This window comes from Clostridium kluyveri DSM 555 (assembly GCF_000016505.1).
Lineage (GTDB): Bacteria > Bacillota > Clostridia > Clostridiales > Clostridiaceae > Clostridium_B > Clostridium_B kluyveri.
On the sequence record NC_009706.1, the window covers coordinates 634,195 to 691,865 of the forward strand.

The window sequence follows — 57,671 nt, forward strand, 5'->3', positions numbered from 1 at the left end:
ATGAACCAATAGGTCCATCCAGTCAAGTATCCTGCTAAAGGTCCAATAAATTCGTTGGCATAGGCACTAAAGGAACCGGAAACTGGATATGAGGTTGCAAGTTCACCTAAAGCCCTCATAATAATAAACATGGCGAATCCAGCTATAGTATATACTAATAAAATTGCTGGTCAAGCAGTTTGAATGGCATTAGCTGATCCTAAGAATAATCCTACTCCAATTGCTCCTCCTAGGGCAATCAATTGGATATGACGTTCTTCCAGACCACGTTTTAAGTTTTCATTTTTTAATGCATCTTGTTTACTCATCGTACTCTCCTTACTAGCCAAACGTTTTTGCAAGTATTAATTCAAAATTATTCAGCTTGAATTTTATTTGTTCAAATTTCGCATTTATTATGCATTATTAAGAACATTTTTAAATAAATACTAGCATATTTTTTTCTTTTTAACAACTATTATTTAAATACATGTTGAATTAATAATTTTTATATTTAAAATTTATAATATTTAAATATTATTTTATCAGTAATTACATATATAGATATTATTAATGAAATACCGGCATTTTACTTGGAATGGAAGATATATTCTTATATTATAGGAAAAATTTATCATATCTGATATGCAGATATTTATAGAATATTAAATTTGCAATTAATATATTTATGTCATTTTATATAATTAATTAATATTTTTAAGTCTTAATAGGATATTAGTTAACATTTTTTTGAGTGTTAATATTTTATTATGATTTCAATAAATTAGTAATATAATAAAAGTTTACTTGCATATATTATTCAAAGTGGAAGATAAGCACTGCTGCATGCCTTTATAAGTTATTTCCCTAAAGGATAGCGTATTCTAAGTGCTAAAGACACTAAGAATACTGTTAATAAGGGTCAGGTGGAAAAAAGTAGTTCTCTATAGCAAACTCTATCTGAACCTAAGAATCACTTTATAAGTACTTGACATGGAAATGTATTTTAATTAGAATAAGACGTAAGAATTAAGTGAAAAATACACTTTAAATTGGTCCTGTGAGGCCAGAAAGGGGTATATATCTATATGTATGGGTATAGTTGTTTGTTAAAAAAAGTGGAATGTTTTATATTAAAAATTAGATATAGGTAATAGAAAAATTATTTCAAATGAGAGTTTTTCTATTACCTTTTTTGTATATTAAAAATTAATTAAGTGTATTTTTACAGGTAAAAATACAGGAGGTATATTATATATGAAAGCAAAACTTATATTAGAAAATGGACATGTATTCCAAGGAGAAGCCTTCGGCTATTTGAATGATAGTATAGGGGAAGTAGTTTTTAATACGGGAATGACAGGATATCAAGAAATACTTACAGACCCGTCCTATTATGGACAAATTGTTACTATGACCTATCCTCTTATAGGAAATTACGGAGTGAATTTAGAAGATGTGGAATCTGATAATCCCAAGGTAAAAGGATTTATAGTAAAGGAGAGTTGTAATTATTCCAGTAATTTTAGAGCAGAATTAGAACTTGAAGATTATCTGAAAATAAATAAAATTATAGGACTTTCAGGAATTGATACCAGAGCACTAACAAAAATGTTGAGAGCAGATGGTACCATGAAAGGAATTATAACTGTGAAGAATGTAAATTTTTCTACAGTAAAGGATACAATACAATGTTTTTCCAATGAAAATGCAGTAAAAAGGGTAAGTACAAATGAGATTTATACATTAGGTAAAGGTAAAAAACATGTGGCTATATTGGATTTCGGCATAAAGAAAAGCATAATAGAGGAATTTTTAAATAGAGGTTATAAAGTAACGGTGTTTCCTTCAGATTGTAATGCGGAAGATATCCTTAAGCAAAATCCCGATTTAATATTTTTATCTAACGGACCAGGAGATCCTTGTGATTTAAAATTAGAAATAGAAAATATAAAAAAGCTTATAGGTAAGAAGCCTATAACAGGTATATGTCTTGGGCATCAGCTCTTAGCCCTTGCTCTTGGGGGAAGTACTGCAAAACTTAAATTTGGACACAGGGGTTGTAATCATCCTGTAAGGAATCTTGAAAGTGGCAGGGTGCATATAACTTCCCAAAATCATGGTTATTATGTGGATAAATTACCTGACGAGATGGAACTAACCCATGTAAGTCTAAATGATGGGACTATTGAAGGTATGAAGCATAAAAAATTGCCTATATTTTCGATACAGTTTCATCCAGAAGCATGTCCGGGACCTTCGGATAATAACTACATATTTGATGAATTTAATAAATACTCACTTTAAAAATTATAAATTGTGAATCGTGAATTGTACATTGTGAATTGAAAGAGGGGGTAAGGTATTATGCCTTTAAATAAAAATATAAAAAAAGTTTTGGTAATAGGTTCAGGACCTATTATAATAGGTCAGGCAGCAGAATTTGATTATTCTGGAACCCAGGCCTGTGAATCGCTTAGGGAAGAGGGAATGGAGGTTGTACTTGTAAACAGTAATCCTGCTACTATAATGACGGACAGAGAAGTGGCAGACAAGGTTTATATAGAACCACTTACGGTAGAATTTATAGAAAAAGTTATAAAGAAGGAAAAACCAGACAGCATTTTACCGGGAATGGGTGGACAAACTGCGCTTAATCTTACCGTGGAGTTGTACGATAATAAAATACTTGAAAAATACAATGTAAAAATAATAGGTACTTCTATAGAAGCCATAAAAAAGGGTGAAGATAGAGAACTTTTTAGAGATACCATGAATAAAATAAATCAACCGGTTGTAGAAAGCGATATAGTTACGGATATAGAAAGCGGCATAAGATTTGCACAGAAAATAGGTTATCCTGTTATAGTAAGACCTGCCTATACTCTTGGAGGTACAGGTGGTGGAATAGCGGAAAATGAAGAGGAACTTAAAATTATATTAGAATCTGGATTAGAACTTAGTTCCATAGGTCAGGTATTGCTTGAAAAGAGTATAAAAGGGTGGAAAGAAATAGAATATGAAGTTATGAGAGACAGCTTCGGAAATTGTATAACAGTATGTAATATGGAAAATATAGATCCTGTGGGAATTCATACAGGGGACAGTATAGTTGTAGCACCAAGCCAGACTTTATCAGATAAGGAATATCAAATGCTTAGAACTGCATCTATTGACATAATAAATGAAGTTGAAATAGAAGGTGGATGTAATGTTCAGTTGGCCTTAAATCCACATTCCTTTGAATATGTAGTTATAGAGATAAATCCTAGGGTTAGCCGTTCATCAGCTCTTGCATCAAAAGCCACAGGATATCCTATTGCAAAGGTGGCAGCTAAAATAGCTCTTGGTTATGGTTTGGATGAAATAAAAAATGCAGTTACCCAGAAAACCTATGCTTGTTTTGAGCCTTCTCTGGATTATGTAGTAATAAAAATTCCTAAGTGGCCTTTTGATAAATTTCAAGGAGCTGAAAGGGAACTTGGAACTAAAATGATGGCTACAGGGGAAATAATGGCTATAGGAAGTAACTTTGAAGCTGCATTTTTAAAAGGGATAAGATCTCTTGAAATAGGAACTTATTCTTTAGATTATAAAAAGTTTAGAAATTTAAGTATGTATGAACTTAAAAATAGAATAACATATCCTGATGATGAAAGAATATTTGCACTGGCAGAGTTATTGAGAAGAAAATACAAAATTGAAAAATTATCTGAAATCACTGGTATAGATAAATTTTTTGTAAATAAATTTAAAGGGATTATAGATGAAGAGGAAAAATTGAAAAACAGCAGTATAAGTGATATCAATAAAGAATGGTTTGTCCTGCTGAAGAAAAAAGGATTCTCTGATAAGGGAATAGCAGACATGCTTAAGGTTTCACCAGATGAGGTTTATAAACTCAGAAAAATATGGGATATAAATCCCTCTTATAAAATGGTAGATACCTGTGCAGGGGAATTTGAAGCCCTTTCTCCTTATTATTATTCTACCTATGAAGAATATGATGAGGTGGAAGTTTCAAACAATAAAAAAGTTATAGTGATAGGATCGGGGCCTATCAGAATAGGGCAGGGTATAGAATTTGATTATGCTTCCGTACACTGCATAAAAATACTTAGAAAGCTTGGTATAGAGACTATAATAATAAATAATAACCCGGAAACTGTAAGTACAGATTTTGATATTTCAGATAAACTGTATTTTGAGCCTATAACTGAAGAAGATGTTCTAAGTATATTGGATAAGGAAAAGCCCTACGGTGTTATATTGCAATTTGGGGGAGAAACTGCTATAAAGCTGGCAGAATTCTTAAAAGAAAAAAATATAGTTACATTAGGTACCACTGCCGACCAGATAGATATGGCAGAAGATCGGGAAAAATTTGATGTTCTTCTTGAAAAATTGAACATTAAAAGACCTAAAGGAAAAGGAGTATGGACTATAGATGAGGGACTTGAAGAAGGAAGAAAGCTGGGATTTCCTGTACTGGTAAGGCCATCTTATGTACTTGGAGGACAAGGCATGGAAATAACTTACACGGAAAAAGAACTTGCATATTATCTTTCTATGGCTTTTAATAAAGATAAGAAAAATCCTATATTAATAGATAAATATTTAATGGGCAGGGAAATAGAAGTAGATGCCATATGTGATGGTGAGGATGTACTTATACCTGGAATTATGGAGCATTTGGAAAGGGCGGGAGTACACTCTGGGGACAGTATAACTATGTATCCTGCTCAAAATGTAAATGATGATATGAGAGAAAAAGTTTTAGAATATACTGTAAAGTTATCTTTAGGAATAGGTATAAAAGGTATGATAAATATTCAATTCATAGAATATGAGGGCAATCTTTATGTTATAGAAGTAAATCCTAGGGCTTCAAGAACTGTTCCGTATATAAGTAAGGTAAGTAATGTACCTATAGTTGATATTGCTACAAGAGTAATGCTTGGGGAAAAATTAAGAGATATTGGATATGGAGTTGGAATCTGCAGGGAGCCTAATATAGTAGCAGTAAAGGTTCCGGTATTTTCAACAGAGAAGCTTCCTAATGTAGAAGTTTCCTTGGGACCTGAGATGAGATCCACAGGAGAGGTTTTAGGAGTGTCTACCACCCTTGAAGGGGCCCTTTATAAAGGACTTTTGGCTGCAGATATGTTTTTTAATATGAAAAATGGAGTAATACTTGCAACTATAGGAGATCATGATAAACAGGAGTTTTTACCCATAGCAAGGGAAATACATAAATTAGGAATTAAATTTATAGCCACGGAAAATACAGCAAAACTCTTAAGTAATAATGGAATTGAAGTAAAAAAAATTAGAAAGATGAAAGAAGAGAGTCCAAATATAATAGATGTTATAAAAAATGAAGAGGTGGACTTAGTAATAAATACTCCTACCAAGGGAAATGATTCTACAAGGGATGGATTTCATATAAGAAGATTGGCTGTGGAGAGGAACATAGAAGTTATAACGTCACTGGACACTTTTAGAGCTATGACTTATGTAAAAAAGAAAGATATAAATGACGATGAACTGGAAGTATTTTCAGAGTACAAATAGATAAAATCAAAAGATAATATAAATTGGGGAGGTTTTATGTTATGGAACAGTTGTGTGAAGTAGAAGAAATAAAGCATCTGGCTAATAAATATTATTCTGAAGTGGTAAACTTAAGGAGATATTTTCACACATACCCTGAAGTTAGTAAAAAGGAATTTAATACTCAAAAGAAAATAATTGAAGTGTTAGAAGGTCTTAGTTTAAATATCAGAAAAGCAGGGGGAACTGGTGTTATTGCAGAGCTTAAGGGGGGAAAGCCAGGCAAAATAGTAGCAATTCGTGCGGATATAGATGCTTTGGCTATAGATGATGAAATAAGTAAAGATTATAAATCTAAAAATAAAGGTGCATGTCATGCTTGCGGACATGATGGACACACTGCCATACTTATAGGTGTTATAAAAGTATTATGTGATATACGTCATAGAATAGAAGGTACTTTAAGATTTATATTTCAACCTAGTGAAGAAGAAGTAATTGATGGTTCAGGGGCAGCAGCCATTATAGAAGATGGGGGTTTAGAAGGCGTAGAAGCTATTATAGGAGCTCATCTGTGGCAGCCTATTGAAATTGGAACAGTGGGAATATCAAAGGGACCTGTAATGGCTGCCAGTGATGAATTTGTAATAATTATTGAGGGAAAAGCAGGTCATGCTTCTATGCCACACCAAACTATAGATTCAATATTAACAGCTTCTCAGATAGTTGTTGCTTTAAATACAATTGTGGGAAGAGATGTAGATCCTATGAAACAGGCTGTGGTATCGGTAGGTGTATTTCAGTCAGGACATATTTATAATGCCATATCAGGGAAGGCAGTATTAAAGGGAACCATTAGATCCCTTGATGAAGATGTGAGAAGAGAGGTGCTTATGCATATTAAAAAAATTGTGAAGCATATATGTGATATGGCAGGAGCTCACTGCAGCCTTCAAAAAAGCTCATGTACCTATGTCCTTAATAACGATTCTAAAATTACAGATATTATACTTGAAGCGGGAAAAGAGGTAATGGGAGAGGGAGCTCATGAAGTAAAGCCGTGTATGAGTAGCGAAGATTTTTCCTACTATTTACAGAAAGTACCGGGGTGCTTTATTTTTATAGGTATAGGAAACCCCAAGAAGGGGATTATTTATCCTCAACATCATCCTAAATATGATATAGATGAAATGGCATTATTATATGGTATTGAAGTTATGTCCAATGCAGCTTTAAAATTACTTTCCAAATTAAAATAAATAGGATGTTATAATTATAACATCCTAAAGAATAGAAACTTAATTGAAAGGAAGTATAACTTTAAACATGGAACCCTTGCCTAAAGCACTTGATACAGTTATATTTCCTTTATATTCATTAACTATGGATTTTGCTATAGATAGACCTAAACCAAAGTTGCCATTTCTATTTGAACGGGATTTATCCACTTTATAAAATCTTTCAAAAATTTTATCTAAGTGTTCTTCTGGAATACCCTCTCCTGTATCGGATACAGTAAATTCAATTTTATTTTTTATTGTGTGCATTTTTATGTCTATGGAACCTTTTTCATAGGTATGTTTTATAGCATTATCTATGAGAATAGCTGCAAGTTGTTTGATACGTCCTTCATTGCCTGAAAAAATTACATTTTGTTGTATGTCATATGAAGTATGTATTTTATATTTTATAAAAGTAGCTTCAAAAGGTATTATTGATTGGATAATAGCATTACTTAAGTTAAAGCTGGAAATAGATAATGATGCTTCATATGAGTCTGATCTTGCAAGAAAAAGAAGTTCTTCTATAAGCTTAGTCATTCTAGCTGTTTCCAGTTTGATATTTCCAAGCCATTTACCTTGAGCTTCTACAGTTTCATTTTTGTTATCTAAAACTATGTCAAGATTAGTGGTTATGACTGCTAGAGGGGTACGAAGTTCATGGGAAGCATCTGCAACAAAAGACTGCTGCTTTTTCCAGGCATTTATAATAGGTTTTAAAGAAGTATTAGCAAGAAATAGACTTATTATAAATACCAATATGAGACTTGCTATACAAACTAATACAGATATAATAATCAGTCGTCTTAATACTTCACTGTCAAAGGACTTATCCTGAAAAATTATGATAAATCCATATTTTTTTGGAACTTTAAGATACCTAAAATTAAAACTTTCATATATAATGGTACCCCGAGGGTCTTTATTGTTAAAAATATTCTTTATTATATTATAAGATACTTCCTCAGATAATGTAAAATTGCTGGAAGTTTCTTTTATTCTACCAATTTTATCCGTTTTAATAAAAAAGTTTTCTGAAGATATAAGCTCTCTATTTGGATGTTCAGGAGGGGGAGGAATATCTTCCATTTCTGATGTTTTAGTCATATGCATATATGAAGAACGTTCAAAACTTCTTTCCATTAACACATATATACCTGAAAATATGGTTATTAGAACCAAACCTGTTAATATTAAATTGATCAAAATCAATTCTATTTTTAATTTTCGAAACATAATTTAAACCTCTTTTAGACAATAACCTATTCCTCTTATGGTTTCTATAATAACATTACAATTCAATCTTCTAAGTTTTTTCCTAAGATAGGAAAAATACACTTCAATATTGTTATTCATCTCTACATCAGAATCAGGTCCCCAGACCCTGTCTAATATCTGATCTTTGGTCAATACTTGATTTTTATTACGAGCCAGAAGTTCCAATAGCTGAGATTCTTTAGATGTAAGCTTAACTTTATTTTCTTTATACTGAAGTTCTCCTCTTAAGGGATCAAAAGTTAAAGAAGCCAATTGTATGGTTCCGCATTGAATAAAATCTATATGCCTCCGTCCAAGAGCTCGTATTCGCGCTAGAAGCTCCTCCTTGGAAAAAGGTTTTATTAAATAGTCATCTGCCCCCTGATCTAAGCCCTCTACTCTGCTGCTTATAGAATCCATAGCTGTTAATATAATTACAGGAGTTCTGATGCCCCTGTTTCTAATATGCTTTAAAACCTCCAAGCCATCTTTTCCAGGAAGCATTCTGTCTAGTATTATAATATCATATATATCTATTTCTGCCATTTCCTGTCCTTTAATTCCATCATAGGCAGAATCTACATTGTAATTGTTTTTTTTCAATATATAAACTAGGGCTTCCGAAAGCATCACTTCATCTTCAATTAAAAGTAGTCTCATAATAATTCCTCCTCATTATAAGATGTGTTTATATAAAAATTATAATTGGCAAATTTTAAATATCTGAAAATTTTTAGTAACAATACTATAAATTATATAATAACAATATACGATAAATCTTCAATATAAACAATATTGAATACATATTTAAGCAAATGATCAAATTATATACTATATGTTCAAAGTTAATTTACATTTATTAACGATGTTTTTAAGTGTTTTTTAAGGTTTTAATATAAAAATTATATTAAACTAAATATGAGGTGAATTAAATGTATAAAAGTGTTATTTACTCTATAATAGTACCTCTATATAACGAGGAGCTGGTTATTGATGAAACTTATAAAAGATTAAAAAGTATAATGGACTCCACGTCAGAAGATTACGAGCTCCTATTTGTAAATGATGGAAGTAGCGATGCCACACGAAAAAAGGTGGAAAAAATATGTGTTAAGGATATGAATGTAAGACTTGTTAATTTCTCCAGAAACTTTGGACATCAATGTGCTATAACTGCTGGGATGGAAGTTTCCATAGGAGAGGCAATAGTTGTAATAGATGCGGATCTTCAAGATCCTCCAGAAGTTATTCTTGAAATGATTAAAAAATGGAAGGAGGGCTATGATGTTGTATATGGAAAAAGGGTAAAAAGAGAAGGGGAATCTTTCTTTAAAAAATTTACTGCTAAAGCTTTTTACAGAATGCTTAAAAATATGACTAGTGTTGATATACCTGTGGATACAGGGGATTTCAGACTTATAGATAGAAAGGTGTGTAATACTTTAAACTCACTGCCGGAAAAGAATAGATATGTAAGAGGATTAGTAAGCTGGATTGGATATAAACAGACTTTTGTAGAATTTGTAAGACAGGAAAGATTTGCAGGAGATAGCAAATATCCTATTAAAAAAATGATAAAATTAGCTCTTGATGGTATAACTTCATTTTCATATAAGCCCCTTGCCTTTTCAGGTTATTTAGGTGGAATATCTTTTTTTGTGGGAATATTAATTATGGTAGTAGATATTATTAAACATTTAACAGGTGGAATAAGCATAATAAATTTTGCCTTCCTAATATCTATTGATTTAATCATGTTTGGCGTAATGTTAAGCTGCCTGGGAATAATTGGCCAGTATATAGGTAGAATTTTTGATGAAAGTAAGGGAAGGCCTAATTATATTATTGAAAGTATTATAAATGATAGAAAGGTTGATAAAAAGCATGACTCAGTTAATTAAAACAAAGTATCCCATACTTAATCGTATTTTTAATGGTAAATTAAAGTGCATAAGTCGTTTTTCGGCTACAGGAGTATTAAATACTCTGGTAGATTTTTGTGTATTTACTATATGTGAGAGTTTATTTGGAATACATTATGCCTTAAGTCAAGTTTTGGGTTATGGTTTTGGAATAATAAATAGCTTTATAATGAATAAAAAGTGGACATTTGAAAGTAAAGCTTCTAATAAGAAAGTATATCATGAACTGATACAATTTATTGTAGTTAATGTCTGTTCTCTTACAATTACTGTAGTGTGTATGAAGCTTTTAGTAAATAACTTTAGTATAAATATTTATATATCTAAAGTTATTGTTACTTTAATAGCTCAAGTTGTGAATTTTTTATTGTATAAACTTTGGGTGTTTAATTAAATAAGAGGGGGAAATGCATGAAGAGTGTAAAATTCAAAAAAGAAAAATTTCCAATAGCAATAATTTTGATTTTATCTGCTGTACTAAATTTTGCTAACTTAACTATAGAAGGATATGGAAATGAATATTACGCTGCAGGTGTAAAAAGCATGCTTATAAATTTTAAAAACTTTTTCTTTGTATCCTTTGACCCAGCCGGATTTGTGTCTATTGATAAACCTCCTTTAGGCTTTTGGATTCAGACTATTTCTGCTAAAATATTCGGATTTAGCGGCTGGAGTATAATATTTCCTCAAGCTCTTGCAGGAGTTATATCAGTTTGGCTTATATATTATATTGTAAAAAGATCTTTTGGAAATATAGCTGGAACTATTTCGGCACTTTGTCTTGCAATTACCCCTGTTTTTGTGGCTGCCAGTAGGAATAATACCATAGATAATCTTTTGGTAATGACACTGCTTATTGCTTGTGTATTCATCTCTAAGGCTGCAGAAAAGGGTAGATTTAAATATCTCATAATAAGCTTGGTTTTAATAGGTATAGGCTTTAATATAAAGATGCTTCAGGCTTACATGATTATACCAGCAGTATATGTAACCTACCTTATTTCTTCAGCTGTGTCTGTAAAACAGAAAATAAAACACCTGCTTATAGGTACAATTGTACTTGCTGTAGTATCATTATCCTGGGCAGTAATAGTGGATTTGGTACCCTCACAGTATAGACCTTACGTAGGAAGCAGTACCAATAATACTGTTATGGAACTTATATTAGGACACAATGGACTTGAAAGATTTAATAACAGTGGTATGGGCGGCATGGGAGGAAGACAAGTACCGGGGGAATTTGGAAATGGATATGGTACACAAAATCAGAGGGGCAGCGGAAATGCTCAAAATGGAAATTGGGCTAATAGACAAAAGACTGTAGAGGACAGTCAAAATGGAAATATGGCTAATTTTTCAGGTGGAAATGGCAGTATCCCAGAGGGAATGAAATTACCAGAGGGGTCATCGGGAGGAAGAAGTCCCCAAGGTGGTGGTATGGCAGGAAACTTTGGCGGTCAGACAGAAGCAAGTATTACCAGATTATTCTCTAAAAATGTTTTATCAGATCAAATAGTATGGTTTTTACCTCTAGCCATATTTGGATTCATTGCAGGAGCAATAGTGGAAAAGTTGAAGTTTACCTTTGATAATAGAAAAAAACTAGATTTAATATTATGGATTTTTTGGCTTATTCCTGAATTTTTATATTTTAGCTACACTAAGGGATTGTTCCATCAATACTATTTAACCATGATGGCTCCACCTATTGCAGCTTTGTCAGGAATAGGGCTTGTTTCCATGTGGAAGCTTTATAAGGAAAAGAGTAAGAATATCACATGGCTTTTATTGCCAGTATCCCTTGTTGCAAATGGTCTAGTTCAGCTTCTAATGTTATCCTATTACAGCAATATATCCTCTGCAATTAAAACTGTCATTGTATCTTCTTTAATATTGTGTTTTTCAGCATCTGCGCTACTTATAATATATAAAGCAGTAAGGAAAGGCAATTTAGAGCAGGTTGGGAATATAAAGGTTGGAAAGGCATTGACAGCTCTTGCCTTTATAGGAATTTTAATAACCCCTGCTATTGGCTCTGCGGCTACTATAAATCATAAGATGAACGGTACCATGCCTTCAGCAGGATTGGAGCTTCTATCAAATAGTGAATCTGGTAATTTCATGATGGGAGGAAGAGGTTCCGAGGGCAGTAATAATGAGAAACTTATAAAATTCCTTGAAAGTAATATCACAGATGAGAAATATATTCTTGTAGTTTCCAGTGCAACTTCTGCCCAGGATATAATACTACAAACCGGCAAGGGGATAATGGCATTAGGTGGTTTTACAGGTTCTGATAAGATACTTACCTTAGATAAATTTAAAACCATGGTTAAAAACGGAGAAGTTAGATATGTACTTACAGGGGGAATGGGAAGAGGTTCCATGGATGATATTATGAATTGGGTAGAGAAAAATGGTAAGGTGGTATCGGAAAGTCAGTGGAGAGATACGGTAGAGTCTCAGGAGAGAAAGGGATATTTACATTTTAATATAACTGGATATGATAAAAATGCAGATTCAAAATATAACTATAAAAATAATAATTCAGGTAATAACAGTGGAAACAATAGTGGTGGTGGACCAGAGGGCATGAATTCACAAGTGCTATACGATTTAAAAGGCAGCGTAAAATAATATTTCAGAGTGGTTTTCAAGTAGGCTTTTATTTTAAGGTCTACTTGAACTTTATGTAAATATATGTAAAAATATTAATTTGTTTGAAAGTACCTATAATGTGTTATAATAAAGATAATTTTATCCTAATAAAAGTCCTTCTGACATGTCTGTTTAAGAGGATTTTTTGTTTGGATCAAACTAAATATTTTGTAATTGTAAATGTTGGAGCTGATAAAATGATACAACTTATAGGTATAAAGAGCCAGTGTGATATTGGAATAAGACAAAAATTTTCTATTACTTCCGAAGTGTTAGAAGGCAAATTGAAATATATTAATGAACTTGTGGGAAGTGTGTTAATTTTGAGTACTTGTAATAGGACTGAGATATATGTGGATTCAAATTTAGAAGAAAAAAAACTTATTGATACTGTATTTTATGGGTTGGATTGGGATTATGATCTTGTGTCATATATTTTTTATATAAAAGATAAATATGCGATTAAGCACTTAATGGAAGTTAGCTGCGGTTTTCACTCTAAAATTTTAGGAGAAGATCAAATTTTAGGACAGATCAAAACAGCCTATGATGCGGCCTTAGAAGCTAAAACTATAAAAGGTAAACTTCAAAGGCTCTTTCAAAAGGCAATAACCTGTGGTAAAGAATTTAAACATATTTGTGAAAGTTATAGGATCCCTGTGTCCATTCCCTCAATAGTTGCAAAAGAAATTTTAAATATGGATATTAGAAAATATATGATAATTGGTTTTGGAAAGATAGGACAATTATTATTTAAGTATTTAAATAATTCACAGGCCCAAATTATATATATTGCAGTGCGTGATTTAAACAAGGTTCATGATTCATATAAAAAGTGCGGTAAGATTAGATTTATATCTTTTAAAGACAGAAAAAGCTATTATAATGATATAGACTGTATTGTAAGTTGTACTTCTGCACCTGATAAAATAATTTCCAAGGGAGATCTTCCCTGTAGGAAATTGACCATATTTGATTTAGCGGTACCTGAAGATATAGACAGGAATGTATTAGATTTGGATAATGTAACACTTTATGATATTGATAATATAAGTGTCATAGATGAAAAAAATAAGGCTATAAGAAAAAAAACCATGGGAAAATATAGATATATACTTGAAAATCATATAGACAAATTTATTAAATGGGAAAAATTACATCAACTTTCTCCCGAAATACAAAAGGTAAAAAAATATGGTGATGAAATATGTGAAAAAAGGATAACTACATTTAAAAATAAAAAACACACCAAAGACAATGACATTCTTGTAAAAACTATGATAGAAAGTACTGCTAGATTCTATATAAATAGGGCAATAGAGGTAATGAAGGAGGAAAAATTAAATGGAAGAGAAGAGGAGTGTCTTAGATTGATAAATAAGATATTCTGTAAATAATATTGTATATAGGAGAGTATAAAATGAGAAATGATAAAATATTTGAAGAATCAAAACTATATATGCCAGGTGGAGTAAATAGTCCTGTGAGGGCTTTTAAAGATGTTCCCTTAAATCCTCCTGTAATAAAAAAAGGCAGGGGTGCTTACATATATGATGAAGATGGCAATGAATATATAGACTTCGTGTGTTCCTGGGGGCCAATGATTTTAGGCCATTGTGATGAGGATGTAGTAAATGCTATAAAATATACTAGTGAAAATGCTATATCTTTTGGAGCTACCACGAAAATTGAATTAGAGCTTTCCAAATATATATGTACTACTATGGATAATATAGAAATGATTAGGATGGTTAATTCAGGTACAGAAGCTACTATGAGTGCAGTGAAGCTTGCCAGAGGGTATACAAGGAGAAATAAAATAATAAAATTTTCCGGATGTTATCATGGACATTTTGACGACTTTCTTGTAGAAGCAGGCTCAGGTGTTATGACAGAGGGGATTCCCGGAAGTGCAGGAGTTCCTAAAGATAGTATAAAAAATACTATTATAGCTGAATACAATAATCTTGAAGATGTAAAAAATATCTTTAACAAGTATGGCAGCGATACTGCAGCTATTATAGTAGAGCCTGTGGCAGGAAATATGGGAGTAATCCCAGGAAGGATAGATTTTTTAAAAGGACTTAGAAAACTCTGTGATGAATATGGAAGTCTCCTTATTTTTGATGAGGTAATGAGTGGGTTTAGGGTTGCTTATAAAGGTGCTCAAAGCTTATATGGAATAAAACCTGATATCACTACCATGGCAAAAATTATGGGAGGAGGATTGCCCTGTGGTGCTTATGGTGGTAGAAAGGATATTATGGAAAATCTCTCTCCCCTTGGACCTGTATATCAGGCTGGAACCATGTCAGGAAATCCAATTGTAATGGCTGCAGGACTTGCCACTTTGAAGAAACTGAATGAAAATCCTGATTATTATGTTAAGCTTGAAAAGCTGGGTAAAAAATTAGAGAAAGGTATAAAACAAATATCAAAGGATAAAAACATACCTATGGTAATAAATAGATGTGGAGCCATGTTTTCTATATTTTTTACCAGTGACTCAGAAGTTAAAAATTATAAGGATGCAAGGAAATGCGATACAACTATTTTTGCTAAATTTTTTCAGCATATGCTTGAGCGAGGCATTTATATAGCACCTTCCCAGTTTGAAGCTATATTTTTAAATGTGAAACATACAGAAGAACACATTGATAAATTCTTACAGGCAGTTAATACTTTTTAAGCTTTTATTTAGAAATACTTAAAATATTTAATTTGAAGGTATAATTTTATATACATTGATTAATAAAATAAGGTTAAAAAAATTTTAGCCTTATTTTTTATGTAATTATATAAAATATATTTAATTTTTTTAATATATGTATTATAATTTGCTTAATAAATTTAAGAGGGTGACGGTGTGGACAATATCGATATTAAAATACTAAAATTGCTGCAAGAAAATGCTAGAATTTCTATTTCGGAAATGAGCGGCAAGATTAATCTGTCAATACCTGCAGTAAGTGACAGGCTGAAAAAATTAGATGCTTCAAGCTTAATTAAAAAATATACAATAATCATCAACAATAAAAAATTTAATAAGAATCTCATGGTTATAATGTTTGTAAGTCTTGAAAACCCAACATTTATTGATAAATTTATAGAGATCATCCAGGGGGAAAATGAAATTGTTGAATGTCATTATTTAGCCGGCGAGTTTGATTATGCATTAAAAATTATTACTGAAAATACAGAAACCCTTGAAAAAGTTTTAAATAAAATAAAGTGTATTAAAGGAGTTCAGAAGACTAAGACAATAGTTACCCTTTCTACAATTAAAAATAACTATTCAATAATACCTGACCAAATTAAATAATAGGGGGAATATATAGTGATTATAGGAGTGCCTAAAGAATTAAAGAATAATGAAAATAGAGTGGCTATAACACCAGCCGGGGTACATGCTCTAGTGAGGGATGGCCATCAGGTTTTGATAGAAAAGTCAGCTGGAATTGGAAGTGGAATAGAAGATAAAGAATACCAGGATGTTGGCGGCAAAATAATAGATACAAATGTGGAAATATTTAAAGAATCAGATATAATAGTAAAGGTAAAAGAGCCAATAGAAGAAGAATATGAACTTTTTAAAGAAAATCAGATTTTATTCACCTATCTTCACCTTGCTGCCAATGTACCTCTTACAGATTTATTAATTAAAAAGAAAATTACATCCATAGCTTATGAGACAGTACAACTTGATAATGGAAGTCTCCCATTACTCACTCCTATGAGTGAAGTGGCAGGAAAAATGTCTATACAGATAGGGGCAAATCTACTTCAAGAATATAATGGTGGAGCCGGTATATTACTTGGTGGAGTTCCAGGAGTACTGCCTGGAGAAGTTGTAATCATTGGAGCAGGCGGTGTGGGAACAAATGCTGCTAAAATGGCTTTGGGACTTGGAGCAAAAGTTACAATACTTGATATAAATAAGGATAGATTAGTTTATGTAGATGATATATTTAACGGAAGATTGTCTACATTAGTCTGTAATGAATTCAATGTGGCCGAGATGGTTAAAAAAGCAGATCTATTAGTAGGAGCAGTATTGGTAATAGGATCAAAAGCACCTAAAATTGTTAAAGAAGAAATGGTTAAAACTATGAAGAAAGGTTCTGTAATAGTTGATGTAGCAATTGATCAGGGAGGATCCATAGAAACCATAGACAGGGCTACTACTCATGATAATCCATGTTATGAAAAGTATGGTGTAGTTCATTATTCAGTATCCAATATGCCTGGAGCTGTATCAAGAACATCTACCTATGCACTTACTAGTTCTACTCTTCCTTATTTGGAGGATATAGCTAACAAAGGAGCAGAGAAAGCAATGAAAGATGATAAAGCTCTTTTAAAAGGTCTCAATGTATACAAAGGGTTTGTAACTTACAAGGCTGTGGCAGATAGTTTAAAACTTGAGTACAGAGCACCAGAAAGCTTATTATAATATAAAAAAGAGATATTTCAAAGCTTAAGCCAATGTCATTACGGAACCTTTTTTGATTTAATGGGGCAGCTTTTTAGTAAAAAATAAATCTCCCACTCGAAAGAGTGAAAGATTTACGGTAAAATTAATATATGCCAAAATACATTAATTTATATAAAAATTATACTTTAAATCGTGGAAATTATCAATTAAGACTTCCACTAAATATTGAGTACATGATTCCAGATAATGATTCGGTGTATTTGCTAAGTCAATTTATTGAGGAGATGGATTTAACAGATTTGTATTCGACTTACTCCCGTATAAGGGAGAATAAGGCAACACCACGTCAGATGCTTAAAATTGTACTTTATTCTTATATGAATCACAACTATTCATCAAGAGCAATGGAACAATCTTGTTATAGAGATGTTAACTTCATGTATCTTTTAGAAGGCTCTCCTGTACCAGATCATTCTACATTTGCAAGATTTCGCAGTCTTCATTTTTCACCATGTACAGAAACAATTATGGCTGAAATGACTAATTTTTTTTATGAAATTGGGGAAGTACTGAGAAATGATATATTTATTGATGGAACAAAAATAGAAGCGTGTGCTAACAAATATACTTTTGTTTGGAAAAAATCAGTTTCAAAAAATTTGAAAGGGTTGCTTTCTAAATTAGCTATTTTTGTGGCTGAATGCGAAGAAATGTATGGATCAAAATTTGTGTATGAAAATAAAGTAAAAATAAAGCATATAAAAAAACTTCGCAAGAAACTTTATGCCTTAAAGAAGAAAGAAAATATAGAATTTGTGCATGGCTCTGGTAAACGAAAAAATCCAATTCAACGGTCTATTGAAAAACTTGAAGAATACCTTGATAAATTAAAAGAGTATACACAAAAAATCCATACCTAAGGTTGTAAACTAAGAATGAATCGAAGTATTCAAGTAGAAGGTTCTTTTGGAGAGATAAAGCAAGATATGGGTTTTCGTAGATTTCTGAGCAAAGACAAAAGGAATGTTTTGTCTGAAAGTATTCTATTAGCAATGGCACGTAATATAAATAAGCTGCATAATAAAATTCAATCAGGTAGAACCGGAACCCATATTTTTGCACTTAAAAAGAATGCCTAATTTTAAAATTTTAGAATTAAAAAAAACCTTATCAGAAAAGGCTTATTAAAGTAGGCCATTTTTTAATTATTGAACTTATTTGGCCTTAAAACATCATGAAATTTCTTATAAAGTACTAAAAAAGCGCTGCCGCGTTAGCTTATTTTTTATGCTAATGCGACAGCCCCTTTTATTAATAAAACTTTATATCAAAAGATTCAGGATTAAATCCTTTTTTCTTAAGTACTATGTCAAGTAATATTTTTACAAGATATGCAGATAGGATTATGTTCAATATGCAAGTTCCATCGCTTATTAGAGTATGTGAAGTAGTATTTCCAAAACCTCCAAAAAGTATGGAATAGATATTACTGTAGATTGTAAGGGTGTATCCTGCCAGTAGTATTAGCAGCCTGTTATCTTTTAAATATATAAAAGATAACATTGACAATGCTGCAGCAGGAAATAAGTATCTTTCATGCATTCCGGTAGAAAAAGTAAAAACTCCTGAAATTTGAACAAGTGCACAGGAAAAGGCAAATATTTTGTTTTTACTTTTAATATAAATATACCAGGAAAAAGCTGTAATTGCTATAATTGCAATTATTCCCCAAATTTTATAACTGAATATAAAAAATGTAGAGGAGCTTTCTTTATAATTTCCGCCAAGTAAATTAAAAAAATTAAAAGCATTTACAGAAGCGTAAGGGTATTCTGATATGGTATTTTTATATAATTTAAAAATCCACAGTGCATTTTGATTAAAGGAAAATGGGAGTATAATAACTAAAGAAGTCACAATACATGAAGCTGCACATTTAATAAGAGTTTTTAAATTTTTCCTGGCTATAAGTTCAAATAAGAGTACAGGAAAAAATATAATTCCCTGAGGTTTCATAAGCACTAAAGAGGTAAAAAGTATAGATGAAAAAACAAATTTCCCTTCTGATAAAAAGAACAAAGAGAGAACTAAAAAAAGAGTGAAAAAAGAATCTACCTGTCCCCAAAGGGATGAATTTATAAAAATAGCTGGGCTAAAAATATAAAAAGCACTTAAAAGAATACCCATTTCTAAAGAAAAATATTTTTTAGCCAATTTATATATCATATAAGCTGTTACAATATCTGCTATCATAGAAGGCAATTTTAAAAGCAATGTATAGTAAGGAGTTATTGAACTTATTTTCGCTAATTTACCAATTAAAAATAATATATAGATATATAATGGAGGATAGTCAGCTGATTTAGAATTTACATAAAACTGAGATAGACTGTTTGCAGCGGAGGAAGCCCAGCTTTTAAATAAATTTATATCTCCACCGTATCCTTCCATAACTGTGGATAATGAAATTCTTAAAAATAATCCTACACAAAGAAGTGAAAATATAAGTATTTTTGTGTTTGAATTATTTATTTTAAAGTTTCTATAGCCGAAAAAATAAAAGGCTGTAATACATAGTGCAAAAAATATTATTAAATATAAAGTGAGTAATGGGGCATATTTATTATTTGAGAACATAGATTCTCCTCGTTGATTTCTTCCTCCAGGAATTTGAGCATTACTGCCGGGAGTTTTGTTGTTATTTGATGAAAAGTTTTTATTAGGTGTATTTGAATTAACTCCTCCTTGTGTTTTTTGTTTATCATTTATTTGTGCTCTTTGTCTGTTTTCTGAGTTGAATTGTTCCACTCTGCTCCGGGATGTATTAGTATTAGCTGTATAATTTTTTATATTATAAATACATAAAAATGCAGATAATAATATTAAAAGAATTAGACCAATTTTAAGCAGATTTTTTTTGAAAAATATTTTTATCATATTTTTTGAATCTCCTTTTCTAGAATTATATTTTTACCATTTAAATATATTTTCATTAACAAAACTTAAAATAAGCTTAAAAAGTAATACAAAATTCTGTTAATATAGTTTTAATAATGTTTTGTGATATATTATAATCTAAATAGATAGAAATATGTGGAGGCGTTTTTATGGAGAAAATTGCATTATTGACAGATTCGGCCTGTGATATAGATGAAGAAACTATAAATAAATATAATATAAATATCCTTTCCTTCAGAATTATATATAGGAGTGGAGAATATATAGATAAAGTTGAAATCACTCCAAAGGAAGTATATGATAATATGAAAGTGGAAATTCCCAAATCTTCACTGCCTTCCATGGAGGATATGGAGATGGTCTATAAAAGACTTGAGGAAGAAAATTACACCCATGTAATTGCCATAGTTATTTCAAGTGGACTTTCAGGTACATATAATGCTTTAAAAATAGTAAGTGAAAAGCATAAAAATTTGACTACTTATATATATGATTCCAAATCTACATCTGTGGGAGAGGGAATCATTTTAAAAGAGTGTGGTAAACTCATTGAACAGGGGAGAAATTTTCAACAAATCGTAGATACTATACCAAAGATAAAAAGTAATATGCATTTCTTTTTTGTTTTTGGCACTTTGGAATATGCTAGAAAGGGTGGTCGTATAGGAAAGATACCTGGTACTATTGGAGAGATACTAGATATAAAGCCTATTGTTTATTTCGATGATAGCTATGGTGTTTGTTGTACTTATGACAAGGTCAGAGGAAGAAAGCGCTCTTTAAATAAAATGGTAGATATAGGAAAGAAGTTTTTAGATAAAAACCAATGTGAGGTGTATATAGTACATGGTAATGCAGAAGAAGATGCAGATAGAGTTCATAACATGATTTTACAATTACCTAATATAGAAAATATACACATGATAGGTCAAATAAGTCCTATAGTTGGGGTATATTCTGGTCCGGGAACAGTTGGAATATGTTATTTTACAATGTGACCATTGACATTATAAACTTAAGTTGATATAATTAAATCCGTAAATTGAATATGAATCTTGAACTTATCAAGAGAGGTGGAGGGAACAGGCCCATTGAAGCCCGGCAACCAATACGTTGTATAATGGTGCCAAATCCTGCAGCGAAGGCTGAAAGATGAGAGAAATATTATGTATGTTAAATCTGAGGTTTTCCTCAGATTTTTTAGTGCTGTATAATTTTATTTGTAGAGGCAGGGTGAATATTATTGATAAATATTAATAATGTTGGTAAGAGTTTTGATAATAAGGTTGTAATTAAAAATATAAACCTTAATATAAAAAAAGGGGAAATATTTGGAGTAGTAGGACAGAGTGGAGCAGGGAAATCTACACTGCTCAGATGTTTAAATGGCCTTGAAAGCTATGATACTGGAAGTATAAAGATAATGGACAAAGAGGTAAAAGACTTAAAAGGAAAAGAAATAAGAGTTTTCAGGAAAAATTTGGGTATGATATTCCAAAATTTTAATTTGCTAAATAGGAAAAATGTATATGATAATATATCACTTCCCCTGGAGGTATGGGGATATGATAAAAACAAAATAAAATCTAGAGTAGAGGAATTATTAAAATTAGTAGCACTTCGTGATAAGGCTAAAAGTATGCCAAGGCAATTAAGTGGAGGACAAAAACAGAGAGTGGCTATTGCAAGGGCACTTGCTTTGAATCCCAGTATATTACTCTGCGATGAAGCTACTTCAGCCTTGGATCCTAATACTACACAATCTATACTTGAACTTTTAAAGAAGATAAATAAGGAATTTGAACTAACCATAGTAGTAGTAACACATCAAATGGAAGTAATAAAAGAAATATGTAACAAGGTAGCAATTATTGACAGTGGGGAGATAAAGGTAGAAGGAGATGTGGAAGAAGTATTCCTAAGGCCAGGTGAATATTTGAAAAAATTGCTGGGAAATGAAAATTTACTGCCGGAAAGAGGAATGAACATAAGAATATTTTTCCCGAAGGAAATAAGTCAGGATAATTTGATAACTTCTATGGCTATAGATTTAAATATAAAATTTTCCATAGTGTGGGGAAAACTTGAGAGATTTCGAGATAATGTACTGGGAAGCCTAGTAATAAATATAAACCAAAAAGATAAGGAACAAATATGTAATTATCTTTCTTCAAAAAATGTAACATGGGAGGTGGAATAGTATGAGTTTTAATGAAATATTTAAGCAGGTACTATTTCCGGCTGTAGGAGAGACATTTTATATGGTAATAGTTTCTACAGTATTTGCCGTAATTATAGGATTTATACCTGCAGTTTTACTAATAATAACGCAGCCAGGGGGGCTTAGGCCTAATAAGGCAGTTTATAAGGTTTTAGATGTAGTGGTAAATTTACTTAGATCATTTCCATTTATAATACTTATGATAGCTATCTTTCCTTTTACAAAGCTTATAGTTGGAAAAGCCATAGGTACTACGGCAGCCATAGTTCCACTTACCATAGCTGCAGCACCTTTTGCAGCAAGGGTAATTGAATCCTCTTTTAAAGAAGTGGATCCTGGAGTAATAGAGGCATCTAAATCCTTTGGGGCAAGTAATATTCAGATAATATTTAAAGTTATGCTAAAAGAAGCTCTTCCATCTATAGTACTTGGAATAACACTTACAGTTATAAGTGTAGTAGGATATTCTGCTATGGCAGGTACAGTAGGGGGAGGGGGACTTGGAAATGTGGCAGTAAATTACGGATATTATAGATTCCAGACTAATATAATGGTGTATACTGTAATAATACTTGTGATAATTGTCCAACTGCTTCAAACTATTGGGGATATAATATATAAAAAACTTAATAAATAAAAATATATAAGGCATAAGTAAATAAAATTATAGTTTTACTCATGCCTTAATTTTTAAAAATTAATTGAAACTATGTATAAAATTCATATTAATATACAAATACCATTTTGCCGACTCTTAAAGCAATGGGTTTTGACCAGAGCCAGGTATTTGTTGTACTATCATCAAAGTAATATAACGCACCATTTGTTGGATCAGAGCCATAGAGTGCTTCATAAGCAGCATTTTTTGAATCCTGAGAAGCAGATTTGTTTATCCATCCATTATATACAGGAGTGAATTGATAATAGCCACCTGATACTTCATATATTACATCTTTTATAGTAGATGGAAATCTTGAATTTTGAACTCGGTTAAGTACTACAGCAGCTACAGCTACTTTAGCTTTATAAGCCTCTCCTTCAGCTTCTGCAGTTACTAATCTGGCCAGTAAATCTAAGTCACTTTCACTATAAGGTACTATAGAACCTGAGGAGCTTGTACTCTTAAAAATCCAACCTGCAGGTATGTTTAATACTTCACCTGGATAAATATACTTGTCCACATTGCTGTTAGCTGCGATTAATGTGTTAAGAGCTATACCGTATTTTTTTGCTATTAAATAAAGGGTGTCTGAAGGTTTTACAGTGTATGTACTAGAATTCACATATAAGACTTGATTTGGATATATTTCGCTGCTTTTTAGATTATTATTTTTTATAATAGTGTCTACGTCGGTTTTAAATAGTATACTTATTTTAAATAGAGAATCTCCCGACTTTACTGTATAATTAGCAGCATATACCTGTGTAAAAGACAACATGGAAAAAGTTAATGCAAATAGTAGTGTTCTGATTTTTTTGAAATTCATAAATAGATATCCTCCCTAATTAGCCTACGAGGTTAGTTGACAGGTTCGGAGAGGGATTGTCCTACTTTTTAATAAAAAGATTCACCTCAAATATTGTTATCCCCCGCACTTGATTCCAGTTTTGGAAGTTTAGGCTTGTTTTATAGTTGTTATTTTAACAGCATTCTTATAATATATCCTTATTAAATTGATGGATATATTGGATTTAAAATGATCATATGGTTTATTGTGTAAAACAAATAAAAAGTAATGAAATAATTATAAAAGTGAAAACTATTGTTATGAATTCTAGTAAGAATATGTGTTAATTATAATTAGGAGAGAAAATGTATGAAAAATTATATAACTTATAATCTTAGAGATAAATTAAAACATTCTGATGAGTATTATAAATTTATACCTGATTTTTCAGAACAGGTAATACAAAAAATTAAAATTAGGGCAAATAATATAATAGAGGATTTTATGGCATATATTACAGAGTTTGATATAGAACAATTGGGAAGTAGGGAAGAATACCAACTGGAAATTCTGATTATGGGGGTTTTGTGGAATGTGTATTCAGAAAAATCTTTGGATTTACCTAAAATACCTCGTAAAACTTTATCCTTACTTTCAAGTATGAGACAATACTCCTGGATTTTTAAAAAGTGTATAGATAGTATAAAAGGGAAAATGGCATATAAATATCTTTTAAAAGGAAAAATCGATAAAGATATAGTTTATAATACACCCTGTATAGAAAATGATTTTGAAAAATTAATAATATGGCTTAAATGTACAGGAGAATTTAAATTTCAAGCTGGAAGAATGGAAATATGGAATTTATTTTTTAAACATAATAATAAGGAGTATGTACGTAATGCAGGTAAACTTATTGTTGAATTAGCAGATTGGTTTGAGAAAGAATCCATAGAAAAACTCGGTGGGTATACTTTAAATGTAAAAAAGTTTTTAATGAATGAATATAAGTTTTATGGAACGAGAGAAGATAATATTTTTTGTGGACGAAGAGAAGTTGAATATCATCTCAACATGGTGGGAGCAGAAATTTTAAATAGAGTCTTTAGAGATACATTTTTAAAAACAGAGGATAAAATAATATTTCTTCCAGCATGTATGTGTTTAAAGCCTTATAATACATGTAGAAGAAAAAAAACAGATAAAGGTTTTATATGTATGAGATGTTCTGAAAATTGTAAAGTTAATATATTAAATAGAATAGGGAAAAAGTATAATTTTAAAGTTTATATAGTTCCCCATGAAAGCAATGCTTTCTCAGGCAGAAAACATATCAGATATGGGGACATAGGTATTGTAGGCATTGCCTGTGTACTAAATTTAATAGAAGGAGGATTAAAGGCCAGAAATTTGAATTTGGTACCTCAATGTGTTATTCTTGATTACTGTGGATGTAAAAATCACTGGCATAAAAGTGGCATTGAGACAGATATAAATTATAGAAAATTGTTTGAAATTTTACAAATTCCACAAGGTGATATAATAGTAAGAAATTTAAAACAGTAGAGAGTAAATATAGTAAGATGTTATAATAGAGAAGCTTAAAAAATTTAATTTTTAGATATTTAAATAGAATTTTGGAGGTAATTTTATGTCTCGAGAAAAATTATTGATATTGGATGGACATAGTTTAATGAATAGAGCTTTTTATGCACTGCCGGATTTGACCAATTCAGAAGGGACTCATACAAATGCAGTTTATGGATTTATAAATATGCTGTTGAAAATGAAAAAGGAAATTGAACCCAGTCACATAGTATGTACTTTTGATAGAAGTGCACCTACCTTTAGACATGATAAATATAGTGAATATAAAGCCGGCAGAAAAAGAATGCCTCCTGAGCTGTCAGAACAGTTTCCTATAGTTAAGGAAATATTGGAGCTTTTATCCATAAATATTTTTGAAATAGATGGATTTGAAGCAGATGATCTTATGGGTACATTATCCGTTTTTGCAGAAAAAAAAGGCATGGAAGTATATATAGTTACAGGAGATAGAGATGCCCTCCAGCTGGCCACAGATTCAGTGAAAATTGTAATAACTAAAAAAGGTATAACACAAAAGGAAATATATGATAGAAATAAAATTATAGATGATTATGGAGTAACCCCTACGGAATTTATAGATGTAAAAGGGCTTATGGGGGACGCTTCGGATAATATTCCTGGGGTACCTGGTATAGGAGAGAAAACTGCCCTTAAATTGATAAAAGAGTATAAAAGCATAGAAAATGTACTTTGTAATATAGATAATATTAAAGGGAAAAAAGTTCAAGAAAATTTAAAAAATTATATGGAACAGGCTGTATTTAGTAAAAAGCTTGCCACTATTGTCACAGATGTTCCTATAGAACTGGATTTACAATCTATTGAATCGAAAGAACAATATAATGCCGAAGGCTTAAGAAAATTATTTGAAAAACTTCAGTTTAAATCCTTAATGGATAAAATACCTAAAGTGGAGGAACAGGATAAAATAGAAGTGGAAGATTTTCAGGTAGAATGTGAGGTTATAGATACTTTAAATAAAGTTCATAACTTTATAGACTCTTTAGAAGCTGAAGATATGAAAAATAAATTACTTTATATTAATTTCAAAGTTGTAGATGAGAATAGTTATGCTAAAAATTACATAGATAAGATATTTATAAATATAGGAGAAAAAAATTTTGAAATACACATAAAAGAAATATATGATGAAAATAAAATTAAAGCAGTGGAAACAGCTAAAATGTTGTTTGAAAATTCTAGCTTAAGTAAAGTGAGTTATGATGTGAAAGTACCTTGCAGTATATTGCATAGAATGGGAATAAAGCTTTTAGGCATAGAATTCGATATAAAGATAGCAGCTTATTTAATGGATCCGGCTAGGACCAACTATGAATTACCGGATATTATTAAGGAGTATCTGAATATAGAAATCTCTGAGGAAAGGGAAGATTGTTTTATAAAAGAAACATTGTTGTTTAGCAGGTTATACTCTACTTTAAAGAAGAAGATATCAGATTCTTCTATGGATAAATTGTTGTATGAAGTAGAACAGCCACTTACTTTTGTACTGGCATCTATGGAGTGTGAAGGATTTAAGGTGGATAAGGATAAGTTAACTGAGATGGAGGAGAAATTTAAAATAGAAATAGATAAGGTACAAAAGGAAATATATTTTCTCTCCGAGGAAGAATTTAATATAAATTCTCCAAAACAGCTGGGTAAAATATTATTTGAAAAGTTGGATCTGCCTGTCATAAAAAAGACTAAAACGGGATATTCCACTAATGCAGATGTATTGGAAAGATTACATGGTAAACATCCTGTAATTGAAAAAATAATCTATTATAGACAGCTTACTAAATTATATTCCACATATATTGAAGGATTAAAAGGAGTAATAGAGGAAGATGGTAAGATTCATTCTAATTTTAATCAAACAGTAACTACTACAGGGAGACTTTCAAGTACCGAACCCAATCTTCAAAATATACCTATAAAATATGAGATGGGAAAAGAAATAAGAAAAATATTCATACCAGATAATAGGGATTGTGTTATACTCTCGGCAGATTACTCGCAAATAGAACTTAGGGTGCTTGCCCATATATCAGGGGATGAAAATTTAATAAATGCATTTATAAACCACAATGATATTCACACTAAAACTGCATCAGAGGTATTTAATGTACCTTTGGGAGAAGTAACATCTACACAGAGAAGTAATGCAAAAGCCGTAAATTTTGGTATAGTATATGGTATTGGTGATTTTAGCTTAGCAAGGAATTTAAATATACCCAGAAAAGAAGCAAAATCTTATATAGATGCTTATTTTGAAAAATATCCTAAAGTGAAGTTGTACATGAATGATATAGTAAAGCAGGCCGAAAAGAATTTTTATGTTACCACCATTTTAAATAGGAGAAGGTTTATACCGGAGATAAAATCTTCTAATAAAATAATAAAAGCTCTAGGAGAAAGGTTTGCCATGAATACTCCCATTCAAGGAAGTGCAGCGGATATTATAAAAATAGCTATGGTAAATGTTTTTAATAGATTAAAAGATAATAATTTTAAAAGCAAGATAATACTTCAGGTTCACGATGAACTGGTATTAAATGTGTATAAAGATGAACTAAAAGATGTAAAAGACATTGTAAAAGAGGAAATGGAAAATGTGTTTAAGCTAAAGGTTCCTCTTGAAGTGGATATAAGTATAGGGGATAATTGGTATCAAGTTAAATAAAATAATTGAAGGTGGGGAAAAGTGTGATTAAGATAGGACTTACTGGAGGGATAGGTAGTGGAAAAAGTACTGTTTCTAATATATTGCGGGAGCAGGGTATAGCTGTAATAGATGCGGATATTATAGCTAGAGATGTAATGGAAAAGTATATTGTAATAACAGATAAAATAAAATCTACTTTTGGAGAAAAATTTATTGATGGCTCGGGGAAGCTGAAGAGAAGAGAATTTGGAGATTACATATTTTCAAACAAGGATAAAAAAAATATATATGAAGATATAATAATGCCTTTTATTAAAAAAGAAGTATTTGAAAAAATAGATGAACTGCATAAAAGAGGAGAAGAAATTTGTATAATAGATGGGGCTACTCTTATAGAAAGTGGATTCTATAAGTACACAGATATAATTATACTGGTATGGGCAAATAAGAAAACTCAAATATTTAGGGTAAAGGAAAGAGATCAATTGACAGAAAATCAGATAATTGATAGAATAAATTCTCAAATGTCCTTAGAAGAAAAGAAAAAATATGCTGATTTTGTATTGGATAATTCAAATACTTTAGATGAAACAAAAAAACAGTTAGAAGAAATATTGAATAAGATAACTATGAATTTGTAGGGGGTGGAGTGCCTTAATATGTAATATTTAAGGCATAAATAACATTGAAATCTAAAATGAAAATAGTAGCAGTGGTGTTAATAATAATAGCAATATTTAGTGCAAGAAGTGTGGTGAGATATTATTTTCCTTTAAAATATTCGGATTACATAGTGAAATATTCTAAAGAATATAGTCTGGATGTTTATTTTGTAATTGCTGTAATTAAGACAGAAAGTAATTTTAAAAGATATGTAAAATCAAATAAGAATGCCATAGGTCTCATGCAGATAACTCCAGATACAGCTAAATGGGCGGCAGAAAAAATGAATATAACTAATTTTAATGAAGACATGCTATATGATCCGGAATTTAATATTAGAATGGGATGCTGGTATCTAAATGATTTAAAGGCAGAATTTAATAATGATATGAAGCTTGTATTGGCTGCATATAATGGAGGAAGAGGAAATGTGCAAAAATGGCTAAAGAATTCGGAACATTCCACGGATGGAAAAAATCTTGACTATATACCTTTTCAGGAAACAGATAAATATATTAAAAGGGTAGAGGTGAATTACAGAATTTACAAATTTTTATACAACAATACTTTAATGAGTATATTAGCAAATATATATTATTAAATTTTAGTTGACAGCATTATCAAAAGTGATTATAATACTATTGTATGTTAGGTCAGTAAATACTAGGTGTTTTAAGTTATAAAAATTAAATAATGCCTTTATTATTTTAATAATATGAATAATGCGAAGGTGGCGGAATAGGCAGACGCACTACTTTGAGGGGGTAGCGAGTAACATCGTGTGGGTTCAAGTCCCATCCTTCGCACCAAAGAGAGTACTGAGAAGCAGATTGCTTCTTTTTTTTATATCACAAACCAACGTTTTTTTAGTTTTTTCATACAGAAGGAAATAGCAAAACTTTCTTAATTTACTCCTACTTCAATAATTTTAATTTATATTTACTTTTATTTTCATAGAATTTTATTATTAGCAAATAAGTAGTGTAAATTTATATATGTTATTATATTGAATATATAGATGATATTGGCTGAACAAGATTAAACGTAAGCATAAAAGCATGAGTTGCATTCCGATATTTTTAAGAAGGCACACCTATATAGCTCTAATGATTACCCTACCATATCTCACGGAGTACATATCTATGTCTCTACATTCCTTCGTTCTGCATTTTAGAGCAGGTGCTAGCATTAATCCTCGTATATTGGGTCAATTAAGCCCTGGGAGTTTGAACGTACTTTAACCTCGCTCCTAATATATTATGGAAGAATTTCTGTTGCTTAAGGGCGGTTGTATTTTTACAGTTTCCCGTGTTTTTTATTTAAGGGGAAATGAGAAAATCCCTGTACCCAAAAGTTATAAAATATTATTTTACCAATCTTTAAATTTTTTAATTATAAATACAAATTATGACATTATTTTTACAAATTGTATATTAAAATGTATTTAATATAAATTATAATAATTATTAGAAATTAAGGAGGAAAAAAATGATGAAAAAAAGGTTAGCTAGTGTTTTATTTGGGATAATTATGTTATTATCTCTGCCTATTACAACTTTTGCTGGAGTTATTCCGGTTGCATATTGTGATCACACAATTGTTTGGACAAGCTAGCTATGGAGTTTTTTGATAAGAATTATAATGGAGATGATAAATTAAGAGGGGATATACAATCTTTGATTGAAAACAATCTAATTACATTAGAATCTTTAAGCAAAATAATTGGAATAGATTATCTTTGGTTGAAAGATTATATGGATAAGAAAAACAGCTTTAAAGATTTTTACACTAACAGCATGTACTCATGTGAAAATCAAAAAGATAAGTTAAATGACTTACCTATTTTAACTCCTAGCTCTTTATCAAATTTAATTTTTATGTTATCAAATGGAATATCTATGATAAATGAAGATGAGCGAATTAAAGGTGTAATAGATGTATTAGTAGATGACTTTAAGATTAGTTATAAAACTTTAGCTATATATTCAAAACTTGAATTAGAGGATATACAAAGTTTTATAAAAGATGGTAATTCTATTTCATATGAAAAAAAGTATAAGTTGGCAGTAGCAACCCTATTTTTACATTACTTATTTAAAAAGTCACCAGATATCAGAGTTCATAAAGATTGAAAAACCAATATGTTTTAAGGACAAAAAAGAATATCCTTGAATGGGTATTCTTTTGTTATTTATTATATTTTATGAATGATATTTCTACAGTTACCAATACTATTGTTAATTGATTTTAAAATAGTATAGGAGGATTATAACATATGAATAATGAATTTTACTTAAACTTTCCTAAAGCTGTTCCAGAGCAAACTCAAAATAAACATCCGGGTATAGAATCCCAAATGAATCCCAGACCTGTATTTGAAGATCCAAATTATAAAGGCAGAAATAGGCTAAAGGATAAGGTTGCATTGATTACAGGAGGAGACAGCGGCATAGGAAGAGCAGTTGCTGCAGCTTTTTCAAAGGAAGGTGCTGATTTGGCAATAATTTATTACGATGAGCACGATGATGCCAAATACACAAAAGAAATTGTTAAAAAAAATGGGAGACAATGTGTGTTGCTTTCAGGAGATATTTCAGATGATAATTTTTGCAGAAGTGCAGTGAAAAGTGTAATGGATAAGTTTAGTAAGATAGACATATTAGTAAATAATGCTGGAGTACAATTTACCCAAAACAGCATTGAGGACATAACAAATGAACAGCTGGAGAGGACTTTTAGAACTAATATATTCAGTATGTTTTATCTTACAAGAGCGGTGTTGCCTCATCTGAATCCCGGAAGTTCTATAATAAACACCACATCCATAACTGCTTATGATGGCAATGAAACACTTTTAGATTATTCTTGTACAAAAGGTGCCATAGTATCTTTTACTCGTTCCATGGCATTATCTTTGATAGGTAGAAACATAAGGGTAAATGCAGTGGCACCGGGACCCGTGTGGACTCCTCTTATTCCATCATCCTTTAGTGCTGAAAAGGTAGGTAAGTTTGGTTCAAACAGTCCTATAAAAAGACCTGCCCAGCCAGTAGAGATAGCGCCGGCTTATGTATTTCTTGCCTCAATGGAATCTTCCTATGTTACAGGTGAAGTTATACATATAAATGGAGGACAATTTATAGGGGGATAAAAAGTTAAGGGTTAAGGGAAAATTATCCATAACCCTTAACTTATTAGTTAGTATTAGAAGCACTTTTTGGTATCCATGAGATCCTGTACTTGAACCAAAGCCTCTCCAAAACGTTGAAAGTGAACGATTTCTCTGGCCCATAAAAATTTTAGGACATCTATTATATCAACATCATCTGTTAATTTTATTAGATGTTCGTAAGTTGTTCTGGCTTTTTGTTCAGCGGCCATATCTTCATGAAGGTCTGTTATAGGATCTCCTGATGCCTGAATATATGCAGCTGTCCACGGAACACCATTGGCATCTGTAGGAAAAGTGGCTTTGCCATGCTGGGTATAGTGAGAAGCTAGTCCTGCTTCTTTAAGTTCATCTATAGTGGCATCTTTTAGTAGCTGGTATACCATTGTAGCTATAATTTCAACGTGAGCCAATTCTTCAGTACCTATATCTGTAAGTAATCCTTGGGTTTTACCGGTAGGCATAGTATAACGTTGATTCAAGTATCTAATACCGGCACTTAATTCCCCATCGGGACCTCCGTATTGGGCAACCAGATATTTTGCCATTTGAAGGTCTTTACACCTAATATTCACAGGATGTTGTAATTTTTTTTCATAAATCCACATATACACTACCTCCTACATGTCAGATTCCCAAGGCCAGGGTTCATTTACCCATGTCCAGGGGTACTGACTTTGGGAGAAGCCAAAATTAAATAGAGCACCAAAGTTTAGTTCATATTCTCTTATAAGTTTCATAAGCTGTTTTGAGAATGTATTGAAGTCTGATAGTGCTTTTTTGTTATCGGGAAAGTTATCTAAAAATATACTTAAATCTAATGTAGCAAATTCTAATTGACGAATTTTATTCAGTAAATTTTCGCGATTATCCATACTTATTTTCCTCCTATACAATCTTCATTTTCAGGGTAAGGCATAGCAAGATTTGGGAATATAGTACCTTTTTTTAATGCAATGTTTAAAGGAAGTAGGCCTATATAGGGCTGCATAGGAACATATGCTCTTGCGAGTCTTCTACCCGAAGAATGAGGAAGATTAGAATTACGCATAAACTGGGGATTTACATAGGGGATAAATCTTGAATACAATATTTTCACCTCGTATATTCTCTCTACAATGATAATATATTCAAAGCTGTAAATTGTGTTAACGTAAATTATTTCAAAGATATATCTTGAAAAATTTATTAATATAGAGGTTTTAAATATATTGGTTTAATGATATAATCATGTTAAATGATATATTATAATGACTAATTTAATAAATAAGTTTGTGTAAACTCCTATAAATGTTTTTCACTATATAACTTGTGTACCCTCCAATTTATATATTTATTATTTACCAGGAGTTTACATAAATCTTTCTATATATTATACGATTAAGTAACTCATATGGCTTCAAATAAAATATATTTTATTTGAAGTTTTTTTTGTATAAATTTATTGATGGGGATACATAATAATTTTGGAGGTGTTTTTTATGTCGATGAATTTAGCTAATTCGGTAAGTTTAAGTAATAAGGAAAGATCATTATTAGAAGATCAGAAGAGTCATGAAGCTATGTGTATACAGAAGTATACCAATTATGCTAATCAGGCCAGGGATTCACAGTTAAAACAGTTGTTTTTAAATAATGCTTCAATAGAGCAAGAACATTTGAACAGTATTAACACTATTTTACAGGGTCAGGTGCCTGATACAAATAATAAACAAAATACAAACAATATAAATTCAAATATGAATAGTTCTTCTTCATCTGCAGGAAGCCAGGTTTCTGATGCGGATATGTGCAAGGATATGCTTATGACAGAAAAGTATATTTCGGGTACATATGATACTTCCATATTTGAATTTAAAGATACAAATGTTCGGAATGTATTAAATCACATACAGAAGGAAGAACAACAGCATGGGGAATCTATCTATAAATATATGGAAAGCAAGGGATTATATAGTATTCAGTAAAAAGTGTTTAGGCTTAAAGTGGTGATTTAATTGAGAGTTATGGAAATATATTTCATAACTCTTAATTTTTATTGTAGGTTTATACCAAGGGATGTAAGTATTTTTATTTGAACCATTTCTTTTTCAGATAAATTTTCTAGTTGAGGGGATTCTGAATTGTTTGTTTTACACCATATAACAAAATGCTCACAATTATTTTGTAGTAAATTATAACTTCTTTCTCCCAATCTTGTTTTTGCCTTTTTTACAGTTTCTTGAGAGTTAAACGGCACAGCATTTTCTATATTTAAAATAAAGTAAGTACCTTTCTTAAAATAAGGTTCCATATCTGTTTCCTGTATTTTAGCGTCTGCGGCATTACCTGTACTGCTGCAGTAATGAATAACTTTGTTATTACCTATGTATATTCCCATATGATCGTACTGGTACTCCATAAATTTACCAGTAGTTCCCACTATATCTCCATATTTAGGTTCTCCTATAGATTTAGATACTTTAATTTGTGTATGCTTTTTTACTTTAAAATATAATGTGTTGTTTTGGCTTATTTCGATAGAGATGGTGCTGCTTTCATGAAATCCATCTATAGGGGGATTTATCATAAGGGTTTTACCATCAACGCTTAAAAATACATAGGTATAAATATTATTATTATTTTCATCTTTTATGGAAATATTTTTTATACTACTAGAGTTTAATTTAGTTTTATTATCTAGGGGAATTTGAATTTGACTGTATTTATAAATATAGGTTATTTGATTTTTAAATATGTAATTTCTATATATTAAAATTGAAAGTAAAAATATAACTACAGCCAATAACCCTATTAGTTTTATAAAAAAATGTTTATTCATGCTTAACCTCTGATCCTTTAAAATATATATTAATTATTTTTTTTAGGAAACCAACCTTTTTCCACTCTTTTTTTTTGTTTGAATAGCTCTAATATTCCCCAAAGGAAAGTGAATCCTAAAATTCCTAAGAATGCAGATAGTATAGTATTCTTTACCATGGTAGAAATCAATATACTGAGAATGCTTATAATCAGGAATATAGGCCATATACGTACTCCTAAATAATATTCACCCTTTATTACAGCAACATGACCAATACCTGTTAAAAGTAATACAAATAATCCTATAATAAATCCATAGTAATTAAACATCTAATACCCCCTTGAAATTTATATGATATAATGACTTTATATGTACAAGTACTGTAAAATTTTATCCGAACATGGTAATTAGCTAATACTCCCATCTTCTTCAAAGTGGGAGGTAAGAACTGCTTGAGTACTTGGATAAGTTTTTCTCCTAAAAGATAACGTATTCTAAGTGCTAAAGACACTAAGAATACTGTTAATAAGGTTCAGATGGAAAAAAGCATTTCTTATAAGCAAATTCCACTTGAATCTAAGAGTCACTTGATGGTATGAATATCTTCACCTTATTTTCTATAAATTTTTCTTCGCCATATTGAATGTATATATTAGCATAAATATCATTTACGGCAGATGATATTATATTATTACCTTTTAATTTTGTTATTTTATATCTAGCTATTTTTTCGTATTTTGGACTTTCCTTTTTAGTAGATATTATTTCTAAGGAGTTTTTTTCAAAATCTATAAGATTAGGTTTTTGGGTAGTTCCTATATTTACAGTATATACTTTAACATTATTATTTATTTTTTGTTTTATATAACTCTGATTAGAAATTGGAGATAAATTTTTAGTTTCAGTAATTTTATCTGTAATACCTACTTCTTTAGGGAATATAAGCCATATTAAAAATGGAAGAACAACTAATAAAAATATACATAGTATGCACATTACAATTATATTTACAAACATTCTTTTTATCCAATATTCTAATAGCTGTTTTTCATTAAATTTTTTATTTTTTAATTTTTTGCTTTGTCTTTTAAATAATAATGTGCCTAATAAAATACTTAATATTGCCGATGAATATAAAAAGAAAAGCATAATTTACCCCCTTTAAAGTACACTTTATATAAAGTTTAGCAGAAACTGCATTAAAAATATATATAGTTGAGTATTTTTTAAGATATTAATATATAAACTGATTTGGGTTTAAATCAAAGGATAGTAAAAATTTTAAATTACATTAATAGGAGGTGTAGTTGGTTTGATTTTTTTAAAAATAATAGGAATTATATTACTATTTATTGTAATTTTTTTTATGGTCATAATATTAAATAACATAAAATATAAAATTGAATTAACCTATAGGCAGCGTAAAATTAATTATGGCGTAAGGATGGACTTATTTTTAAATATCATATCTATAATGGCAGAAGGTACCAATGAAAACGTAGAAATTTTTGTAAAGATACTATTTTTTAAAAAGAAATTAAAAACAGACTTTAAACAGCATAGACAAGATAAGATCAGGATAGAAGGTGATATGGAGGATACATCCTTTCACATAGTAAACACAATTGAGATGATTAGCAAATATAGAGAATATTTAGGGAAATTTATCTCCATAATTAAACCTAAGTACGTAAAAATAGAAGGAATATATGGATTTGAAGATCCTTACATAACAGGAATACTAAGTGGATTCATAGGCGCTATTTCTTTACTTTTACCTGCACACTCTATCAAATTAAATCCTGATTTTTTTAATAAGATTTTTAATTTAGAAGTAAAAGTTGAGGGAAAAACAAGAATTATACTTTTAATTGGTATTACACTTAAATTCCTTATATGTAATGCATATGAAAATATTATGACTAAATTAAAAGCTAAATTCAAGAAGAAATCAAAAATGGGAAAAATTAAATTTAAAAGTTCAGATGAGATGAAGTTTGATTAGAGTTTACAATGAAAAAAAATATATATTTTAAGTTTGTATGTATTTGACTATAATAATTAATAATAAGACAAATTAATGAAGGAGAGGTAATTGTGGTGGATATCAAGGAAAATACAGAAGTACTATTTTCAAAATTGGAGAATTTTTTTAAAACAGAGACTGTTGTAGGTAAGCCTATAAATGTAGAAGGTATTATTTTGGTGCCCTTTATAACTGTAACATTCGGATGTGGAACTGGAGGAGGAGAAGGCTCTGATTCCGGAAATAAGCAGGAGGGGGGAGGTTTAGGTCTTGGTGCAGGTGCAAAGATAACTCCAGATGCTGTACTTGTAATAAAAGATGATACAGTTAAAATGCTCCCTATAAAAAGTAAAGCTAATATTGACAAGCTTGTAGAATTAGTACCCGAAATAATTAAGAAAATAAAGAAAAAAGAAGATAAGTAAAAATGTTTTTTTAAATATCAGGTTATTCTAAGGTTTATATGAAATTAGCATTAATAATCGGCAGTGGGAAGTTATTCAATATATAAATTATGTGCTTGTTCTATTAGGTTAAATGGAATTGGTCCCTTTTATAAATTACACAAAGTTCACATTGTAATTTGACAAGATAACTATAATTTTTAGATATACTATTAAGTAGTAACAAACAAATAATAACAAACAAAAAATTTAAGGGGGACCAAGAATGTTAAAAATGAAGTACAAATTACTTTCAGCCTTAGTGCTTGCAGCGCCACTACTAGTAAATACAGGAATTGCTACAACAGTACATGCATGTGACAGCAGTAATAATACCAAAGTATCTAATGTAATATCCCGTAATGCAGTTTCGTCTAATATACTTGATGAAAATGCTTTTAAACATAATAATTCAAATATAATTTACAAATCATATGTTTCTTTTGAAAACTTTAAAGCTAAATTAGATACTTTAGTAACAGCAGGAACTATAACTCAAGCCCAGGAAACAATAATATTGAATTTATATTATGATGGTAAAATCACATCTGAAACTTTTGAAGCTCAATTAGATGCTTTAGTTGCGTCAGGAACTATAACACAGAGTCAAGCAGTATCTATATTAAATTTATTTACTATCTGGCAGCCTACGTTTGAAATACCGTCACCAACATTAGATAATGATTCAAAAAATGACAAGCATGTATCTACTGATTCAAAAGATGATAAACATGCATCTAATGATTTTAAACATAATGATTCTGCATCTAATAATTCAGGACACAATAGTGGGTCATCCAATAATTGTTCAGAACATAAGCATTCAAAATAAATGTATCACTAAACTATATCTTAATACTGTATTTAATTATATCTATGGTCTTATTGAACTATAAGAATATTGTAGGAATATATAAGAACAAAATATATTCCTACAATAACTGTTTAGCATAAATTTGGATACTTAATTATAAAACTTACACCATTTAATCTATTTACTGCTTTGATATCTCCTTTGTAAAAGTTAATTATTTTTTTTGATATAGCAAGTCCAAGACCAAAATTTCCTTTTCTATCTTTATACATGCTGTCAAATATGCGTTCTATATCATTATTTCTAATAGTATTTCCGTCATTATAAATTTCAAGAACAGCAAAATTATTTTCTTCCTTTAATGTTATTTTTATAGTAGTTTTTGCATATCTTAATGCATTATCCATTACATTTTCTATAGAAATCATCACTTTTTCTCTATTGCCCCAAATAATACTTTTTTTGATATTTAAATCCCATATGATGTTATTGTTAAATGTTTTAAATCTGTGTATTATTTTATTAAGAATATCCTGTAGGTTTGTATCTCTATTTTCTATATTGTTTTCTAGCATATAATCTAGAGTATTTAAATATAATATTTGTTTGATTTTTTTCTCAAGATATATAGCTTCATTTTTTATTATTTCAGCTGTTTTTTCAATAGAGTCTATATATAAGCCTTCTATAATGGCTTCCGCATGACTCATAATAACCATAACTGGTGTTTTTAAATCATGGGATATACTTTGAAAAAATAATTTTTCACTTTCCTCAGCATACTTTAATTTTTTTTGCATTATATTCATAGAATTTGCAAGACTCCCAATTTCATCATTACTCCTTATTTTAATTGGTTCACCCCACTGTTTATTGGCTATTTTTTTAGTATAGTCTTCTAATTCTTTAAGAGGCTTTGAAATGTATCCTGCAACGAGTTTTGAGGTAAAAAAAGCTATGAAAATAAATATAATGCCTGTTAAAATAGCTTTATAAAGTACAGTTTTATCTAAAAAATATGGCATATAGGTAATAAAATATGCTTTTTCTGAAGTTTGACTTTTTATTGGACTTATTATAAAAAGAAACTCGATATTATTGTAATTCTCTTTAAATTGGGTTTGGGAGTTATTTACGTACTTAATAAAGCCTGTTAACCATTTTCCTTCTTTATTCTCCGATGAATCTGGTTGATCATTAGGAGCATTTATATTTATTGTTTGAGTTGTAGTTTCATTAATATTGACAATTAAGTTTTTAATATTTACAAGATTTTTTAATTTATCAAATCTTAAAGGATCTTCAAAATTACCATTTTTCACTAATATATTGTGAGCTGCTGCTAAATCTTGAATTTTAGAATTTTCATCAAAAATTCTGAAAGCCACTAAATATAGAAATGAAATGCAGCATATTATTATAAGAATGATAATTGTAAATGTTACCCATATTCTTAACATCAATGATTTCATTTTAAATACCTTCATAAACTTACAACCACCTTAACCTAAGAATTACTTGATCAGTTAAAAGAATTATAGCTAATGATTGTAGATATAATGTGTAATAATTATGTGAGCTTTATGGAATCTTTTAAATATAAGCAAGCAATCATCATTCTATTGATGACTGCTTTTAATTGGATACCTAATTACAAAACTTACCCCTTGTTCTCTGTTTACGACCTTGATATCTCCATCATAGAAATTTATTATTTTCTTTGATATGGCAAGTCCTAATCCAAAATTACCACTTTTATCTTTGTACATATTGTCAAATATACGTTCTATATCTTCAGTTTTAATATTATTTCCATCATTATAAATTTCAAGAACAGCAAAATCAGCATCTTTCTTTAATATTATTTTTATAGTAGTCTTTACATATCTTAGGGCGTTGTCTAATACGTTTTCTATAGAAATCCTTACCTGCTCTTTATTTGCAAAGATGATACTTTTAGTAATTTCTATTTTCCAATTAATATTAACATTAAATATTTGAAATCTATTCAGCATATCATTAATCAGTTCTTGTAAGTTTATGTCTTCATTTTCTGAATCATTTTCTAATATATATTCAAATGTATTCAAATATAATATTTGCTTGATTTTTTTTTCAAGATCTATAGCTTCATTTTTTATTATTTCAGCTGTTTTTTCGATAGTATCTATATATACACCTTCTATAATAGCCTCTGCATGGCTCATAATAACCATAACTGGCGTTTTTAAATCATGAGACATACTTTGAAAAAACAGCTTCTTATTTTCTTCATCATATTTCAGCTTTTTCTGCATCATATTTATAGAATTTGCAAGATTTTCGATTTCATCATTACTTTTTATTTTAATTGGTTCACCCCAATGCTTGTCAGCCATTTTTTTGGTATGGTCTTCTAATTCTTTCAGGGGTTGTGATATATGTTGTGAAACTAGCTTTGAAGTAAAAAATGATATAACAATGAACACAATTCCTATAAGAATAATTTTATAGAAGATCTTATTATCTAAAAAATATGGCACATAAGTAACTAAACATAATTTATGAGAAACTTGGCCTAAATGTATATTTATCATCATAATCGCCTTACCTTATTTTTATCTATATCAATAATCAAATTTTGTGTATTAGTGAGATTTTTAATTCATTGAAGCCTAATGAGTTTGCTTTAAATATTTTCATGACCATTGATCAATTTATAGCCATATCCATATATTGTTTCTATAGTTAACTTATTCACTTTTTTTCTAAGCCTTCTTATGGTATCATCTACTACCCGACTAGAACCAAAATAATTGTTACCCCAAACATTTGTTAAAATTTGTTCTCTTAAAGTTAAACTATTTTTGTTTTCAGCAAGATAACTTAATAAATCAAATTCTTTACTGGTAAGTCTAAGTTCTTTACCCTTAAATAAGACTGTTCTCTGTTTTTTATTAATTAAGTATTGTCCAATTTGTATGTTTAAATTTTGTGTTTCATTAGTAGTACCATAAATTTTTTCAATAAGATTATTGGTTCGTATAACTAATTCTCTAGGTAAAAACGGTTTTGATAAATAATCATCACTGCCAAGTTCTAGTCCCACCACTCTGTCAAATTCTTCATTTTTTGCGGATATAAATATAACAGGCGTATTTTCGTTATTTTCTTTTATGCATTTAATTAGTGCATAACCATTTATATCGGGAAGCATTATATCTAATATCCAGAGATCCGGCATATCTTTTATCCTGTTTTTTGCACAGCTTCCATCAGAAAAAGTAGTTACATCATAGCCTTCATTTTTAAGATATTTCTCAAGTAAAATGTTTAAATTAAGTTCGTCCTCAACCAAATATATCTTTTTAGACAATTTTATCACCTCAACTTAAATTAGTATTATAGTTGAGTAAAATTCTAAGGTTTTTATTTTAATAGGTTCGTAATTCCAATTGAAGGATATTTTCATTAAACCATGTAGAGATTCTTCCATATTCAAATTTTCTTATATATAGTGAGTACATAATTGTAATTATATGGTTTATAGATAAAACTAGAGAGAAGTTTTTAATAACTCCCCCCTAGTTTTTATGTGTTATATTCATTTAAAATGTTTCAATAAAGTTGGTACTCTAATAAACTTTATTTAGAGGGATTGTATGGTTTTATATTATATGTCTGACTATGTGCTGGTATTTGCCAGCTAGAACCCCAGCCGCTAAATGCATTTAATATAGATATAGCTTGACTCTGTGTTATAGTTCCTGCTGCTACTAAAGCATCTAATTGAGCCTTAAAGGTTTCTTTTGTTGTTATTTTATTATTATAATATAGATTCAATATTATATTTTCTTGGTTTGAACTTATAGTTCCTGATGCCACTAATCCATCTAATTTAGTTCTAAAGTTTTCAAAAGAATAGTGAGATTTATAGATTATGCTGGTCTTTGCATTATTGACAGGAGATGCTTGTACCGTTGTAGCAATCCCTGTATTCACTAATAGCGGTGCTGCAAGAACTAAAACTGAAAGTAATTTGTACTTCATTTTTAACATTTCTGATACCTCCTAATTTTTTACTACAATAATATGTGGTAAATTGTTTTATTTAACTTTTCCTTTAAAAAAATTATAACTGACGATTGTGGGCTCGGTATCAAATAGTTATGTGAAGTTTATGTAATTTACAATTTAACTTATAAAACCTTATATTTGTATAAAAAATAAGCTGTTGCATAAATTAATTATGCAGCAGCCTTTTGATAGTTTAAGAAATAACTTGATTCTTAAAACAACCATATCTTATTTTTGTTTATGTGATATTGTCTTATAAATGTAGTCAATTTTTAATTTATTTAATGAACATTAGTTTGTCCAGCTACATTAGATGCAGAATTACCATTTTGTGCTTTATCCTTATTAGTTACTGTGTTATTATTTTTTGCTTTATTTTTATTAGATGATGGTGTAGTATTTTTTGTCTTATCAATTATTTTCTTGTTATCATGTGAGTCTTTAGATGGAGCCGGTATTTTCCAGGTAGAACCCCAACCACTAAATGTATTTAATATGGATACTGCTTGACTTTGTGTTATAGTTCCTGCTGCCACTAAAGCATCTAGTTGAGCTTTAAAAGTTTCTCTTGTTGTTATGTTACCATTATAATATAGATTTAATATTATATTTTCCTGGCTTGAATTTATAGTTCCTGATGCAACTAAGGCGTCTAGTTTAGATTTGAAATTTGCAAAAGAGTAATAGGATTTATAAACTATACTGGCCTTTGCATTATTAACAGAAGATGCTTGTACCGTTGTGGCAATCCCTGTATTTACTAGTAATGGTACTGCAAGTACTAAAGCTGAAAGTAATTTGTATCTTGTTTTTAACATTTCTAATACCTCCTAAAATTTTTATTATACAGTAATTTATTTTAATTTTTTCTTTTCAATACAAATTATAATTGGAGACTATGACTATGATATGACAGAGCAATGTGAAATCTGTGTAATTTGAATAGGTAGGATTTTTAGAAAAATATGCTTAAAACATTATATATTATTTATTTGAAGATATGTTAAAATCCATTTCTGCAATAATTACAGACAAAAATATTATGCTTGCTCCCAGCACCATATTTAAGGTGAATATTTCTTTTAAAAATATCACTGAAAAAATGGCACCAAATACGGATTCAAGAGATAATAGTATGCCCACATGATTAGGATTAGTATATTTTTGAGCTATGTTTTGTATTAAAAAAGCTACCATAGTGCTGAAAATTATTAAGTATGAAAGTGAAAATAAGGCATTTCTGGGTATTTTATTTAAATTAGGTTCAAATATAACGGCAAATATAATTGAAAGAATGCCTGCAGAGAACATCTGCAGCACGGATAATATTATAGGGTTTGACTTTCTGGCAAAACAGGCTATGGAAATTATATGTGATGCAAATAATACTGCACTTAGGAGAGTAAGCCAGTCGCCTATAGTCATATCTAAATGCATGCCAGGTTTTAAGCTTAGCATAAATATCCCTATAAGAGAAACTAGAGCAGAAACAAGGACATTTAATTTAGGTTTTGTTTTAAATATCTTCCAGTATATAAAGGGAAGTATAATTACATAGACTGATGTCAAAAAAGATTGTTTGCTTGCAGTAGTGTAATTAAGACCTATGGTCTGGGTAGCAAAGGCCAAAAATAAAAATATGCCTATTACAAAACCGCGAACGACATCTTCTATAGATGTCTTTATGACTATTTTAAAAAATATAGCTGAAATTAATATTCCAGCACATAGAAATCTTATAGCCATCATATAAAAAGGGGTTACGTTATTTAAAGCATTTTTAGTGGCAGTATAGCCTCCTCCCCATAACATGGCCGCAAATAATAAAGATAAATCTGCTATTATGGCTTTATTTATAATTTTTGATATTTTCATTTATATACCTCATTTTAAGTAAAGTGTTTGGAATACGGTATTTTGTTTCTTCGTATATTTCACAATTGTATTTTATATACATTTATAGTTTATGTCAAATAATTTGATTTTTCAAATTTATCACTGAATTCTCCCAGAAATTAATGATTATGAAATAGTTTTCTTTAAGTGGTATAATAATTTTATCACATGCTTTTTATCCTAAGACCCTGCTTGTAATGATTTATATTCCTTTAGAAAAGAGGGATAAACGATTGTGTAGCATATGCTACACGAGATATCTAAGAAAGGATGATTGATATGAGTAAAGTATTGCAAAATATTGAACCAACTGAAGTGTTTAAGTACTTCGAAGAAATTAGCAGTATACCCAGAGAATCCGGAAATGAAAAAGAAATAAGTGATTATTTGGTTTCTTTTGCAAAAAAGCATAATTTAGAAGTTGTGCAGGATAAGGATTTAAATGTGGTTATAAGAAAAAAAGGGACTAGAGGATATGAAAATAGCCAGGGGATAATATTACAGGGACATATGGATATGGTATGCGAAAAAAACTCAGGGGTAGAACATGATTTTACCAAGGATCCGCTGAAATTAAAGATAGTAGATGATATGATATATGCTGCAGGTACAACTCTTGGAGGGGATGACGGTATAGCAGTTGCCATGGGGCTTGCCGTTTTGGCTTCTAATGACATACCTCATCCTCCAATGGAATTACTAGTTACTACTTCAGAGGAAACTGGTATGAATGGAGCTATAGGATTGAATCCTGAAAATATAAAGGGAAAAATTCTTATAAATATAGATTCAGAAGAAGAGGGGGTATTACTTGTAAGTTGTGCTGGAGGATGTTCAGCTAAAGCAAGTATTCCTATAGAATGGAATAACCCAGATAAAGATGACAAGACCTTTTCCATAAGAATTGAAGGCTTAAAAGGGGGGCATTCCGGTGCAGAAATACACAAGGGCAGGGCAAATGCAAATAAGCTTATGGCTCGTGTGCTTGAAAATCTAAGAGAGAACGTAGATTTTAAAATATCTAAAATATCAGGAGGTTCTAAACATAATGTCATAGCTTCTGATTCAGAGGCTATTTTAGTGTCATGTTCTAAATGTGAATCTGTCCTAAAAAATGAAGTGGCAAATTTGCAAAAAGTACTAAAGGATGAGTTTAAAACTTCAGATTCAGATTTGAAAATAGAAGTAGAATCCCTAGATATATTACCAGAAAAAGTTATGTCCAATGATACTGCAGAGAATGTAATTAATTTTATGTATTTAATCCCTAATGGAGTTCAAAGTATGAGTATGGACATAGAGGGACTTGTGGAAAGCTCACTAAATTTAGGTACAGTTGTAACTGGAGAGAACAGTGTGGAGTGCTTAAGTTCAATAAGGAGTTCTGTGAGAAGTTTAAGAGATAATATATTTAATACCATAGTTACTATAGGAAATTTTACAAAGGCTAAAGTGGAGTCTGAATCAAGTTATCCAGAATGGAAATATAGAGATGATTCTAAAATAAGAGAAGTTATGGTAGAAGTATATGAAAGATTATTTGGGAAAAAACCGCTAATAAGTGCAATTCATGCAGGACTTGAATGTGGAATTTTTTCAGAAAAATTTAATGGTCAATTAGATATGATATCCATGGGACCTAATATTTTAGATATTCATAGTCCAGATGAACATTTAAGCATATCTTCCACACAGAGAACATGGAAGTACTTATTGGAGGTATTAAAAGAACTCAAATAGATTTAAATTATATCATTAAATTGTCTTGATATTATATTTATGATATCCTCCAGCTTTTTTAACTGGAGGATAATTGTTTTGAATTCTAAATTTGCTTACTTTTCTATAAAAAAGCTTAGTATAAGTATTAAAAGTACCAATGTGGTAATTTTCACATATAAGAAGTCTTTTTCTTTTAAAAATACTAGTATAGATATTGCCACCCGCAGCATAGGTATCAATATTAAGGATAATAACCCTAACATTATAATTGCATAGGGTTTTAAATAGATACTGTCTTTTAATATTTCCAAGGGAGAGGTGGGATAATAATTTGGCGAATATCCCGTATAACCTAATGTTAAAAACATTATAAGACCTGTAAGTATTATAATTGAACTTAGTATTATTCCTATTCTTAAAAAAATTCCTATTATTAATTCTATATTATGTACATTTTTTTTATCACTAGTATGCTCTTTCATCATTTACCTCCTAATCCTTTCAATATCATTTGTATTGAGATATAAATAAGAAAAGGCACAAATATTTTTCTGATAGTCTTACTTTTCATGTTTTCCATGATTTTAACCCCTATGGTAGCCCCTAATAACACTCCCAGGGCAACTGGAGCAGAAATTTTAGGATCTATATCTCCTCTTAAAAGATATATTCCTGCACTGGCAGTGGCAGTAACGCCCATCATAAAATTACTGGTGGCACTGGAAACTTTTAGAGGTAATTTCATGAATAAGTCCATAGCCATAACTTTAAAACTTCCACTTCCAATGCCAAGGAGGCCTGAAATAATTCCAGCACCATACATTACTCCAAATCCTGAAGGAACCCCGGATACTTTGTATGATATATCTTCATTTAAAAATTTATCATGATATTGTCCATTTAGTTTAAGTTTTTCTGCAAGAGGATGGGTCTCAATAATTTCAGTAGATTCCATCCTACCTTTTTTAAACATGGCAAAAGCAGAATATAGAAGAAGTATACCAAATAAGAAGTAAAGATAATATGGATTTATGATTCCACCCAGAAAGGCACCTGTTATAGCACCTAGGGTAGTAGCTATTTCCAGAAACATTCCAATCCTTATATTGGTTAGTTTATCCCTTATGTAAGCCACAGCAGAACCGCTGGAGGTGGCGATTACCGATATTAGACTGGCACCTATGGCATATTTTATATCTATACCAAATAAAATTGTAAGAGCAGGAGTAATTACGGTTCCACCACCTAAGCCCAATATGGAGCCAACTATACCAGCCACTATAGATATGATAAAAATTTGCAATATTAAAAGTGACAATAGATCATCTCCCATGTTGAATAAATTTTATTTTTCAAGTATTATTATAACAAGGAATATGTAGGTGGTATATTCAAAAACATAAAAATATCTAAAATATATGAGGATAAAGGATAGTGTTTATAATGAATGACAAAAGTTTGAATTTTAATATTAAAATCTTGTTTTTTGTAGCAGCTTTAACTGCAGCATATTTTTATGTAGATAAATTAGAAATTATTGCTTTAATTCCTTTGGTATTATGCATATATGATGCATGTTATATATTTTTTAAAGTTAAAAATAGGGATGGACTTAGAGTATTTTTTATAATAACTACTGTTTTAGCATTAATTTTTATGATCCATACTGTAGTAGCCTATGGAATATCGAATCCTGTTCCGGTAATACTTATATTTATTATGACCAATTTATTTTTTATATATAATCTTATATTATACTTTTATAAAAGATATGGTAAATCGAATCTTATATTTATATTTTTAGGTTGGATTATATGCGACAGTACCCCAATAGTTATGCTATTTATATTGTCCGCGGGACTTTCTGCTAAATAATAAATGTTAGAGATTCAGTCGAGTTGGGAAAATTACCGGTTGAATTACACAAATTCAGGAATTACTTGATAATGCAAAAAATTATAATACAACATACTTGATTAAAATATATGTTGTATTATAGAGGTAAATTTATTATATAGTATTTTTGTTCTTAATTATCTTTTCCAAAGTATTAATTAAAATGTCAACTTCGCTATAAGTATTATATAATCCAAAACTTAATCTAACCATGCCTGGGCGAAAATCATTATAATTATATTTAAAATAATTTATTTCCTCTGGAGAAAGTTTTAAAAGTCTCTGTACATAAGGGTTGGCGCAAAAGCATCCATTTCTTACTGCAATACCACTAAGATCCGAGAGAAGTTTCGCAGTGGTTTCGTGGTGAATTCCTTTTATATTAAAAGGCAGTATGGCAACCTTATTGCAATCAGGTCTTGTATCACCATAAAAAATAATATCTGGAAGTTTCATCATTTTATTTAAAGTATATTTATAAAGCTCTATTTCTTTATTGTCTATGGCATTCATACCTAGTTTATTTAATACTTTTATTGCAGCTGTAAGTGCTACTACTCCTATTACGTTAGGAGTTCCAGCTTCGTTTTTTTCGGGAGGGTCAGCCCAGAGTACATAATCATCTGTTACAAGTTTTATAGTACCACCTCCACTGTATTCAGGAGCTACATTATAAAAGATTTTTTTCGGACCTATCAGTACACCTATACCAAAAGGAGAATACATTTTGTGGGCAGAGAAAGCCAAATAGTCAATACATTCTTCTTTTAGGGGACGGTTCATGTATATGGGGTAATGAGCTACTGCTTGTGCACCGTCTACAAGAATTTCTGCTCCAAAGCTGTGAGCAATTTTTGCTATTTCATATATTGGATTTTTATATCCTGTTACATTTGAAGCTCCTGCTACACATACCAATTTAATTTTACCGTTATGCTTTTTCAATTTATATTTTAAATCTAATAAATTTAATTTTCCAAGCTCGTCCAATTCTACATAATCTACTTTAAATTTATGCCTCCAGGGTAGATCATTGGAATGATGTTCCATTCGAGTGGTCAATATAACTGAATCTTTATATAAATCATTGAGTATATAGGATAATTTATTTATGGCTTCTGTGGTATTTTTTACATAAATCACCGTATTTTCTTTGCTGTCACAGTGGACAAAATTACATATAGTATTTCTTGAAAGCTCATAAGCTTCAGAGGAAAATTGAGATTTAAAACCAGTTCCTCTATGAATTGAGGAGTAATATGGTGAAAAATCATTTATTTTTTTCAAAACATAGTTAAAAGGGGGAGTAGTAGCTGCATTATCAAAATTTATGGCAGTTACAAGTTTATTGTTTTTTAAAGGAATTTTTGTATTTACACCCGCTATAAGTCCTCTGTAGCCGTAATTTATTTCACCATAGGACAATTGAAATCACTTCCTGTTAGCTTTATTATAGAAGTAAAAGTATAATGGCATACTTTTACTTCTATTTATATTATGTAGCGGTAATTATAAATGTACCAAATTATTTTTTTTATTTTATGAATAAAACATTGCACATTTTCTATATTTCTTATATATTATATGTAACAAATATAAAGAGGATAACATGATGATGGATAGTATAGCTGTAAACGATAACGTAGCTGCTAAAAATATCTGTTTATATAAAATATAAATGTAGAAGGAGATACATATATATGAGCATAAATGGAGTACAGGTAAGAGAAATATTAAATAGTATGGCAATATTGATAAATGAGAATGTAGATTATTTAACCGAACTTGATGCAGCTATAGGAGATGGGGATCATGGCTTGAATTTGGACAAGGGATTTACGGCTGTGAGAAGAAAGCTGAAAGATAAGGACCTAAATGATATAGGGCATATTCTTAAAAAGGTTGGAATGATTCTGGTATCAAATACAGGAGGGGCATCAGGTTCTCTTTACGGTACTGCCTTTATAAGGGCAGGCATGACAGCAGATGGGAAACAGACTGTGGATATAAAGGATTTTTTAGAAATGCTTGAACAAGCTTTAGTTGGGATTAAAATGAGAGGAAGAGGAAAGCTTGGAGGTAAAACCATGATAGACGCCATAGAACCTGCAGTGAACTCTTTAAGATATTCTATAAGTAAGGGATTAGATAGTGTAAAATCTCTTGAGAATGTAAGAAATGCTGCTTTTATAGGAGTAAAAAGTACTGAAAGTATAATTTGTAAAAATGGAAAAGCCAGTTATCTAGGAGAAAAAAGTATAGGGTATCCAGACCCAGGGGCTACATCCAGTTATCTTATGTTAAATGCTATTTATGAAAAAGTTAAAGAACTATGTGCAGTAGAAAAGAGTTAATTTAGGTTAACTAATTTTATTAGGAGGTTATTTTAATGGTTGGCGTTGTAATCGTATCTCATAGTAGTGAAATTGCCAGAGGGGTGAAAAATCTGGTTGAACAAATTTCTCCAGAGAGTAATGTGGCATCTGCTGGAGGTACAAAGGATGGCAGACTTGGTACTGATGCATGTAAAATAAAAAGTGCTATAGAAAAGGTTTATAGTGAAGATGGAGTGCTGATATTATTTGATTTGGGCAGCGCATATATGAATGCGGAGATGGCAATTGAATTTTTAGACAAGAGTATGCAATCAAAGGTTCAAATAATAAATGGAGCATTGGTAGAATCAGCACTGATAGCTGTAGTAGATTCTAGTATAGGCAAAAGTATAGAAGAAATAAAGGAGCATTTGGAATGTATGTGTATAGATAAAATGCCTTTATAAAATTAGAGAATGATAGATATCTTCAATAAACAACAGATTAGTGTTCTAGTCTATTTCATATAATACTGTTTAAATGGATTCCTATGATAATATTATTGTCATAGGAATCTGTTTTTTGTTTGATATTAAGTGGCTCTATAATTTTAATTGCTTTATTTTCGGCTATTTTTCCAATCTCTCAGGCAGTCTTTTAAAATATTGTGGAGTATATGGCCTATTTCGGAGTAGGATTCATCATTTAAGTTTGCAAGGGAGATTCTTATGGACCATTCTGGTGCATAAAATCCGGCACCACTTAATAGTACTATGGAAGATTTCTCGGCCAATTTAAAAAGAATATCCACTGGTTTATAATTTTCCTTTAAGTATGATCCAAATTCTTTACCATAATGATGCTCTGACCATTCAAGCAAATCAAATTCAGCATAATAAGAGGCATCATATTCATTTTTTTGTAAATCTATTCCCAATCCATCAAATAATAATTTTTTGCGTTTTCTACAAATGCTATTTGTTAAGTTTCTATATTTTTTTTCTTTGTCCAGTAGATCAAAAGCTGCAAAAAAAGCCATTTGTACTTGTTGGGGGGTAGAAAGGCCTGCAGTATGTTGGAGTGCTACTTGACGGCTATCTGCCACAATTCTGTCGATAAAATCAATTTCTCCGGGGTTGACTGAAAGGGCTTCATAGCGTTTCTTAATAGACTTTTTTTTATTTTCCGGTAATGCTTTTAAAAGTTTATCGAATATATTATTTTTATGAAGAGCAATTGTTCCTAAACGCCAACCAGTTACTCTAAAGTATTTTGAAAAAGAATAGACTCCTATGGAATTAAAAGGTAAAGCTGATACTATAGAATGAAAATTATCTGGAAAAGTTCCATATACATCATCGGAAATTATCATTAAATTGGGGTTTTTATTTTTAACTATTTTCACCAAATATTCTATAGATTCAGATCTTATAGCTACTGAAGGAGGATTACTGGGATTAACTAAAAATAAAGCTTTAATGCCTGGGTCATATAATTTTTCAAGTTCTGATTTAGGATATTGCCAAGTATGAGTACTGTCTTCTAGAGATTCAGATGCCATAATCCTGATTAGGTCAAAATCGTATCTAGGTATAACTGGAATTTCGAGATAGGGGGTGAAAATCGGAGTCATAATTGCAATTTTATCTCTTCTATGTAATAATTCATTGGCTATTAGAGAGTCAAATATGTAACATATTGCTGCAGTGGCACCTTCTACTGAAAATAATTTAAACTCTAGGGAAGAATCTTTAATATTATATATCCGTTCAATTAAATATTGATGAACTATTTTTTCTACATGGATTAACATTCTATTTGGAGTAGGGTAATTGTCACCAATAATTCCGTCTGTTAGTTCATAAATCCAATCTTCTGCAATGAATCCTTGAAAATTGATACCATAATTTATAATGTTCTTAAGTAATTCCACTCCAGGGGAATTTTTGTGATCTTCCAGATATGTGTAAAATCTTTTATCAATACCTTTTTTTTGGGGCATTCCAGCCAAGGTATCTTGATTCCAAGTTCTTCTACATTCTTCTGCGGCGAACTGCCCAAAGGTAAAAAAGGCTTCTCTAGGGGTAATTGCTACCCAATTAGGATTACCTCTCCCTGCATCTAAAAGAGTGCGAACGCTTTTTTTCTTTTGATTTTTAGCAAGATTAATTAGTTTATCTTTTAGTTCAAAAGGACTAATTCTGCCATAAATGCGTTCTAATTCTAATAATTGAATATTTTTATTATACATAGTTAATCCTCCTTATATAACTTTTTTTATAATTATGTTATAATTACAAAGTTTATATTGTGTAGATTTATGATGTAATATTCTAATTTTAGATATAGTAATAGTATTTACTTTTATGTGTAAATTCTTATAATATAAAATTGTTGGGAGGTCGGTATTAAAGTGAGAGAATATAGCGTTTTTGATATTTTAGGACCTATTATGATAGGGCCTTCAAGTTCTCATACAGCAGGAGCCGCAAGATTAGCTAAAATTGCGGAAATTATTGCAGGAGACAATATTTCGAAAGTTCAGTTTTTACTTCATGGTTCTTTTGCAAAAACTTATAAAGGGCACGGCACAGATAAAGCACTGGTTGCTGGAATATTAGGTATGAGTCCATGGGATGAAAATCTAAGGAACTCTATGGAAATAGCGGAGAAAAGAGGCATTTGTGTAGAATTTATAGAGAAGGATTTAGGAGATGTACATCCAAATACAGTTAAATTTATTATAACTAAAAAAAACGGCGAAGTGTCACAAATAATGGGTTCCTCTATAGGCGGAGGCAATGTAGTGATAAATGAAGTAGATAAGGATAAAATAGAATTTACAGGAGTTTATCCCACTATACTTATAAATCATTTAGATATGCCAGGTATGGTTGCCAGGGTATCGGAAGTGCTTTATGAACATGAAATAAATATAGCCTTTATGAAAGTATATAGAAAAAGTATAAAAGGTTCCAGAGCAGTTATGGTATTTGAAGTGGATGATTTTATCATAAAAGATGTAGTGGATGAAATAGAAAATATACCTAACATATATAAAGTAAGGGCAATAAATCCTGTAAATGAGGAGGAGTAATTTATGGTTGATACTGGCAGTGAATTAATAGATATATGCAGTAAAAAGAAGATGAAAATATGGGAGTATGTAATTGAAGAAGAAATGAAATCAGAGAATAGAAGTAGAGAAGAAGTCTTTAAGGCTATGACAAAAAATTTTTATGTGATGAAAGATTCTGCAGAATATGGGTTAACTCATAAAATGAAATCTATAAGTGGACTTACAGGAGGAGATGCTTATAAATTAAATAGATATTATGAAAAGGGAGAGACTCTTACAGGTAAGTATATGATAAAGGCTATGGCAAGAGCTTTATCATGTTCAGAAGTAAATGCTGCCATGGGAAAAATTGTGGCTGCACCTACAGCAGGTTCCTGTGGGATAATTCCAGGAGCAATAATAACTGCAGGAGAAATATTAGATAAAAAAGATGAGGATATGATTAAGGGATTGTTCACTGCTTCTGGAGTGGGGATAATAATAGCTAAAAATGCCAGTATGTCCGGGGCAGAAGGTGGATGTCAGGCAGAATGTGGTTCTGCAGCAGCCATGGCAGCTGCAGGAATAGTTGAGATTATGGGTGGTACTCCCAAACAAGCATTAGATGCAGCAGCCATAGTAATAAAGAATATAATGGGATTAGTATGTGACCCGGTAGCAGGGCTTGTAGAAATTCCATGTGCCAAGCGAAATGTAGGTGGAACAGTAAGTGCGTTAACTACAGCGGATATGGTTATGGCAGGAGTATGCAGTAAAATTCCTTTTGATGATACTGTTTTGGCTATGTATAAAGTGGGAAGGCAATTACCCTGTGAATTAAGGGAAACAGCTCTTGGAGGGGTTGCAGTTACAGATACAGGGCTTAAATTGAAAGAAAAAGTCCTAGGAAATAATATATAAAATTTAAAAACTGTTTTTAAAAATGAAAAACCACCTTTTAAAAATAAAGGTGGTTAAAACATTCGTTCATTTATGTTAAGATGTTTTATTATGCTATAAAATTGTATTATAATTTTACAACATTAGCAGCTTGAAGACCTTTTGGTCCTTCTTCAACATCAAATTGAACTTTCTGACCTTCTTCTAAGTTCTTTCTTGCTTCATTACTCTGAATTGCAGTGAAGTGTACGAAAACGTCATTTTCACCTGGGACTTCAATAAATCCAAATCCTTTCTCAGAGTTAAACCATTTTACTGTTCCTGTTTTCATTTATTATCCTCCTAAGATAAAACACTTATAATTGATATATCTTAATTTTGTATATCGGTGTTTATTAATTATTGATTACATTAGTATATCATAAAGAAATAAAATTAACAATATATTTTAAAGTATTTATTTCTATTATTGTTATTTAGTAAAAACATTATGCATTGGATTTGTGATATAATCGAAATAAATTTTATAAAAATCTATGGAGGAATTTATTATGGAGCATAAAGAAATAGACCATAAAAATATAGATTCCAGACTTGTTTGGATTATGGCTATAATTTGTGGAGTAACGGTAGCAAATCTATATTACAACCAGCCTTTGCTTGGAGAGTTATCTCGAAGCTTCAATGTATCTACAAAGGATATAGGTTTAGTATCTACTTTTACTCAAATAGGATATGGAATAGGAATGTTTTTTATAATACCCTTGGGTGATATCATAGAAAGAAAAGGAATGATTTTAAAATTATTATTGGCTTCTGCAATATCTTTACTTTTATTTGCTTCTTGTAAAGATATAAAGGCTGTTATTGTCTGTAGCTTTTTAGTTGGATTTACAACAGTAATTCCCCAACTTATAGTGCCTTTTGCAGCAGAACTTTCATTGCCTGAAGAAAGAGGGAGAGTTCTAGGAACTGTTTTGAGCGGACTTCTAGCAGGCATTTTATTAGCTCGTACCATAAGTGGATTTATAGGAACTTTTCTGGGATGGAGAAGTATGTATTACATTGCTGCTGTACTCATGATTATTTTATATATAGCAGTAGTTAGATTTTTACCTAAAAGTGAGCCTTTGTCTAGGGAATCCTATAAAAATATACTTATTTCTTTAAAGGATATAATTAAGAAAGAATCACTGCTTAGAGAAGCATCTTTAAGTGGCGCCATGATGTTTGGAGCTTTCAGTATATTTTGGACAACCATTATATTCTTTTTAGAATCACCAAGTTATAATATGGGAAGCAAGACGGCAGGATTATTTAGTCTAATTGGAATATCCGGGGTGGTTGCTGCTCCTATTATAGGTAGTTTTAGTGATAAAAAAGGGACTAAATTTACAGTTGGCATTTCTATTTTTTTTGCTGCATCAGGATTTGTAGTATTTCTTATATTTGGACATAATATTGTAGGACTTATAATTGGACTAATATTACTAGATCTTGGTACTCAATCAGGGCAAGTTTCAAATCAAACCCGTGTACACAGTCTTTTACCAGAAGCTAGAAATAGATTAAATACAGTTTTTATGGTTGCCTATTTTATCGGGGGAGCATTAGGCTCTTTTATAGGTACCTACAGTTGGAATTCATACGGTTGGATGGGAGTGTGTATATCAGGACTGACTTTTTTATTTATTGCTTTAATTAATCATATAATTACTATAAGATCTGTATGAGTACATTATAAATAATAAATACTTGTTTTAAAACATAATCTAATGTGACAAGAATATGTTTCAATTATAATTTTCAAGTTATATGTCATATGTTATTATATATATTAATATGTGTTAACTACATGGTGTTATAATTTTAGGAGGAGTGATATATTTTGAAGGAGATTTATTATAATAGTACCAGAGGTCTAAATAAAAATTTTACTGCATCCAGGGCAATATTAAATGGAATATCCGAGGATGGGGGATTATTTATTCCGCACACCATACCTTTTATAGATGAAGAGGAATTAAAAAAACTTAAGTATATGACTTATAAGGAATTGGCCTTGTGTATAATTGAAAAATTCTTTACAGACTTTAGCAAAGAAGAATTAAAAGAATGTATAGATTTAGCCTATGATAATAAATTTGAATCAGATAAAATAGTTCCTTTGGAAAAAGTGGGAGATGTATTCTATCTTGAACTATTTCATGGTCCCACTTTAGCTTTTAAGGACATGGCATTATGCCTTCTACCACATTTGATGAAGACTGCTGCTAAAAAACAGAAGTTACATAAAGAAATAGTAATACTTACAGCTACATCCGGAGATACAGGAAAGGCTGCTTTGGAGGGTTTTGCAAATGTAGAAGGGACTAAAATAGTAGTATTCTTCCCGGAACAGGGAGTAAGCAAGATTCAAAAAAAACAGATGGTGACCCAACAGGGGGGAAATACAAAAGTAGTAGGTATAGAAGGAAACTTTGATGATGCCCAAAGCGAAGTAAAGAAAATTTTCAATGATCATGAATTAAAGGAAGAACTAAATGAAAATTCCTACAGATTTTCTTCTGCCAATTCCATAAACATAGGAAGACTCATTCCTCAGGTAGTTTATTATTTTTATGGATATATGGAACTTTTGAGAAGAGGAGAAATAAACTTTGGGAACAAAATAAATTTTTCTGTTCCTACAGGAAACTTTGGGAATATACTTGCGGCTTATTATGCTAAAAAGATGGGACTTCCAATTAACAAGCTCATATGCGCATCAAATGAAAATAGGGTACTTTACGATTTCTTTGAAAATGGAACCTATGATGCAGAAAGAGAATTTATTTTAACTATATCTCCTTCCATGGATATACTTATATCAAGCAATCTTGAGAGACTTATATATGATATAAGCGGCAAGGATTCCACGGTTGTGAACAAACTGATGACAAATTTAAGTGAACACAGTAAGTATACAGTTAGTGAAAGCATGAAAGAGGAATTGAAGGTATTTTACGGAGGATTTGCAAGCGAAGAAGAAACTTTGAAGTGCATAAAAGAAACTTTTGATACATATCAGTATCTTATGGATACTCATACCTCTGTAGCCTATTCTGTCTATAAAAATTACTTGAGGGATACTTGTGATGATACAAAAACCATAGTGGTTTCAACAGCAAGTCCATTTAAGTTCACCAAATCTGTAATGAGTGCTTTGGACACTAAATATAGCTACCAGGAAGATCTGGAACTTGTAGAAGTTATGAGTAAAATTGCATCACTTGAAATTCCAGCACCTATAAGAAAATTGGAAGATAGTAAAGTTGTTCATAATACTGTGTGTAAAAGGGAAGAGATGAAGGAAGAAATTAGAAAATTTTTATTGTAGTTTATTGCATAATGAAATAATACTTAATTTACCAGATAATTTTATCCGAAGGCTAGAATTAGCTACCCCCTCATCTTCTTTAGGTGGGGAATAGGCATGGCTAACGCCTCTGGGTAAGTTCTTCTAAGGTTCAGATTACGATGAGTATTCCTTATAGGCAAATTCCACCTGAATCTAAGAATCACTTGATATTTTATTTGGTAAATTCTTTTTTAACTAATTATATGTAAAATTATGTTATGATTTTTACTCAATTATGGCTTCATTGTTGGTAAGCCCCTAATATAAAAACGCATAAAGGTTTAAGTAGAATTTACTAGAATTTTGGAGAATAAAGTTATAAACACTCTGCTAATTTAATGTAAAAAATCTAATAGGCATTCATTATAAGTAGTATAATGTGAAATTAAGAGTTATAATTGTAATATAAATTTTAATTTTATTATATATTATTTTAAATGAGCTGTTTGAGAGATATAAATTGTTAAGAATAATTTACATAATGTTAGGCATATTCATAAGGAAAAATTTTCTTGTGAATATA

General features: G+C 30.5%; 55 protein-coding genes, 1 tRNA gene, 1 pseudogene and 2 riboswitches (1 of these 59 running past the window's edge). Of the genes and pseudogenes, 35 read left to right on the forward strand and 22 right to left on the reverse strand.

Annotated features, from left to right (window positions below; translation table 11 throughout):
- Positions 1-308: pseudogene (locus tag CKL_RS03175) on the reverse strand (amino acid permease) (it extends 1,105 nt beyond the left edge of the window).
- 928 nt (positions 309-1,236) lie between these two features.
- Between CKL_RS03175 and CKL_RS03185 the strand changes: the two are divergent.
- Genes CKL_RS03185 through CKL_RS03195 form a run of 3 tightly spaced genes read left to right on the forward strand, consistent with a single transcriptional unit; the run spans position 1,237 to position 6,791 of the window.
- Positions 1,237-2,286, forward strand: a complete 1,050-nt coding sequence (locus CKL_RS03185) for a carbamoyl phosphate synthase small subunit (RefSeq protein WP_011989218.1) — start codon at positions 1,237-1,239, stop codon at positions 2,284-2,286.
- Positions 2,287-2,346: 60 nt separating this feature from the next.
- Complete coding sequence (gene carB / locus CKL_RS03190) at positions 2,347-5,553, forward strand: carbamoyl-phosphate synthase large subunit (RefSeq protein ID WP_011989219.1); 3,207 nt, start codon at positions 2,347-2,349, stop codon at positions 5,551-5,553.
- 41 nt (positions 5,554-5,594) lie between these two features.
- Complete coding sequence (locus tag CKL_RS03195; RefSeq protein WP_011989220.1) at positions 5,595-6,791, forward strand: M20 metallopeptidase family protein; 1,197 nt, start codon at positions 5,595-5,597, stop codon at positions 6,789-6,791.
- A 39-nt stretch (positions 6,792-6,830) separates the two neighbouring features.
- Here the strand turns inward: CKL_RS03195 and CKL_RS03200 are convergent, their stop codons facing one another.
- Together CKL_RS03200 and CKL_RS03205 are read right to left on the reverse strand one after the other, a co-directional pair.
- Positions 6,831-8,048, reverse strand: coding sequence for a sensor histidine kinase (locus CKL_RS03200; protein WP_011989221.1), 1,218 nt, complete (start codon positions 8,046-8,048; stop codon positions 6,831-6,833).
- Between the two features lie 3 nt (positions 8,049-8,051).
- Positions 8,052-8,729, reverse strand: coding sequence for a response regulator transcription factor (locus CKL_RS03205; RefSeq protein ID WP_011989222.1), 678 nt, complete (start codon positions 8,727-8,729; stop codon positions 8,052-8,054).
- Between the two features lie 272 nt (positions 8,730-9,001).
- Between CKL_RS03205 and CKL_RS03210 the strand changes: the two genes are divergently transcribed.
- From CKL_RS03210 to CKL_RS21875, 9 genes are all read left to right on the forward strand, one after another.
- On the forward strand, positions 9,002-9,970 hold the full coding sequence (locus CKL_RS03210; protein WP_011989223.1) for a glycosyltransferase family 2 protein: 969 nt from the start codon (positions 9,002-9,004) through the stop codon (positions 9,968-9,970).
- On the forward strand, positions 9,954-10,385 hold the full coding sequence (locus CKL_RS03215) for a GtrA family protein (RefSeq protein WP_011989224.1): 432 nt from the start codon (positions 9,954-9,956) through the stop codon (positions 10,383-10,385). The genes CKL_RS03210 and CKL_RS03215 overlap by 17 nt, the downstream gene beginning before the upstream one ends.
- A 17-nt stretch (positions 10,386-10,402) precedes the next feature.
- Positions 10,403-12,628: a glycosyltransferase family 39 protein gene (locus CKL_RS03220; protein WP_011989225.1), complete on the forward strand. Its 2,226-nt coding sequence runs from the start codon at positions 10,403-10,405 to the stop codon at positions 12,626-12,628.
- Between the two features lie 218 nt (positions 12,629-12,846).
- Positions 12,847-14,046, forward strand: coding sequence for a glutamyl-tRNA reductase (hemA, locus tag CKL_RS03225; protein ID WP_012620197.1), 1,200 nt, complete (start codon positions 12,847-12,849; stop codon positions 14,044-14,046).
- A 23-nt stretch (positions 14,047-14,069) separates the two neighbouring features.
- Positions 14,070-15,338 carry a glutamate-1-semialdehyde 2,1-aminomutase gene (gene hemL, locus CKL_RS03230; RefSeq protein WP_011989227.1) on the forward strand — a complete coding sequence of 423 codons (1,269 nt, stop codon included), beginning with the start codon at positions 14,070-14,072 and terminating at the stop codon, positions 15,336-15,338.
- A 177-nt stretch (positions 15,339-15,515) separates the two neighbouring features.
- Positions 15,516-15,971, forward strand: coding sequence for an Lrp/AsnC family transcriptional regulator (locus CKL_RS03235; RefSeq protein WP_011989228.1), 456 nt, complete (start codon positions 15,516-15,518; stop codon positions 15,969-15,971).
- A gap of 15 nt (positions 15,972-15,986) precedes the next feature.
- Positions 15,987-17,102: an alanine dehydrogenase gene (gene ald / locus CKL_RS03240; protein ID WP_011989229.1), complete on the forward strand. Its 1,116-nt coding sequence runs from the start codon at positions 15,987-15,989 to the stop codon at positions 17,100-17,102.
- A 131-nt stretch (positions 17,103-17,233) separates the two neighbouring features.
- Positions 17,234-18,004 carry a transposase gene (locus tag CKL_RS03245; RefSeq protein WP_011989230.1) on the forward strand — a complete coding sequence of 257 codons (771 nt, stop codon included), beginning with the start codon at positions 17,234-17,236 and terminating at the stop codon, positions 18,002-18,004.
- A gap of 15 nt (positions 18,005-18,019) precedes the next feature.
- Positions 18,020-18,223 (forward strand): transposase, encoded by a 204-nt coding sequence (locus tag CKL_RS21875; RefSeq protein WP_011989231.1) that lies wholly within the window; start codon positions 18,020-18,022, stop codon positions 18,221-18,223.
- A 172-nt stretch (positions 18,224-18,395) separates the two neighbouring features.
- Here CKL_RS21875 and CKL_RS03255 read toward each other — a convergent pair whose 3' ends face one another.
- Positions 18,396-20,021: a glycosyltransferase family 39 protein gene (locus CKL_RS03255; RefSeq protein ID WP_011989232.1), complete on the reverse strand. Its 1,626-nt coding sequence runs from the start codon at positions 20,019-20,021 to the stop codon at positions 18,396-18,398.
- A gap of 170 nt (positions 20,022-20,191) precedes the next feature.
- Between CKL_RS03255 and CKL_RS03260 the strand changes: the two genes are divergently transcribed.
- From CKL_RS03260 to CKL_RS03270, 3 genes are all read left to right on the forward strand, one after another.
- Positions 20,192-21,040 (forward strand): DegV family protein, encoded by an 849-nt coding sequence (locus CKL_RS03260; RefSeq protein ID WP_011989233.1) that lies wholly within the window; start codon positions 20,192-20,194, stop codon positions 21,038-21,040.
- 60 nt (positions 21,041-21,100) lie between these two features.
- A riboswitch (SAM riboswitch) is annotated at positions 21,101-21,201 on the forward strand.
- Positions 21,202-21,285: 84 nt separating this feature from the next.
- On the forward strand, positions 21,286-22,242 hold the full coding sequence (locus CKL_RS03265; RefSeq protein WP_011989234.1) for a methionine ABC transporter ATP-binding protein: 957 nt from the start codon (positions 21,286-21,288) through the stop codon (positions 22,240-22,242).
- A gap of 1 nt (position 22,243) precedes the next feature.
- Positions 22,244-22,900: a methionine ABC transporter permease gene (locus tag CKL_RS03270; RefSeq protein WP_011989235.1), complete on the forward strand. Its 657-nt coding sequence runs from the start codon at positions 22,244-22,246 to the stop codon at positions 22,898-22,900.
- Between the two features lie 88 nt (positions 22,901-22,988).
- Here the strand turns inward: CKL_RS03270 and CKL_RS03275 are convergent, their stop codons facing one another.
- Entirely contained in the window at positions 22,989-23,750 is a 762-nt protein-coding gene (locus tag CKL_RS03275; protein WP_011989236.1) for a cell wall hydrolase, read from the reverse strand.
- A gap of 6 nt (positions 23,751-23,756) precedes the next feature.
- A riboswitch (cyclic di-AMP (ydaO/yuaA leader) is annotated at positions 23,757-23,896 on the reverse strand.
- Between the two features lie 184 nt (positions 23,897-24,080).
- Between CKL_RS03275 and CKL_RS03280 the strand changes: the two genes are divergently transcribed.
- The 8 genes from CKL_RS03280 to CKL_RS03315 all read left to right on the forward strand — a co-directional run bounded on the left by CKL_RS03280 (position 24,081) and on the right by CKL_RS03315 (position 31,801).
- Entirely contained in the window at positions 24,081-25,277 is a 1,197-nt protein-coding gene (locus CKL_RS03280) for a DUF116 domain-containing protein (protein WP_011989237.1), read from the forward strand.
- Positions 25,278-25,362: 85 nt separating this feature from the next.
- The gene (polA, locus tag CKL_RS03285) at positions 25,363-28,005 is read left to right on the forward strand and encodes a DNA polymerase I (protein ID WP_011989238.1); all 2,643 of its coding nucleotides are present in this window, start codon (positions 25,363-25,365) and stop codon (positions 28,003-28,005) included.
- A 23-nt stretch (positions 28,006-28,028) separates the two neighbouring features.
- Positions 28,029-28,628, forward strand: coding sequence for a dephospho-CoA kinase (gene coaE, locus CKL_RS03290; protein WP_011989239.1), 600 nt, complete (start codon positions 28,029-28,031; stop codon positions 28,626-28,628).
- Positions 28,629-28,672: 44 nt separating this feature from the next.
- On the forward strand, positions 28,673-29,251 hold the full coding sequence (locus tag CKL_RS03295; RefSeq protein WP_011989240.1) for a lytic transglycosylase domain-containing protein: 579 nt from the start codon (positions 28,673-28,675) through the stop codon (positions 29,249-29,251).
- Between the two features lie 123 nt (positions 29,252-29,374).
- A tRNA-Leu gene (locus CKL_RS03300) sits at positions 29,375-29,459 on the forward strand.
- Positions 29,460-30,138: 679 nt separating this feature from the next.
- Positions 30,139-30,264: a hypothetical protein gene (locus CKL_RS21475; protein ID WP_278184182.1), complete on the forward strand. Its 126-nt coding sequence runs from the start codon at positions 30,139-30,141 to the stop codon at positions 30,262-30,264.
- Between the two features lie 2 nt (positions 30,265-30,266).
- A complete protein-coding gene (locus tag CKL_RS03310; RefSeq protein ID WP_011989242.1) occupies positions 30,267-30,782 on the forward strand; it encodes an HTH domain-containing protein in 516 nt (171 codons plus the stop codon).
- A 143-nt stretch (positions 30,783-30,925) separates the two neighbouring features.
- The gene (locus CKL_RS03315; protein ID WP_011989243.1) at positions 30,926-31,801 is read left to right on the forward strand and encodes an SDR family oxidoreductase; all 876 of its coding nucleotides are present in this window, start codon (positions 30,926-30,928) and stop codon (positions 31,799-31,801) included.
- 53 nt (positions 31,802-31,854) lie between these two features.
- Here the strand turns inward: CKL_RS03315 and CKL_RS03320 are convergent, their stop codons facing one another.
- Genes CKL_RS03320 through CKL_RS03330 form a run of 3 tightly spaced genes read right to left on the reverse strand, consistent with a single transcriptional unit; the run spans position 31,855 to position 32,918 of the window.
- The gene (locus CKL_RS03320; RefSeq protein WP_011989244.1) at positions 31,855-32,427 is read right to left on the reverse strand and encodes a manganese catalase family protein; all 573 of its coding nucleotides are present in this window, start codon (positions 32,425-32,427) and stop codon (positions 31,855-31,857) included.
- 12 nt (positions 32,428-32,439) lie between these two features.
- On the reverse strand, positions 32,440-32,694 hold the full coding sequence (locus CKL_RS03325; RefSeq protein ID WP_011989245.1) for a spore coat protein CotJB: 255 nt from the start codon (positions 32,692-32,694) through the stop codon (positions 32,440-32,442).
- 2 nt (positions 32,695-32,696) lie between these two features.
- Entirely contained in the window at positions 32,697-32,918 is a 222-nt protein-coding gene (locus CKL_RS03330) for a spore coat associated protein CotJA (RefSeq protein WP_011989246.1), read from the reverse strand.
- A gap of 382 nt (positions 32,919-33,300) precedes the next feature.
- Here CKL_RS03330 and CKL_RS03335 point away from each other — a divergent pair, with 382 nt between their 5' ends.
- The gene (locus tag CKL_RS03335) at positions 33,301-33,786 is read left to right on the forward strand and encodes a spore coat protein (protein ID WP_011989247.1); all 486 of its coding nucleotides are present in this window, start codon (positions 33,301-33,303) and stop codon (positions 33,784-33,786) included.
- A 68-nt stretch (positions 33,787-33,854) separates the two neighbouring features.
- Here the strand turns inward: CKL_RS03335 and CKL_RS03340 are convergent, their stop codons facing one another.
- From CKL_RS03340 to CKL_RS03350, 3 genes are all read right to left on the reverse strand, one after another.
- Complete coding sequence (locus CKL_RS03340) at positions 33,855-34,640, reverse strand: lecithin retinol acyltransferase family protein (RefSeq protein WP_011989248.1); 786 nt, start codon at positions 34,638-34,640, stop codon at positions 33,855-33,857.
- Between the two features lie 29 nt (positions 34,641-34,669).
- A complete protein-coding gene (locus CKL_RS03345) occupies positions 34,670-34,951 on the reverse strand; it encodes a DUF4491 family protein (protein ID WP_011989249.1) in 282 nt (93 codons plus the stop codon).
- A 247-nt stretch (positions 34,952-35,198) separates the two neighbouring features.
- A complete protein-coding gene (locus CKL_RS03350) occupies positions 35,199-35,771 on the reverse strand; it encodes a hypothetical protein (protein WP_011989250.1) in 573 nt (190 codons plus the stop codon).
- Positions 35,772-35,934: 163 nt separating this feature from the next.
- Between CKL_RS03350 and CKL_RS03355 the strand changes: the two genes are divergently transcribed.
- From CKL_RS03355 to CKL_RS03365, 3 genes are all read left to right on the forward strand, one after another.
- Entirely contained in the window at positions 35,935-36,627 is a 693-nt protein-coding gene (locus CKL_RS03355) for a DUF2953 domain-containing protein (protein ID WP_011989251.1), read from the forward strand.
- 92 nt (positions 36,628-36,719) lie between these two features.
- Positions 36,720-37,073, forward strand: a complete 354-nt coding sequence (locus tag CKL_RS03360) for a GerW family sporulation protein (protein ID WP_011989252.1) — start codon at positions 36,720-36,722, stop codon at positions 37,071-37,073.
- A 244-nt stretch (positions 37,074-37,317) separates the two neighbouring features.
- Positions 37,318-37,923 (forward strand): hypothetical protein, encoded by a 606-nt coding sequence (locus CKL_RS03365; protein ID WP_011989253.1) that lies wholly within the window; start codon positions 37,318-37,320, stop codon positions 37,921-37,923.
- Between the two features lie 113 nt (positions 37,924-38,036).
- Here the strand turns inward: CKL_RS03365 and CKL_RS03370 are convergent, their stop codons facing one another.
- The 6 genes from CKL_RS03370 to CKL_RS03395 form a co-directional block, all read right to left on the reverse strand.
- The gene (locus CKL_RS03370) at positions 38,037-39,392 is read right to left on the reverse strand and encodes a HAMP domain-containing sensor histidine kinase (protein ID WP_011989254.1); all 1,356 of its coding nucleotides are present in this window, start codon (positions 39,390-39,392) and stop codon (positions 38,037-38,039) included.
- A gap of 132 nt (positions 39,393-39,524) precedes the next feature.
- Positions 39,525-40,484 carry a HAMP domain-containing sensor histidine kinase gene (locus tag CKL_RS03375; RefSeq protein WP_012620204.1) on the reverse strand — a complete coding sequence of 320 codons (960 nt, stop codon included), beginning with the start codon at positions 40,482-40,484 and terminating at the stop codon, positions 39,525-39,527.
- 89 nt (positions 40,485-40,573) lie between these two features.
- Complete coding sequence (locus CKL_RS03380; protein ID WP_011989256.1) at positions 40,574-41,260, reverse strand: response regulator transcription factor; 687 nt, start codon at positions 41,258-41,260, stop codon at positions 40,574-40,576.
- A gap of 269 nt (positions 41,261-41,529) precedes the next feature.
- Positions 41,530-41,943, reverse strand: a complete 414-nt coding sequence (locus CKL_RS03385) for a hypothetical protein (RefSeq protein ID WP_011989257.1) — start codon at positions 41,941-41,943, stop codon at positions 41,530-41,532.
- Positions 41,944-42,242: 299 nt separating this feature from the next.
- A complete protein-coding gene (locus tag CKL_RS03390; RefSeq protein WP_011989258.1) occupies positions 42,243-42,779 on the reverse strand; it encodes a hypothetical protein in 537 nt (178 codons plus the stop codon).
- Between the two features lie 166 nt (positions 42,780-42,945).
- On the reverse strand, positions 42,946-43,836 hold the full coding sequence (locus CKL_RS03395) for a DMT family transporter (protein ID WP_011989259.1): 891 nt from the start codon (positions 43,834-43,836) through the stop codon (positions 42,946-42,948).
- Between the two features lie 300 nt (positions 43,837-44,136).
- On the opposite strand from CKL_RS03395, the gene CKL_RS03400 reads away from it, so the two are divergent.
- The gene (locus tag CKL_RS03400) at positions 44,137-45,597 is read left to right on the forward strand and encodes an aminoacyl-histidine dipeptidase (protein WP_011989260.1); all 1,461 of its coding nucleotides are present in this window, start codon (positions 44,137-44,139) and stop codon (positions 45,595-45,597) included.
- Positions 45,598-45,692: 95 nt separating this feature from the next.
- Here the strand turns inward: CKL_RS03400 and CKL_RS03405 are convergent, their stop codons facing one another.
- Complete coding sequence (locus tag CKL_RS03405) at positions 45,693-46,061, reverse strand: DUF1634 domain-containing protein (protein WP_011989261.1); 369 nt, start codon at positions 46,059-46,061, stop codon at positions 45,693-45,695.
- Complete coding sequence (locus tag CKL_RS03410) at positions 46,061-46,912, reverse strand: sulfite exporter TauE/SafE family protein (RefSeq protein ID WP_012620208.1); 852 nt, start codon at positions 46,910-46,912, stop codon at positions 46,061-46,063. The genes CKL_RS03405 and CKL_RS03410 overlap by 1 nt, the downstream gene beginning before the upstream one ends.
- Positions 46,913-47,022: 110 nt before the next feature.
- On the opposite strand from CKL_RS03410, the gene CKL_RS03415 reads away from it, so the two are divergent.
- Complete coding sequence (locus CKL_RS03415) at positions 47,023-47,454, forward strand: hypothetical protein (protein ID WP_011989263.1); 432 nt, start codon at positions 47,023-47,025, stop codon at positions 47,452-47,454.
- A 135-nt stretch (positions 47,455-47,589) separates the two neighbouring features.
- Here CKL_RS03415 and CKL_RS03420 read toward each other — a convergent pair whose 3' ends face one another.
- Positions 47,590-48,900 carry an aminotransferase class V-fold PLP-dependent enzyme gene (locus CKL_RS03420; RefSeq protein WP_011989264.1) on the reverse strand — a complete coding sequence of 437 codons (1,311 nt, stop codon included), beginning with the start codon at positions 48,898-48,900 and terminating at the stop codon, positions 47,590-47,592.
- A 275-nt stretch (positions 48,901-49,175) separates the two neighbouring features.
- On the opposite strand from CKL_RS03420, the gene dhaL reads away from it, so the two are divergent.
- Both dhaL and dhaM read left to right on the forward strand, forming a co-directional pair.
- Positions 49,176-49,829 (forward strand): dihydroxyacetone kinase subunit DhaL, encoded by a 654-nt coding sequence (gene dhaL / locus CKL_RS03425; protein ID WP_011989265.1) that lies wholly within the window; start codon positions 49,176-49,178, stop codon positions 49,827-49,829.
- 35 nt (positions 49,830-49,864) lie between these two features.
- Positions 49,865-50,257, forward strand: a complete 393-nt coding sequence (gene dhaM, locus CKL_RS03430; protein WP_011989266.1) for a dihydroxyacetone kinase phosphoryl donor subunit DhaM — start codon at positions 49,865-49,867, stop codon at positions 50,255-50,257.
- 152 nt (positions 50,258-50,409) lie between these two features.
- Here dhaM and aspD read toward each other — a convergent pair whose 3' ends face one another.
- The gene (aspD, locus tag CKL_RS03435; RefSeq protein ID WP_011989267.1) at positions 50,410-52,041 is read right to left on the reverse strand and encodes an aspartate 4-decarboxylase; all 1,632 of its coding nucleotides are present in this window, start codon (positions 52,039-52,041) and stop codon (positions 50,410-50,412) included.
- A gap of 162 nt (positions 52,042-52,203) precedes the next feature.
- On the opposite strand from aspD, the gene sdaAB reads away from it, so the two are divergent.
- Together sdaAB and sdaAA are read left to right on the forward strand one after the other, a co-directional pair.
- Entirely contained in the window at positions 52,204-52,887 is a 684-nt protein-coding gene (gene sdaAB / locus CKL_RS03440) for an L-serine ammonia-lyase, iron-sulfur-dependent subunit beta (RefSeq protein WP_011989268.1), read from the forward strand.
- Between the two features lie 3 nt (positions 52,888-52,890).
- Positions 52,891-53,769, forward strand: a complete 879-nt coding sequence (gene sdaAA, locus CKL_RS03445; RefSeq protein WP_011989269.1) for an L-serine ammonia-lyase, iron-sulfur-dependent, subunit alpha — start codon at positions 52,891-52,893, stop codon at positions 53,767-53,769.
- A gap of 106 nt (positions 53,770-53,875) precedes the next feature.
- On the opposite strand, the gene CKL_RS03450 is transcribed toward sdaAA, so the two are convergent.
- Positions 53,876-54,079, reverse strand: coding sequence for a cold-shock protein (locus CKL_RS03450; protein WP_011989270.1), 204 nt, complete (start codon positions 54,077-54,079; stop codon positions 53,876-53,878).
- A gap of 220 nt (positions 54,080-54,299) precedes the next feature.
- On the opposite strand from CKL_RS03450, the gene CKL_RS03455 reads away from it, so the two are divergent.
- Entirely contained in the window at positions 54,300-55,481 is a 1,182-nt protein-coding gene (locus tag CKL_RS03455) for an MFS transporter (RefSeq protein WP_011989271.1), read from the forward strand.
- Between the two features lie 155 nt (positions 55,482-55,636).
- Positions 55,637-57,127 carry a threonine synthase gene (thrC, locus tag CKL_RS03460; protein ID WP_011989272.1) on the forward strand — a complete coding sequence of 497 codons (1,491 nt, stop codon included), beginning with the start codon at positions 55,637-55,639 and terminating at the stop codon, positions 57,125-57,127.
- Positions 57,128-57,671 lie beyond the last annotated feature (544 nt).

Bases quoted from the DNA above. Each gene is read 5' to 3' on its own strand.
- CKL_RS03370 (WP_011989254.1), bottom strand. From the start codon at position 39,392: ATGAAGGTATTTAAAATGAAATCATTGATGTTAAGAATATGGGTAACA.
- CKL_RS03200 (WP_011989221.1), bottom strand. From the start codon at position 8,048: ATGTTTCGAAAATTAAAAATAGAATTGATTTTGATCAATTTAATATTA.
- CKL_RS03455 (WP_011989271.1), top strand. From the start codon at position 54,300: ATGGAGCATAAAGAAATAGACCATAAAAATATAGATTCCAGACTTGTT.
- CKL_RS03315 (WP_011989243.1), top strand. From the start codon at position 30,926: ATGAATAATGAATTTTACTTAAACTTTCCTAAAGCTGTTCCAGAGCAA.
- CKL_RS03215 (WP_011989224.1), top strand. From the start codon at position 9,954: ATGACTCAGTTAATTAAAACAAAGTATCCCATACTTAATCGTATTTTT.
- CKL_RS03210 (WP_011989223.1), top strand. From the start codon at position 9,002: ATGTATAAAAGTGTTATTTACTCTATAATAGTACCTCTATATAACGAG.
- CKL_RS03245 (WP_011989230.1), top strand. From the start codon at position 17,234: ATGCCAAAATACATTAATTTATATAAAAATTATACTTTAAATCGTGGA.
- polA (WP_011989238.1), top strand. From the start codon at position 25,363: ATGTCTCGAGAAAAATTATTGATATTGGATGGACATAGTTTAATGAAT.
- hemL (WP_011989227.1), top strand. From the start codon at position 14,070: ATGAGAAATGATAAAATATTTGAAGAATCAAAACTATATATGCCAGGT.
- CKL_RS03255 (WP_011989232.1), bottom strand. From the start codon at position 20,021: ATGATAAAAATATTTTTCAAAAAAAATCTGCTTAAAATTGGTCTAATT.
- CKL_RS03385 (WP_011989257.1), bottom strand. From the start codon at position 41,943: ATGTTAAAAATGAAGTACAAATTACTTTCAGTTTTAGTTCTTGCAGCA.
- dhaL (WP_011989265.1), top strand. From the start codon at position 49,176: ATGAGCATAAATGGAGTACAGGTAAGAGAAATATTAAATAGTATGGCA.
- CKL_RS03350 (WP_011989250.1), bottom strand. From the start codon at position 35,771: ATGCTTTTCTTTTTATATTCATCGGCAATATTAAGTATTTTATTAGGC.
- aspD (WP_011989267.1), bottom strand. From the start codon at position 52,041: ATGTATAATAAAAATATTCAATTATTAGAATTAGAACGCATTTATGGC.
- carB (WP_011989219.1), top strand. From the start codon at position 2,347: ATGCCTTTAAATAAAAATATAAAAAAAGTTTTGGTAATAGGTTCAGGA.
- CKL_RS03275 (WP_011989236.1), bottom strand. From the start codon at position 23,750: ATGAATTTCAAAAAAATCAGAACACTACTATTTGCATTAACTTTTTCC.
- CKL_RS03280 (WP_011989237.1), top strand. From the start codon at position 24,081: ATGAAAAATTATATAACTTATAATCTTAGAGATAAATTAAAACATTCT.
- CKL_RS03185 (WP_011989218.1), top strand. From the start codon at position 1,237: ATGAAAGCAAAACTTATATTAGAAAATGGACATGTATTCCAAGGAGAA.
- CKL_RS03325 (WP_011989245.1), bottom strand. From the start codon at position 32,694: ATGGATAATCGCGAAAATTTACTGAATAAAATTCGTCAATTAGAATTT.
- CKL_RS03340 (WP_011989248.1), bottom strand. From the start codon at position 34,640: ATGAATAAACATTTTTTTATAAAACTAATAGGGTTATTGGCTGTAGTT.
- CKL_RS03270 (WP_011989235.1), top strand. From the start codon at position 22,244: ATGAGTTTTAATGAAATATTTAAGCAGGTACTATTTCCGGCTGTAGGA.
- CKL_RS03415 (WP_011989263.1), top strand. From the start codon at position 47,023: ATGAATGACAAAAGTTTGAATTTTAATATTAAAATCTTGTTTTTTGTA.
- CKL_RS03260 (WP_011989233.1), top strand. From the start codon at position 20,192: ATGGAGAAAATTGCATTATTGACAGATTCGGCCTGTGATATAGATGAA.
- CKL_RS03205 (WP_011989222.1), bottom strand. From the start codon at position 8,729: ATGAGACTACTTTTAATTGAAGATGAAGTGATGCTTTCGGAAGCCCTA.
- CKL_RS03400 (WP_011989260.1), top strand. From the start codon at position 44,137: ATGAGTAAAGTATTGCAAAATATTGAACCAACTGAAGTGTTTAAGTAC.
- CKL_RS03390 (WP_011989258.1), bottom strand. From the start codon at position 42,779: ATGTTAAAAACAAGATACAAATTACTTTCAGCTTTAGTACTTGCAGTA.
- CKL_RS03405 (WP_011989261.1), bottom strand. From the start codon at position 46,061: ATGAAAGAGCATACTAGTGATAAAAAAAATGTACATAATATAGAATTA.
- CKL_RS03365 (WP_011989253.1), top strand. From the start codon at position 37,318: ATGTTAAAAATGAAGTACAAATTACTTTCAGCCTTAGTGCTTGCAGCG.
- CKL_RS03395 (WP_011989259.1), bottom strand. From the start codon at position 43,836: ATGAAAATATCAAAAATTATAAATAAAGCCATAATAGCAGATTTATCT.
- CKL_RS03450 (WP_011989270.1), bottom strand. From the start codon at position 54,079: ATGAAAACAGGAACAGTAAAATGGTTTAACTCTGAGAAAGGATTTGGA.
- dhaM (WP_011989266.1), top strand. From the start codon at position 49,865: ATGGTTGGCGTTGTAATCGTATCTCATAGTAGTGAAATTGCCAGAGGG.
- CKL_RS03345 (WP_011989249.1), bottom strand. From the start codon at position 34,951: ATGTTTAATTACTATGGATTTATTATAGGATTATTTGTATTACTTTTA.
- sdaAA (WP_011989269.1), top strand. From the start codon at position 52,891: ATGGTTGATACTGGCAGTGAATTAATAGATATATGCAGTAAAAAGAAG.
- hemA (WP_012620197.1), top strand. From the start codon at position 12,847: ATGATACAACTTATAGGTATAAAGAGCCAGTGTGATATTGGAATAAGA.
- CKL_RS21875 (WP_011989231.1), top strand. From the start codon at position 18,020: ATGAATCGAAGTATTCAAGTAGAAGGTTCTTTTGGAGAGATAAAGCAA.
- CKL_RS21475 (WP_278184182.1), top strand. From the start codon at position 30,139: ATGATGAAAAAAAGGTTAGCTAGTGTTTTATTTGGGATAATTATGTTA.
- CKL_RS03335 (WP_011989247.1), top strand. From the start codon at position 33,301: ATGTCGATGAATTTAGCTAATTCGGTAAGTTTAAGTAATAAGGAAAGA.
- CKL_RS03195 (WP_011989220.1), top strand. From the start codon at position 5,595: ATGGAACAGTTGTGTGAAGTAGAAGAAATAAAGCATCTGGCTAATAAA.
- CKL_RS03310 (WP_011989242.1), top strand. From the start codon at position 30,267: ATGGAGTTTTTTGATAAGAATTATAATGGAGATGATAAATTAAGAGGG.
- CKL_RS03375 (WP_012620204.1), bottom strand. From the start codon at position 40,484: ATGATGATAAATATACATTTAGGCCAAGTTTCTCATAAATTATGTTTA.
- CKL_RS03320 (WP_011989244.1), bottom strand. From the start codon at position 32,427: ATGTGGATTTATGAAAAAAAATTACAACATCCTGTGAATATTAGGTGT.
- CKL_RS03220 (WP_011989225.1), top strand. From the start codon at position 10,403: ATGAAGAGTGTAAAATTCAAAAAAGAAAAATTTCCAATAGCAATAATT.
- CKL_RS03410 (WP_012620208.1), bottom strand. From the start codon at position 46,912: ATGGGAGATGATCTATTGTCACTTTTAATATTGCAAATTTTTATCATA.